Origin of the sequence: Moheibacter sediminis (assembly GCF_900176425.1) — a bacterium.
GTDB classification, from domain to species: domain Bacteria; phylum Bacteroidota; class Bacteroidia; order Flavobacteriales; family Weeksellaceae; genus Moheibacter; species Moheibacter sediminis.
This window is the reverse complement of record NZ_FWXS01000001.1, coordinates 403,700-461,370: the sequence shown is the minus strand read 5'-3', so window position 1 is coordinate 461,370 and position 57,671 is coordinate 403,700. Positions and strand designations below refer to the sequence as shown.

The following is a 57,671-nucleotide window of genomic DNA, read 5'->3' as shown; positions in this document are numbered from 1 at the left end:
AAGCAGTTCAAAGCGGTGATGTCTTTTTTCTGCGTTCTGAAAATAGTAAAAAAGACATTGTACAACCTTTGAAACTTAATGCCAAAAACGAAATGCTTATTCATTCAGTAGATTTGATCAATGGCGAATACGAAGTCTCTCTTCGCTGGAAGCAAAATAACCAAAATTATTTAGTCAAAGAAAGAGTGAATTGGAAAGCTCATTAGTCATAGCAGCACTCGGATTAGGACTCGCATCCAGCCTCCACTGCGTAGGCATGTGTGGTCCAATTGCATTTTCATTGGGATTAAATCCAGACAATAAACTAGACTTTACATTTCGAAACCTTATTTATCAATTCGGCAGAGTTACAACTTATAGCATTTTAGGCGCATTATTGGGAATTGTGGGTTATGGTTTTTCATTCGTTGGATTACAAAATCCTCTCAGCATCGCAGTGGGTGTAGTAATGATACTAATGGCGTTGTTACCAAAAAATTTAGGAGCTGATAACTTAGGGATTAAACCTTTTTCAAAATTGATGTATAAAATCAAAATGAACTTAGGTAAATTCCTCAGAAAAAAAAACTATTCCTCACTTTATATCACGGGATTACTCAACGGGTTACTTCCTTGCGGAGCAGTTTATGCAGCACTTACAGGTTCTATGGCGATGGGAAGTATTAGGGGTGGTGCGATATTTATGACGTTTTTCGGTCTAGGAACCATTCCGTTGATGTTTGCATCGGTAGTTGCAGGTAATTTGATAAGCATTCAAACACGGCAAAAAATCTTGAAATTTCTTCCGTATCTGATGATATTATTGGGGATTATATTTATTCTTCGTGGACTAGAACTAAATATATTTCTTGTTTCTCCTTCAAGTGGTGAGCTTCAAATCAATGGCGAAGACCATGGTCATTAAATATAAACGCTTTAAGAATTTAAAATCCTAAAAATCTCATTCCTCAAATCATTAATAATGTCCCTCCCACTCTTTGTAAAATCTACCTAAAAATTCTTCCAAATATTGATGGCGTTCTTCTGCAATTTTCCTGGCTGAATTTGTATTCATTAAATCTTTCAATTTCAAAAGTTTATCATAAAAATGTTGAACCGTAGTCATTTCCGGATTTTCGGGATTCCAAATTTCTCTTTCTTTGCTTCCGCCATAAGCGAAAACACGCGCCAGTCCTATTGCGCCAATAGCATCTAACCGGTCTGCGTCCTGTACGATTTGTGCTTCTAAACTTTCGGCTGTTTTTCCTTTGCTAAATGAAACTTGGGAAACGATTGAAATCGTTTTGTAAATGATTTCTTGTGAAACATTTAATTCTGATAAAAATTCGGTGATCAATTCTGACGATTTATCAACTCCTCCATGTAATTTATAATCCCCGACATCGTGCAGCCAAGCCGCCAATTCCACCAAAAACAAATCGGCATCTTCTTCTCTGGCAATGCGTTTGGCTACCTTCACGACACGTTCGATGTGGAAATAATCGTGTCCGGTTCCTTCGCCCGTAAATCCTTTAAAGATAAATTCTTGTGTTTTTTGTAAAATTTCTATTTCATTCATATAAAATGTTTTATATTTGCACCCTTAAAAAATGTAATTAATCTCGGGACGAGTTCCCAAAAATACATATAAAAATGGCAACAAAAATCAGATTGCAAAGACACGGTCGTAAAGGAAAACCAGTTTTTCACATCGTAGTCGCAGATTCAAGAGCACCACGTGATGGTCGTTTCATCGAAAAAATCGGAATCTATAACCCAATTACCAATCCTGCAACCATCGAATTGAATGTTGATGCTGCTGTTTCTTGGTTAATAAAAGGGGCACAACCTACCAACACTGCAAAAAACATCCTTTCTTACAAAGGAGCGATGATGAAAAAACACTTGTTGGGCGGTGTAGCAAAAGGTGCTTTCAGCGAAGAAGAAGCTGAAAAACGTTTCGCTGCTTGGTTAGAAGAAAGATCAAATGCAGTTCAGTCTAAAAAAGATGGTTTGGCAAAATCGAAAGAAGATGCAAAATCTGCTGCTTTGGAAGCTGAAAAGAAAAAATCTGAAGCGCGTGTAGCGGTTGAAGAACCTGCTGCTGAAGAAGTTGAAACTGAAACTGTAACAGAAGAAGTTGAAGCTGCTGCTGAAGAAACTCAACCAGAAACTGCTGCTGAGGAAGCTTCAGAAGAAAAAACAGAAGAATAATTTAAATTCGTCCAGATGCAAAAGGAAGATTGCTTTTACTTAGGTAAAATCACTAAAACCCATGGTTTCAAAGGAAATTTGATATTGCATCTCGAAACAGACGAACCTGAATTATACGAAAACCTGGAATCAGTATTCATCGAAAAAGATGGAATGCTGGTTCCTTTTTTTTTCGAGTTTGCCCAACCTTATTCGAAAGGAAAATTATTGGTAAAATTTGAGGATATTTCTCCTGAAGAAGCCGAAAGATTGATCAATCGTGCGATTTATTTGCCGATGGATACTTTGCCTGAATTGGACGGAACGGATTTTTATTACCACGAAATCACCGGATTCCAAGTAATTGACTCAACGCACGGCGACATCGGAATCATCAAAAGTGTGAATGACAGCGGCGCTCAGGCTTTATTTGAAATAAAATCAGACCGAAAAGAAATCCTCATTCCTGTTGTGGATGAATGGATCATCGAAGTCAACCGCGAAGAAAAATTCATCAAAATCGAAACACCGGAAGGATTGGTGGATTTGTATTTGGAATAATCTTTTTAAATCTCCTACTTACATTTTTCTAAGAGTTTGGTTAAATGTTTCTATTCTTTTTTACAAAAATTCGTTGATGACGACCAATACTTTGTACAATTCTACTTAAATAAAGTAAATTTGCAACTTATTTCAGAAATCAAAATGGAGGAAGAAAAAAAACCGCTCAATTTCCTTGAGCAAATTATAGAAGATGATTTAGCCAACGGATACGACAAAAGTAAATTGCGCTTTCGTTTTCCGCCGGAACCCAATGGTTATTTACACATCGGGCATGCAAAAGCCATTTGCATCAATTTCGGATTAGGGGAGCGCTACGGAGCACCTGTCAATCTGCGTTTCGATGATACCAATCCTGCTAAAGAAGAACAGGAATTTGTAGATTCTATCCGCGAAGATGTGAAATGGTTGGGATTCAATTGGGCAGAGGAAAGATTTGCATCCGATTATTTTGAAACTCTTTACAATTGGGCAATTCAAATGATTAAAGATGGAAAAGCGTATGTAGATGACCAATCTTCTGAAATAATTAATGAACAAAGAAAAACTCCTTTCGAGCCCGGAATCGATTCACCTTGCCGTTTGCGTTCGGTAGAGGAAAATTTGGAATTATTCGAAAAAATGAAAAACGGTGAATTTCCGGAAGGAAGTCACGTTTTACGCGCGAAAGTTGATATGACTTCGCCGAATATGAACATGCGTGACCCTGTTATGTACCGCGTTTTACACAAAGAACACCACCGAAGCGGCAACAAATGGAAAATCTACCCGATGTACGATTGGGCACATGGTGAATCAGATTATATTGAAGGAATTTCGCATTCGCTTTGTTCTCTTGAATTTGAGAACCACAGACCACTTTACGAATGGTATTTGAATCAGGTTGAAATTGATAATCAAAATATTAAGCCTAAACAAAGAGAATTTGCGCGTGGAAATGTAAGTTACATGATTACATCTAAACGTAAATTGAAATTGTTAGTTGACAAAGGAGTTGTGACCGGTTGGGACGACCCAAGAATGCCGACGATTTCCGGACATAGAAGACGTGGTTACACGCCTGAATCCATAAGAATGTTTTGGGAAAAAGCTGGTGTAGCAAAGCGTGACAACGTGATTGACATTTCTCTTTTGGAATTTGCGATCCGTGACCATTTGAATAAAATTGCGCCACGTGTTTTTGCGGTAATTGATCCTGTGAAATTGGTGATTGAAAATTATCCTGAAGGAAAAACAGAATTGCTTTCGGTTGAAAATAATCCGGAAGACGAAACTGCCGGAAACAGAGAAGTTCCATTTACAAGAGAATTGTACATCGAACGTGAAGATTTCATGGAAGATGCACCGAAAAAATTCTTTCGATTGTCGATTGGAAATGAAGTTCGATTGAAAGGTGGATACATTGTGAAAGCAACTCGTATTGAGAAAGATGCTGAAGGAAATATCACTACGATTTTTGCGGAATATGATGCAGATTCAAAATCAGGATCTGGTTCTGAAGCAAGCATGCGTAAAGTGAAAGGAACGCTTCATTGGGTTTCGGCAACGGAAAATTTACCCATTGAAGTTCGTTTGTACGACAGGCTTTTCACGGTTGAATCTCCGGATTCTGAAGGCGATGGTGATTTCCTGCAATTTGTGAATCCTGATTCTATGAAAATCGTTCATGGTTTTGCGGAACCATCATTGAAAAATGCAAAACCGGAAGATAAATTTCAGTTTCAGAGAATTGGTTATTTCACGTTGGACAAGGACTCTACTGTGGAGAAATTTGTTTTTAACCGAACGGTTGGATTGCGCGATACTTGGGCTAAGGAACAGCATAAATAGGAAAAGCCTGCGCCCGGGATATGGAGTGGCGGCGAGGTACGAGCCGGTCTTAGTGAAACGAAAGACCGAAGCAAAGCGGAGCCCGAAGAAGCCCGATAAGGCGCCCAATAAAATAGAAAAATCCAATCACTTACATGATTGGATTTTTTATTTAAATAGCTTTGACAAAGTAATTTTCACAATGAATAAAGCTTTGTCAAAATTTAAGTTTTAATCTAAAGAATTAAGAAGCGTTTCCAGCTGTGCAAAGGTCCCCGGTGCAACTGCAAGTGTAAATTCATCATTCCCGGCAACGGTCACATCTTGGGAAGCGAACTGTAATTCACCATCTATCAGTGAAATCGCAATCACTTTGCCGGTTGCTCCTGTTGCGATGCTGTTGTCATAGGTCTTCAATCCGCCTACAATTGGGGTCGTCAGAGCGGCTACTGTTGAGAATTCATCCAAGGCAAAGAATACTTTTGTATCGGTATAATCTGTAACATTTGAAACCTTCACGCTGAATTGGGTTGGGGTTTGTCCTGTAAATTGGTTGAAAGCATCGCAGTTGCTCCAACCGCCCATGATGCTCCAAATGGTAAATTCGCCATTGGCTCCGGCATCTGCATCAAAAGTAAGTTCAGATTGACCAGGTCCCCATGAAAGAACCGGTCCGCTTGGTGCTGTCTGGTTTTCTCCTGTAAAATATTGCATGGAGTTTTCGTATCCTGTTGCATCTGTCTGGTAAGGTAAAATTGCCTGAGCTCCCGGTAAATTTAATTCAGCTCCATTGGCGTCTTTCACGCGTACCCAAAACATTCCACCCGAAATCAAAGCGGCATCGTCTGCAAAAGTTTGAATATTTTGTGCAATCATATGTCCTCTTCGGAAAATTTCAATCAGTTCTACATCAAATGGTGCCGGTGCTGAACCTGTATAAGCAGGAAAAGAAAGGCGAATTCCCTGCGGTCCTTCTAAAATTGTGTCATTTGCAGGATTTATAATTTGAAATTTAATTGTATCTGCTGAAATGCTGTCATGCAATTGGTCAAAATTTGCAAAAGTATTGTTTCCAAAAATTGGCGTGAATAATCCTTCGTCATTCGTACATTGATAAAAAGTTGAAACAGAAATCAGTACTGTGACAACTAATACTATTGGTTTAAAATTTTTCATATCAGATATTTACATTATTGACGTATTAATTTCCAAATGGTTGCGTATGTTTAAACCTCATCATGTCTAAAGCAATCTATTGTGTGGTCGTTGACCAACCCTGTTGCCTGCAAATGCGCATAGACTACGGTGCTTCCAACGAATTTAAATCCGCGCTTTTTCAAATCTTTACTCAGCTTGTCCGAGACTTCCGTTGTTACAGGAACTTCTTTAAGATTCTTTCTTTTTTCGTTGACAGGTTCATTGTTTACAAAAACCCAGATGTAATCCGTAAATGAACCGAATTCTTCCTGAATTTTCATAAATGCCTGTGCATTGGTAACCGTTGCACGGATTTTTAATTGATTGCGGATGATTCCTTCGTTTTGTAATAACGACTGAATCTTATCTTCATTGTATTTCGAAATTTTTTTATAGTTAAAATTATCAAAAGCCTTTCGAAAATTTTCTCTTTTTCTCAGAATTGTAATCCAGCTCAAGCCTGCCTGAAAGGTTTCTAAAATTAAAAATTCAAATTGTTTGTCATCATCCTTCACGGGAACACCCCATTCCTCATCATGGTATTTGATATAAAAATCTTCCTTGCCTACCCAGCCGCATCTTGTTTTCATTTGTAATTTATTTTAGGATAAACCTACAAAATCCTCAATACATATTTATTAAAATTTAACCCTTACAGTGACAAGTTTCATATAGAATATTATTTTTATTCAGTCTAAATAAGTATAAATTTGCATCATAATTTTAAAATGATTTTATGAAAGTGATTTATTCTTTAGCCTTTTTCCTATTAGCTACTATTGGATTCGGGCAATCCAATGAATTTCCTGCGCCTTATTGCCAGGTTGATCTTGCGTATATTTATGCACATCCGATAACTTTAGTTCAATTTGCAGGAATTCAACAATCCTCTACAAATGATATCTGGACTTCCGAGCATGAAAACTTTACCGATGTAACGGGAGAAGTTGAACAAGGAAAAAATTATTCCATCAAAATAAAAGCAAATACTTCAGGTGATTTTTATACTGCTGTTCGTTTGTTTATTGATTGGAATCAAAACGACGAATTTGAAGAAAATGAATTCTACGATTTAGGATGGTTAAAAAATACAGATGGAACTGAGGATGATTTAATCAATGATGAAACAATCAATTATATTTTAACTGACATTGATGTTCCAGCTGATGCAATTTTGGGCGAAACCAGAATGAGAGTCATCAATATTTTCAGTTATGCAAGAACAATTCCAGATGAACCAATGTATTCCGGTCCTTGTGGCTGGGATGATATTGATAACTATGGTCAGGCTGAAGATTATACGATTTTGGTAAAGACTACAACAAATGTAGTTTGTGAGCCTTCAGAGCCTGGAGAAAATATCGGCGATACAGGTTGTGTGAATTTAACTTATCAAGGACAAACCGTAGGCTACCAAACCGTGCGTGCCGCAGACGGTAATATCTGGTTACAGCAAAATTTAGGAAGCGTACAGACTGCTGAGAGCATTGAAGATGAAGCTGCAAGAGGAGATTATTTCCAATGGGGACGTTGGGATGACGGCCATCAGTTGAAAGATTCTGAAATGAGCGAAGTATATCCAACCCCCAACAATCCTGCAGGTTTGGGAAGCGGAACTGAGATTTTTTACATCGGAGGTGGTTCTCCTTATTCAGAATATACAGGCTGGTTTGCCAATCCAAATCAAAATGACACTTGGACAGCTGCGACTTTGGAAGAAGTGACAGAACACAATGGAATGGATCCTTGTAAAGCAATTGGAAACGATTGGGAAATCCCGACTGAAGCAGATTGGGACAACGTTTTGACACTTGAAAATATATTCCCGGCTCCGACAGGCTCTAGCAATAACGGAATTACAAGAGGTTTTGAAAGTAATCTGAAAATTGCAGGAGCGGGCGCTCGTAAAGATGACAGTTTTGCTTTCGAGGGGCAGCGTGCTTACATCTGGACAAAATCTGCAAGTTCCAATCCTGATTTCTATGGATTTGTTTATTTGGGAACTTATGCAGGAAGTACAACCGGTTTTGGAGGTGACGCAAAAAGCCACGGTTATTCTGTACGATGTGTGAAAAAAGGAGAAGTGATGTCAGTTTCAGATTTGACTAAATCAAATGTTTTAGTTTATCCAAATCCAACCAATGGAATTGTTTATTTCAATGCAAAAGAAAAAGTAAAAAAACTGGAACTTTACAACTTAAATGGTCAGAAAATCAAAGAATCCAATGATGCAAACATTAATTTAAGCAGCTTCGTAAAAGGGGTTTATTTAATCAAAGTTACTTTAGAAAATAACACTCAACAAACATTAAAAATCGTTAAAAACTAATAAATATTGCCCGAGTATTACAACCTGCTTTTCAACTGCAATTGGCGCAAGTAGTTTTCCTCGGGCATTCTAAAATCTTTTACAAAAATGAATAAATTTTATTTCTTCTACAAGCAAGGAATGATAATGCTATTGACATTAATCCCTTTGCTGATGAATGCCCAATTTTCTAAAATCGGAAACAGGCTTCAAAACCCTTACCAAGACCAATACCAAAGATTTACAGCAGGATACAATCACCAATTGGAAATCCGAAACGGTAAATTATTTGCCAGCGGACTCAACACCAATGGACAATTAGGAAATGGAACCAATAATAATTCAAATGTTTCTACACAAGTCGGTACTGACGACAACTGGACTTTGCTCACTGCGGGAGAAGATTTTTCATTGGCAATCAAAGCAGACGGAACGCTTTGGTCATGGGGGAAAAATGAACGCGGTCAATTAGGAAATGGAAATACGGAAAACACAAATGTGCCTGTTCAAGTTGGAACTGATACTGACTGGATTTCAGTTGCCGCAGGGAGCAAACACGTAATCGCATTAAAAAATGATGGAACGCTTTGGGCTTGGGGATACAATTATTTCGGACAATTAGGAAACGGAACGACTTCAGGATGGAGTCAGGCATTTCCAGATCCGGCGCAAGTTGGAACGGATTCTGATTGGGTTACAATTTCAACCGGATACAATCATAATTTAGCTTTGAAAGCCAACGGAACACTCTGGGCTTGGGGTGAAAATACTTTGGGACAAATCGGAAACGGCGACAATTCAAACGTAACAACACCCACTCAGATTGCAACTGATGCAAAATGGAGAACCATTTCTGCTGGTGCGTTTTTCTCAACTGCCATCAAAACCGACGGAACTTTGTGGGCTTGGGGAGATAATTATTACGGACAATTAGCAAATGGAAATACAACCGGAAGTTCCACACCTGTAAAAATCGGAAATGATTTATGGAAAAATATCGATGCAGGAAGAAATCACATTGTTGCACTTAGACCAGACGGAACAGTTTGGGCATGGGGAGATGAATTAGGACAAAATATCAATCAGGCAACAATTCCTACTCATAAGCCTGAATTAAGTGGAATTAGTCAAATCACAGCGGGAGAAGGATATTCACTCGCTTTGAAATCGGATGGTCAAATCTATGCGTGGGGAAAAAACAATTTCGGACAATTTGCCAACGGAAATACATCTGCGACTCCAACACAAATTGCTGCTTACAATGGAAACAAAAGCAATGAAATCATCATGGTTGGTGCAGGACACGGATTTTCGAACATCGTGCTTTATTCCAATGGAACCTTGAAAGGTTGGGGATATAATTCTGATTACAATTTAGGATTGGGAACAGATACGGACGAACTTTCTCCAGTAGCTGTTCCGCTGGCCGAGAATAACAATATTTCTGTTTCAACAGGATTTGGAACTACTTTAGTTTTGAAAGACAACGGAACCGCTTGGGGATGGGGCGACAATAGTTCAGGAGCGATCGGAACCAATTCAGGAGAAGATTATGAAATTAATCCAATTCAAATCGGAGAAAATAATGACTGGATCAGTGTTGTTGCAGGTTCATTTACTTCTGCGGGAATTAAATCCAACGGAACACTTTGGATTTGGGGTTCAAATTTTTACGGAGAAATAGGAGACGGAACTAAAAATCATGCCTACGAACCCAAACAAGTCGGTATAAATGATGACAGATGGGTAAGTATTTCAATCGGCGGATTCCACACAATTGCAGTAAAAGAAGACGGAACGCTTTGGGGATGGGGAAGAAATTACGCAGGCGAAGCCGGTGGCGGAACTGACACAAGCGACATTTTAACACCAAAACAAATCGGAACTGAAAACGATTGGGTTTCTGTAAGTGCACACACCATGGCTTCATATGCTCTGAAAGCAGATGGAACTCTTTGGGGTTGGGGTGCAGGAAGCATGGGACAATTGGGACAACCGCTTCCGGTTCCTACAAAATTGACAGAACCTACACGCATCGGAGAAGATTTATTCACTCAATCGAAATTGGCTTCATGGTCAGGTGCTGCCATCAAATCAAATGGAGAATTAATGGTTTGGAGTAATTTTGCAACTATTTTTCATGAATTGGGAATCGGCGATGGACAAAATCACCCAACTCCTACCCTTCTACCTGAGCACAAAGACATCGTGCAGGTAAATTCAGGACAAAATCACAGAAGTATCTTGAAAGTGCAAAGAACCGATGTTTGCATGGTGGGTAGAAATGCAAACGGAGAAGTTGGTTTGGGAACAGATGAGATCAGCTACAATACTTTCCAGTGTGGAGTAGCGGCAGTTACTCCTGAAGAGGAAGGAGAAATTTTAGTTGTTGTAACTACAGAAAATAATGTTGCGGCAGAAATCACAGAAGAAGCCGGGACTTTACAACTGATTGCAACTGTAACACCTGAAGAATACAATTCAGAGGTTACTTGGTCAGTTCAATTAGGTGAAGAATTTGCTTCAGTAAATGAAAACGGATTAGTAACGGCTTTAGCGAATGGAACGGCTACAATTCGAGCAACTTCAGTTGAAGACACTTCTAAATTCGGAGAAATTACAATCAATATTTCAGGATATTTAGGAAATGTGGAATTGAATAATGCTCAGTTCAGCATTTATCCAAATCCGACAACAAATAAAGTATTTGTAAATGCTAAGGATAAAGTGGAATCAATTGTCGCTATCAGCTTAAACGGACAAAAAGTGGCAGTTGCCTATAAAAATGAAATTGATTTAAGTTCATTACCAAGAGGAACATACATATTGAAAATCAAACTTGAAAATAAACTCACGCAAACGGTTAAAGTTATCAAGAACTAACCGACTTGAGCCGAAACTCATTGTGTTTAATTTTTATGTTTAGAAAAGCCGGTTCTTTGTGGGAACCGGCTTTCTTTATTGAGATATTTCTATTTTTCTTAGTAAACTTCTCTTCCTGAGAAATGGAAGTTTGCTTCGATGATTGCATTTTCATCGCTGTCAGAACCGTGGATTGCATTTGCAGCGATAGATTCAGCATATTTCTGACGGATCGTTCCTTCAGCAGCTTCTTGAGGATTTGTAGCTCCAATCAAGTTTCTGAATTCTTCGATTGCATTGTTTTTTTCCAAAATTGCAGCTACTATTGGTCCAGAAATCATGAAGTCAACCAATTCTCCAAAGAATGGACGCTCTTTGTGAACTGAATAGAACAACTCAGCATCTCTTCTTGACAATTGTGTCAATTTCAAAGCTTTGATTCCGAATCCGGCTGTTGTGATATCTGCTAAAATATTTCCGATGTGACCATTTTTTACGGCATCGGGTTTAATCATTGTAAGGGTAATTTTTCCTGACATTTTTTGTTTTATTTTGAGCGGCAAAAATAGTCAGAATTTACTGAAAGCAAAAGCATAAAGTGAAAAGTATAAAGTAAAGTGTAGAAAATTAACGCTTAGCGCAAATCTCTTAACATTTACATCAATCTCTGCGAAGCAAAGGAGCAAAAGGTGATTCATTGAAATCTGATTCTTTTTCATATTTTGAAACAACCTCAGATTTTTTATCTTCCACTTTCAAAACTTCTACAAAAATCGGTTTCTCTTTTTTGGTATTGAATAAATTGTGAATGTAAATTTCATAAAAATCATTCCCTAAATAACCGTCTGTTACAAAGGTTTTGGTAGCATTTCTTTCGTTCGTGAGCAATGTTTTGTAAGGTTCCGACCTTTCAACTTCCATCAAATTCATGAATTTCCCCAAATAGGTAATCTCTCCATTTTTGATTTCGTAAGTTTTGATGTTTTTATTTTGAAAAAGCCTGATTTCATAACGCAAATCTCCTTCTACCAAAGTAAATAGAACGATTTCATCAACGGGAGAAGATGTTTCTAATTCCTGAGCAAAACTAAAGTTTAGCAAAGAAATAAAGAGCATTGAAGTTAGAAAGTTTTTCATAAGTCTAAATCTGAGTCAAATATAAACAAAAACATGATTTATCTCACATCAATATTCGTTCCATTCTGTTAAATCAAACATTATAGGAAGTTGATATCTGTAAACGGAACAATAATTATTTTCCAGTTTTGCAGGAATTATCCCAGTCGTTTTATCTGAAATTGCATTTAATTTCTCAACTAATTGATTTTCAAATTCAGAATAAACTCTTTCCTTCAGCTTCATTTCTAATTTTCCAGATTGCTTAATATCGATAATTACTTTAGTTCGGAAAATATTTAAACTTGCACTGTCTGTTTTAGAATCAAATAAAATTTCCATTTCGAGTTTTTCAGCAATTTTATTCGCGACTTTAACTCCAAAACATCTATCAAGCAAATCATTATTTTCTTTAAATATTTCACATCCTGGAAATATTGGGGAAATTTTAGGATATGGACCGGTTGAATATTTTGGTCTTTCATATTCAATATAAGGTTTTTCTTGTGCATTTGAAATGAAAGGTGTAAATAAGATTAATACAAAATTCAAGCAGAATTTTTTCATCCTAATTTCTTTTTAGTAACTCTGAATATTTTGGCAGAAAAAAGAAATCTTTGAAATTCAATGTTTCAGATAAATTTTCTTTACCATTTACAACTTGATATATAAAAACCTTTGAAACATCATCTTTCTGACTATAAAATCTGTAAAATGTATTATTTAAATCACCTTCTGTTATCAAATTTTTACCGTCTGCTTTTTCGTAAATTGACCTATAAGGTTCAACCATATAAATTTCATTCAGGAATTTGTATTTACCTAAAAATATTTGACTCTCTTGCGAAATTTCATATACTAACAACTCTTCATTTTTAGAAGCACGTATTTCATACATTATATTATTATCTTTTAATGTTGCCAAAACCAATTCGTTCCATTCAAATTGTGGCTGTTCCTCATCTTGTGTGACCACATATTTGACAGGTAATTGAAAAATCAAATTGACGGGCGTGCCATCCTCCAGAGTTGCAGGAGAAATTTTTCCAATTTCATTTGAAATTTCTATCAAAGCATTTTTAGAAGCTTCTTTAAGATCTGCATTTCCTCCTTCCATTGCTTTTACCTGAATGATTTTTCCATTTTTATCTATAACAAATTGTAGTTTCGCAACAGCTGAAGTGTATCCTTTTTTATCTAATTCTTCGGCGAAATTTTCAAGTTTAGCGCCCAATCGGCTATTAATTTCAGATGCAATACAACTTTGCAAAACTTTTTTATCGTTGACATCATGGTTTTCACATCCCGGAAAAACCGCCATGTGACTTACTTCTTTTGCTGTCAATTCTTTTTTAGATACATCTATAGGGATTTTATTTAATTCAGAATTCTGAGCATTCAAAACAAATAAATAAAGTAAAAATGTAAGTGATAAATAGTGTTTCATAATTTGAGGTTGGATATTTTTTTTGCTCCAAATTTAGGTTAATCCGTAAAAACAAATGTTACAGGAATTCGGTACATATAGTTTACAGCTTCTCCATTATTTGATTTTGCGGGAGTGATGGATGGAACATTAGCTGCGATTTGATTCATTTGTTGTTCGACGATTTTCCCAAATTGAGCATCATTGGTACTTTCAATTTTCACATTGCTCATCAATCCTTCTTTTGTTATCACTACAGTCACAATTGAAGTCAATCGATCAAGCCCAATATCACCAATTTCGCTTACTTTTGAGAGAAGTTGGTTTGTTATTTTAACATTCATAATACTGCGGAAACAGCTTTCCACTTCAACACTATTTGTATCCTGAATATGTTCACAACCCGGAAGAATCGGTTTACTGATAATTTCGTCTAAATTCTCAACTATTTGGGGTGCCACCCCAACTATTCCCGGCGCCTCCTGGGCGTTTAAAATGCCGATCCCGAAAAGGAATAATGTAAAAGTTAGGATTATTTTTTTCATTTGTTAATTCAATTTTGCTCTCGGTTGCGAAGATATTTTACAGGTAACTGAAATACTAAATTTACTTTCTCACCACCAATTTGTGCTGATTCGAATTCAATTGTTTCTTTCATCTCTTCAAAAACTTTTTTTACAAATTCTGAAAAATGAGAGTTTCCTCCGCTAACTGTTTTAATGTCATTTACTTTCTCGTTTTTATCTAGTACAAATTGCAGCTTCATCATGGCATCTTGTATTTGTAGACTATCGGCTTTTCCATCAAACTCCGAATAACTTTCTTCAATTCTACTTTTTAAGATTTCAGCCATACATCTCTGCAAGTCATTTTTATTATTTTCATCTGTCTTTTGACATTCTTTCAAAACAACCATTTTGTCAACTTCTCTGGCAGTGAAATTGTCAGATTTTATTATTTTCGCAGGTGCTGCGGGAGATGTAGGGATTGACCAAATCTGGCTTTCCTGAGAAAATCCACCCAAAGAAATAGCAAAACATAATGCTGTAAATAGTTTTTTCATGATTGATTTTTTGAATTTATTCCAAATCCTTATTAAAAAAAGCACCTCTATTTTCCTTCTGTTCGATGCTTTGTGTGATAATCAGCCAAGCGACGCTCACCAAATTCCTCAATTCGGAAAGTTGTGGCGAAAGTAAATTCATTTTATAAATTTCTTTTACCGATTGGTAAATTTCTTCTTCTTTCTTTTTTGCCAAATCCAAACGGGCATTGCTTCGCACGATTCCGACCAAATCACTCATGATGATTTGCAATTCTTTCTTTAAATAATTGAGCAAAACCATTTCATTGGGAACAGTCAGGCCTTCGTCATTCCATTCCGGAATTTTGTCAATTTTATCAAAATGAAAATCATTCTTTTGCAACAATTCAACTGATTTCAATGCAGCGCGGTGCCCAAAAACCATCGCTTCCAACAAGGAATTCGAAGCCAGGCGATTCGCGCCGTGCAAACCGGTATTGGTACATTCGCCCACGGCAAACATGTTTTGGATGGTCGATTGCCCTTCCAAATCCACATCAATTCCTCCGCATAAATAATGTGCTGCCGGCACCACAGGAATCAAATCTTTGAACATATCCAAACCTTCTTCCTGACATTTTTCGTAAATGTTTGGGAAATGTGCAAGGAATTTTTCTTTGTCCGAATCACGGCAATCCAAACAAACATAATCATCACCGCGCAATTTCATTTCGTTGTCGATGGCACGTGCAACGATGTCACGCGAAGCCAATTCCTCACGTTCATCATATTTATGCATGAACGGATGTCCGTCTTTTGTTTTTAATTTCGCGCCGAATCCGCGAACGGCTTCGGAAATTAGAAATAACTGCCCCGAATGCTTACTGTAAAATGCAGTCGGATGAAACTGAATGAACTGCATGTGCGAAATTTTTGCCTTCGCCCTGTGCGCCAAACCAATTCCGTCGCCGGTTGCAATTACAGGATTGGTCGTGTTCTTATATACATGACCGCAGCCGCCCGTGGCCATGAGCGTAATTTTTGAAGTAATTCTTTTTACTTTTTCAGATTTTAAATCCAACACATAAGCACCGTAACAATTCAGGTTAAATTTATTGAAATCCTCGCCCTGAATGTGATGTTCGGTAATCAAATCAATCACGTAATGGTGCGGCAGTAATTTGATGTTTGACGTGTTTTCCACCACTGCCAAAAGCGCTCTTTCGATCTCATAACCTGTAATGTCTTTGTGGTGAACGACGCGGTTTTCGGTATGTCCGCCCTCGCGTCCCAAATCATAACTTCCGACGTCACTCTTGTCAAATTGTGCGCCCCATTCCACGATTTCACGGAAACGCTGGGGACCTTCTTTAACAACGACCTCCACTGCTTCTCGCTTGCACAAACCGTCTCCGGCGCGCAATGTATCTTCGATGTGTTTTTCGAAACTGTCATTCTCGAAATCGGTCACAACGGCAACGCCGCCCTGCGCATATTTGGTATTGGACTCTTCTCCATCGGCTTTGGTTACGATTGTGATTTTGGCTTCGGGTAATTTTTGAGCAATTTTAATCGCATAAGACAGCCCCGAAATTCCGGAACCGATGACAAGTACGTCTGTTGTAATCATTTCATTCTAAATTGACTTGCAAGATAAGATTTAAGTAGAATTGTACAAAGTATAATGTCTAAAGTAAAATTGGGAATTTGAATACTTGTTTGCGTAACTGTTTTACCTGTGTGCAGACCTTGCAAAACCCTTACTGTGAATGGGTTTTGAAGTAAATTTGAGCATTTTAGTCACTAATTTTGATAATTTGGATTGAGGTTTATTGTGACAGCAAGATGAGTTGAATTTTTATTAAAATAAAAAGCTTTGACTAAGTTCAGAACCTTGTCAAAGCTTACGAGGATTTTTAATTTAGTTATGTTTAATTTTTGATAAATTTTTTCGAAATCAAATTTTGTTGTCCGTTGAATTTAATTCTGATTTTATAAACGCCTTTGGGAAGTACAGTTACATCAACTTCATTTGAAATTAATTTATTTTGAGATTTGATTAATTTCCCATCCATTGAAAAGATCTGAATCTGGTCAATCAATTTCCCATCTTTGTTGCTAATCATCAATTTTTCTTTTGCAGGATTTGGATAAATTTCAACTGAATTCGCAAATTGCATATTTTCAGTGTTCATCACTTCACATTCTTCCATCAGAAGCTGAACAGCATTGTTTACGTTTAATCTTCCACCAGTAACGGTAATTCCTTCTAAAGAAGGATTTGGGTCAACACCGTCAAAGATATAATTCCTGATTTTCTGAGCGGCCCCTGCCGGATCTGATTTTGCCAATGCAGTAAAACTTTCACATGGCGCAGAATACAGCAATGCTATAGTTCCTGCCACATGCGGAGTCGCACCTGAAGTTCCCCCAAATCCACCATAGCCTGAAAACGCCGTCGTAAATGCATTTTCACCATGCGCTCCTAAATCTATGGTTTCCAACCCATAACCTGCTCCATTTACTTTTACATCATTTTGATTCATATTGGTTACGGTAATCAAATAGTCGCTCGGGCAGGCAGTTGGCAAATCCCCTACTACATCTACATTTTGGTTTCCGTTGATGGTTGCACCCGCGCTCAAAATTCCGGCTTCTCCCATTTCATCATAGAAAGCACACCAAAGAGGTGCGTCTTCAGGCTGCCCAAAATCAACTCCCCAAGAAGAATTGGTTGCTACGACCAAAGCTCCTTCTTCACCATTTGTTTCATTGAATCTGATTCTGGCTTGCAATGCATAATCATAAGCTTCAATAACATTTGATTCCAGTGTACTGATCGGAGCTATTGTCATTATTTTCACATTCCAGTTAACCCCTGCTACTCCGATTCCATTATCACCCACTGCTCCTATGATTCCTGAAACAGGTGTCCCGTGCCAGCCGCCAATATTGACATTTCCGTTGTTGCTGATAATATTCCATCCATATACATCATCTATGTAGCCATTGTTATCATTGTCAATACCATCCCCTGGAATCTCACCTTGATTTATCCAAAGATTGTCTTCTATATCAGGATGATTAAGGTTTATTCCATCATCAATGACTGCCACCACAATTTCATCACCATCTGTATTGAGTCCGCCCGTTGTGATTTCCCAAGCCTCATCAGCATCAATGTCTTTGTCATTTGCCTGATAATATTGCCATTGCTGGTCGTACATCGGGTCATTGGGTTCGTTGTTACGAAATGAACCGATATGATTTAGCTGCGCACCCAAAACATTTGAATTTCTATGAAATTCACCGATAATCTGTTTTTCTGTAAAATTTGAGGTATTCACTTCAAGTTTCCAAATGTTCAATACTTTAGAAATTTGTTGAGCATTTTCAAATTGTAAACCTTGTGCACGAAGTGCTTCAGGCTGAACTTGGGGAGCAAAACGCACCAAAATTTCATTTGGATTGTATGCAGCTGATTGCGCCGATAGGTTTATTCCTGCAAATGCAATCAGAAGGAAAGTAAATTTTTTCATGTGTTAATTATTTTGATTGTTTTGTATAAATGTATAAAAAAAATTAATCCCATTAAACATTTAACTAATTCTTACTTAACACAATAAAAAATCGCATCAAATCATTTGAGTGATTTGATGCGATTGCTTTTATTCAAAATTTAAAACTATCCTGCAGCGATTGCTTCTTTGATGTTTGCTTCCAGTTCTTCTGACAATTCGGGGTTATCTTTCAACAAATCTTTTACAGCGTCGCGTCCCTGACCAAGTTTGCTGTCGTTGTAGCTATACCAAGAACCGCTTTTCTGAACGATTCCTTTTTCAACGCCTACATCCAAGATTTCTCCTACTTTAGAAATCCCTTCTCCAAACATGATGTCAAATTCTGCCTGACGGAAAGGTGGTGCTACCTTATTTTTCACCACTTTCACACGCACATGGTTTCCGCTTGGATCATCACCGGTTTTAATCTGAGAAACACGGCGAATGTCTAAACGAACGGATGCATAAAACTTCAAGGCGTTTCCTCCGGTTGTCGTTTCAGGATTTCCGAACATCACACCTATTTTTTCACGTAACTGATTGATAAATATACAAGTACATTTGGTTTTATTGATGGTTGCAGTCAATTTTCTCAAAGCCTGCGACATCAAACGTGCCTGCAATCCCATTTTGGAATCACCCATCTCACCTTCGATTTCCGCTTTTGGCGTCAAAGCCGCAACTGAGTCAATGACAATGATGTCAATCGCTCCCGAACGAATCAAATTATCGGCAATTTCCAACGCCTGCTCGCCATTGTCCGGTTGAGAAATGATGAGATTTTCTACATCAATCCCTAATTTCTCAGCATAATTACGGTCAAAAGCGTGCTCAGCATCGATGAATGCTGCCAATCCGCCTGCTTTTTGTGCTTCTGCAATGGCATGTAAAGTCAATGTCGTTTTACCCGAAGATTCCGGTCCGTAGATTTCAATCACACGTCCGCGGGGATAACCGCCAATCCCCAAAGCAATGTCCAATCCTAATGAACCTGTAGGAATTACCCCAATAGAATCATCAACGGCGCTGTCGCCCATACGCATCACGGTTCCTTTTCCGTAGGTTTTGTCCATTTTGTCCAAAACCAATTGTAATGCTTTCTTTTTATTATCTAAATCACTCATTTTCTAATGTTTTAAGTTTAAGGCTCAAAGTTTGAGGTTTCAACCCTTATAATTATGTTCTTTTATTTGTTTCAAAATTAATTGGAAAAAGTGACAAAACGTGTCGTTGTAAATAAAATTATCCACAAATTAAATTTCCAGAATTTGTTTTGCGTGTTCTTTTGTTTTTACCTTTTCAATGACTTCTTCGATGATTCCTTTTTCATCAATTAGAAAGGTAGTTCGATGGATTCCGTCAAATTCTCTTCCCATAAATTTCTTGGGTCCCCAAACGCCAAAAGCTTCTATAACTTCTCTGTTTTCATCTGCAATCAATGGATAGTTTAAGTCATATTTTGTCGCGAAATTTTTCTGTCTTTTGACCGAATCCGCACTTACGCCGATGATTTCATATCCTTTCGCTTTCAATGCTTCTTCATTGTCGCGCAAATCGCACGCTTCTGCTGTACAACCAGGCGTACTCGCCTTTGGGTAGAAAAACAAAACATATTTCTTACCTTTATAATCCGATGATTTTATTGTATTTCCATCTTGATCTGACCCCTGAAAATCAGGCACTTTCTGTCCTTTTTGTAACATTCGCTGCGATTTATCGTTTTGCACAAATTTACCTAAATTTACCCAACAAAACGGCACGCTGATTGTTTGTTATGAATTAAACCATTAAAAATGAGTTACTTTAAATTTTGTCCCAATTGCGCATCGCAAAACATCCAATTTGAAAACAACAGAAGATTTGAATGTTTTGATTGCGGGATGGTTTATTTTCAAAATGTTGCGACGGCCGTTGCGGTAATTATCATCAGAAGGGATGAGATGCTTTTTACCGTCAGAAACCGCGAGCCGAAATTGGGAATGCTGGATTTGCCGGGTGGATTTACCGATCCGGACGAAACGGCTGAAGAAACTTGCGCGCGTGAATTGAAGGAAGAATTAAATCTGAACATTGATTCGGAGCGTTTTAAATATTTCAAATCCTTTCCCAATAATTATTTATACAAAGGAATTCCTTACAAAACTGAAGATTTAATTTTCATCGTAGAATGCCCTGAAAATGCTGAATTAACATTGGAAGAATCTGAAATCCAGTCTGTAAAATGGATTAAAATGTCGGAAATAAATCTGGAAGAAATTGGATTTGAATCCCTTAGAAAGGCTGTTGAAGAACATTTGAAATTGTACATCTAAAAGCAATGAAAACCATCTTTACCTTACGGGCTTTAGCTGTCTTTTCGTTTGTAATTTTCTTTTTGCCTTTCATGAGGACTTGCTCGGATGAGGAAATTAGATTTTCAGTAAAAGAACAAATAGAAGTTACAAAATCTACACCTTATGAAAATAATGATTTTCTTAAGGATGAAAAAGCACGAAAGTTAACTGAAGATAAAAAGGAAAATTATACTTTTAACTTTTACTCATTGTCACTTGTAAGTTTAGATGACTTCAGACTAGATAACTTTTTTGATAGAACTTTTTGGTCATTTTGTGCTTTTACTGTGATACTCATTCTTTCAATTTTAATTTTAATTTTTTCTTTTAGAGAAAAACTCAAAATCATTTATGTGTTAAGTATTATAAATTTGATTATTCTATTTTCATCAACTTTGAATCTATATTTAATCAAGTCAATAGAAAATATAAATCAAATTAAAATCGGTTATTATTTATTTGTACTCAACTCAATTTTAATTGTTTACTTCTCAAACAAACTTATTAAACAACGAAGATTACAAAAGGAATAATTTTTGTTATTAATTGTTCATGAAAAAATTCATTTTACTTAGTTTTTCGATTTTGTTATTAGCGGCTTGCAGCACCCAAACGGTAACGGTTGATTATGACCGCAGTCAGGATTTCAGTCAGATTAAAAATTATTCGGTCGAATTAACTTCTGGTTCTTTAGGAGAATTGGACGAAGCAAGATTGAAACAAAGTTTAAATCAGGAATTGGCAGCGAAAGGCTTGAATGAGTCAGGCAATCCGGATGTGATTATCAATGTCGTTCCAGAAGAATTCATTTCTGAAAACCAAAGTTCAAGTGTTGGAGTCGGCATGGGCGGAGGAAGCGGAGGATTTGGAACTTCTGTCGGATTTGGGATTCCGATTAATTCAGAAAAATTAAATCAAAACTACAAAGTCACGATGACCACAACCGAAGGAAATCTGGTTTGGGAAGGCCGGCTTGATATACAAATGCCTGTAAATGCTTCGCCTGAAATGCGCGAAGCCAACATCCAAAAAGGTGTTTCGAAATTATTCAAAAAATATCCGCCGAAATAGTTTCTCGGTTTGTTTTCAAATAAGATTTAACTTTGCAGGAAACGATTTTGTCGATGCAAGGTTCTGAGATTTCTTTAAATATTTTGATAATTGTGGGCGTGGTAGTGCTTGCAGTAATCGGATATTTGATTTACCGCCTTGAAAAATCCAACAAACAAAAAAAAGAAATCGAAGTTCGTTTTTATGAATTTGAGCGAAAAATCAACACGCTTCAGCTCGAAAGTCTGGAATCGAAACTCAATCCGCATTTGTTTAAAAATATTTTGAATACGATTCAATCCCACGCTTATCAGACTTATTTTGCACTGGATAAATTGGCGAATGTTTTGGATTATATCCTTTATGAAAGCCGGAAAAAATTCGTTACTCCAAAGGAAGAAATCGAATTTGCAATGAATTTGATTGAGATCAATAAAATAAAAGTAAGTCCGCTTTTTGAGTTGAAAGTTAAATCTAAAATCAATGAAAATGAGCCACTTTACGAGCAAAGATTATTGGCTCCGATGATTTCAATTGATTTCATTGAAAATGCCTTCAAACATGCAGATCTACAAAGTCAAAATGCCTTTATTGCAGTAACTTTTGAATTTCGTGACAATACTTTTTCGTTGACTGTTGCCAATAAAATTTCACCTCGAAGTCCTTTGCAAAAAGAGAAAAGCGGAATCGGAACCGAAACGCTTGACCAACGTTTAAAAATCATTTACAAAGACAATTTCAAACTGGAGCGATTTGCCGAAGGCGACGTTTACATTGCCCATTTAAAAATAAATCTTCTTGAACACAAAGCTAAAATGCTTGCTGCTCGATGATGAGCTGCCTGGACTGACTTATCTGAAAATGATGTGCGAACAAATTCCTGAATTGGAAGTTGTAAAGGCATTCAACAGCCCTGAAGTTTTCTTGTCTGAAATGAATAATTATGATTTCGATTTGTGCATCCTTGATATTGAAATGCCGACGATGAATGGTCTGCAAGTCGCTAATTTACTCGATTCTAAATTGATTATTTTCACGACAGCTTACAAAGAATATGCAGTGGAAGCTTTTGATTTGGATGCGGTGGATTATGTCAGAAAACCCGTGAAAAAAGAAAGATTGCAACAGGCTGTTGCCAAAGCATTGGACAGATTTCGACAGAAAGTTCCGAAGAAAGAATTTGCGCAATTCAATACTGACAAAGGAAAAGCGATTGTATTTTTTGACCAGCCGGCTTATATCAAAACTTCTGAAATCGACAGCCGCGACAAAGTTGTTCAAATGATGGATGGTTCGGTTTTGACTTTGAAAAATATTTCGTTTGATAAATTACAGAAAATCCTTCCGGCGCATTCATTTTGTCAAATTAACAAAAAAGAAATGGTTGCTTTAAAGACCGTCCAGGTGTTTTCTTTTGATGAAATTACCACAAATATCCCAACGACTCCGGGTAGTTTTTTGCGCTTGACTTTGAGCGAAATTTACCGCGAAAATTTCTTAAGAAAAGTTCAGTTTTGATTTCATTACATAATTTTTCTGCCTCATTACATTCTGCCTTTAATTAATCCCAACCTTAACATTGTTCCATAAAAGTCAAATTACCTTTGAGCAAAATTCATATAGAGGTATTCTAATAATTTACACATGAAAAAATTCAAAAATCTCATTTTCTATATAAGTACAATTGCAGGATTTTCGGCTTTGATTTATTGGATAATCGTTTTAGGTTCTAAGTTCAATGAAGGAAGAAATATTGCACTCTTTGAAACGGAGCCGGATTCCTGGAACCAATTTATCGATTCATTAGCACATAATTTACAACATCCGCTGGCTTTGTTATTGGCTCAGATTGTGACTATTATTTTAGTGGCGCGCTTGTTTGGATGGGTTTGTAATAAAATCGGACAGCCCACTGTGATTGGAGAAATGATTGCGGGTATCATGCTGGGGCCTTCATTTTTGGGAATGCATTTTCCAGATGTTTCTGCGGTTTTATTCCCAATGGAATCTTTGGGTAATTTACAATTCCTCAGTCAGATAGGATTAATTTTATTCATGTTCATCGTAGGGATGGAACTCGATTTGAAAATCCTGAGAAACAAAGCGCATGATGCGGTTGTGATCAGTCATGCAAGTATCATTTTCCCATTTGCGTTGGGGATGGGGATGTCTTATTTTCTTTTTGAAAGATTTGCCCCGGACAATATTGAATTCTCATCTTTCGGATTGTTCATCGGAATTGCTATGAGCGTTACCGCATTTCCGGTACTCGCACGGATTGTACAAGAACGTGGCATTCAACGCTCCCGATTGGGAACGATTGTAATTACTTGTGCAGCAGCAGATGACATCACGGCCTGGTGTATTTTAGCAGCTGTGATTGCCATTGTCAAAGCAGGCTCATTCGTTAGTTCATTGTATGTCATTGTATTGGCTGTCATTTATGTGATTTTTATGATCAAAGCCGTTCGTCCATTTTTGAAACGAATCGGTGATTTGCATTCGACCAAAGGAAGTTTAAGCAAACCGATTGTTGCCATTTTCTTTATTGTATTAATTCTTTCCTCTTATGCAACTGAAGTAATCGGAATCCATGCATTGTTTGGAGCATTTATGGCAGGAGCAATTATGCCTGAAAGCGCAAAATTCAGAAATTTATTCATCGAAAAAGTGGAAGATGTCGGGATGGTTTTATTACTTCCGCTATTCTTTGTTTTCACGGGGTTACGGACACAAATCGGTTTGTTAAATGACATTGAACTTTGGAAAATCACAGGTTTAATCATTGTGGTTGCTGTAGTCGGAAAATTCGTAGGAAGCGCATTGGCAGCAAAATTTGTCGGACAAAACTGGAAAGACAGTTTGTCCATCGGTGCCTTGATGAATACGCGCGGATTGATGGAGCTCGTCGTGCTTAATATCGGTTACGATTTGGGTGTACTTTCGCCTGAAATATTTGCGATGATGGTCATCATGGCATTGGTAACGACTTTCATGACGGGACCGGCAATGGATTTTATCAATTGGGCATTTAAATCAAAATCAGAAAATGCTTTGCAGGAAGTTTCGGAAATTAGCAAATACAAAATTCTCATTTCATTTGGCAATCCTGAACGCGGAAGGTCTTTGTTGAAATTGGCTGACGGGATGATTCGTACTTTGAATGGAAACGCCTCCATAACTGCGATGCACCTCTCTCCCACCGATGATTTGCACCATTATAACATGGATGAATATGAGAAAGAAAGTTTTGAGCCAATTATTGAAGAATCCAATAATCTGGATCAGGAGATTACCACTTTGTTCAAAGGTTCAAATGACATTGGCGGAGATATAGTCGAAGTTGCCAACAAGGGAGAATATGATTTATTGCTAATCGGGGTTGGGCATTCTATTTTTGAAGGAAGTTTACTCGGAAGAGTTTTAGGATTTACTACAAAAATCATCAATCCAAAAAATATTCTCGGTCAGGTTACGGGAAGGCAAAACATATTTGAAAATTCGCCTTTTGACGAAGGAACTGAATTGATCCTAAGCAAATCTAAAGTTCCGGTTGGGGTTTTAATCGATAAAGAATTAGAAAAACTAGATAGAATTTTCATTCCTATTTTATCAAAAGAAGATGTATTTCTGATGAATTTCGCACAAAAATTCATCAATAATTCTTCGTCTCAGATTACAATATTAGATGTTGCGAATCAGATAAAAACCAATGCCGAAATCAAAGAATCGATCCGTGCCATCGAGCATACAGCACCGAATCATATCAGTTTGATTCATGATAAAACTATCGATAAAGAACTTTTGAAAAAAAATGATTTGATGTTGGTTAGTCTGGAAACCTGGAAAAAATTGGTAGAATCAAAAAGTCTTTGGCTTTCGGACATTCCTTCTTGTTTGATTTTAACTGGAAAAGATTAAAAAATAAATAAAGCCGGACTATAAAATCCGGCTTTATCTTGAAACAAAAAATTATTGAGAAACTGTACAAAGACATGATGTATTGCGTCTTTGCTATTTATTTTCTTTAGGCTTTTTTAGCTTTTCTTTCCGCTTCTGCAGCTTTTTTCTCAGCCTCTTTACCCATTTCTTCTGCCTTTCTTTCTATTTCTTTGATTTTGTTTTGAAACTCAGGAGAATCGTAGTATTTTTCTATTTCAGCAGCTTTGCGCTCGATATCTTCTATTTTTTTCTTGAATTCCGGCGAGTCATAGTATTTCTCTATTTCTGCGGCTCTGTCTTCGATATCCTTAATTTTTTTGTTAAATTCAGGAGAATCATAATATTTTTCAATTTCGGCTGCTTTCTTTTCAATTTCTTTTATTTTTTTCTGCATTTCAGGTGAATCCGCATATTTCTGAATTTCTTCCGAATCAATATTAATACCGGCAATTAAGTCCAAGAATTCCGGAGAAGAAAACATATCCCCTAAATCAACGCCCAAATTGCCCAATTCTACACCAAGGTCACCTAAGTCAACATTTATGTTACCCAAGTCAACACCCATATCACCGAGCTCTACACCCAAATTACCTAAATGAACACCTAAGTCTCCAAGATTCAAATTAAAGCTTTTGTTCTGTGGAAGCGGTTTTACTTTCAATTTCTGCTCGTCACTCATTTGGTTATAAATATTGGCAAGCAATTCTGTGTCAAGGTTTTCAGTTTGAATTTTTTCCGTTTTGGTTCCGTCTGCATTTTTAACTTTTACCGTTGCTTTACGAACTTGTTTTTTGTATTCGCGGAACATTTCTTTTGAGACACCTTTTCCGGGTTGAACCTGAGCGGAAACTTTCTCGCTGAATACGAGCATAGTTATGACCAATAGCGGAATGCTGAATAATTTTAACGCTATGGTTTTCATTCTAGAAGTCTTTTTTGTCATCATAATAAATCTTTTTTTGGTTACTAAATAATTAAACGGGCTTGCCAAGGCGGTTTGTGATTTTGCAGAAACCTTCTCTAACAAAAGCCGCTGATAATGAACGGTATCGAGATTTTGATTCAACACTTCAGCATCCGCAAGGAATTCGTGATTGGTTTGAATTGATTTTTTATACATATAAAGGAATGGATTGAACCAGAAAAATATTTTCAGGAATTCAATCAAGAGCACATCAAAACTGTGTTTTTGTTTCATGTGTGCCAATTCGTGACGGAAAATTTCAGGTTGGATCCTTTCAGAATGAATTTCATTTTTTGGAACAAATAAATAATTGAAAAAACTAAAAGTCGAAATATCAGTTTTAACTGAAACTATTGTAAATCCTTGTTTCTGAATCCTATCATTCATTCGTGTCATTACAAATAAATTCAACAAATTAGAAATAAATCGAAGCAACATCACCAAAGTCAGAACCAGATAAATCAACGGAACTAAAATCCACCAATTGAATGTTGATTGAGAACTACCTGCAGTTGAAATTGTTTGTTTTTCTACATTTTTCTGAGCAACCAGTTCAGCTATATTTATATCATTTTTGGCGATTTCGACCGGAATTACTTCCGCAACAACAGGAACATTTTCCATTTGGTTCATTCCAAATTCCATAAAAGGAATCGCAAACGAAAGCAGCAAAGTTGCAATCAAATAAAAGCGGTTGAAAGCAAACATTTTTTCACGTTGTAAAATCAACAAATAAAATGCGATAAACAATCCGGAACAGGCTAAGGTTTTAAAAATCAGTTCAATCATCTTGTCTTTTTTTAAGTTCTTTATCCACTATTTTTTTCAAATCTTCTAATTCCTTGTCCGACAGATTTGCCGAAGAAGTGAAAAAAGAAGCAAACTGCAATGCCGAATTGTTGAAGAAATTTTTGATGATTCCATTCATCTGCCCTGAGAAATAATCTTCTTTTCTGACCAGCGCAAAATACCTTCTTGAATTCCCGAAAAGTTCAAAATCCACAAAACCTTTGTCCTGCATCCTTTTGAGCAAAGTCGCTAAAGTCGTAGTCGCAGGCTTGGGTTCAGGATAATTTTCGATGATGTCTTTCATAAAAGGCTTTTCCTCCTTCCAGATAATCTCCATCAATTCTTCTTCCTTTTTTGACAAACTCATTTCTATATTCCTAGAATTAACTCTACAAATGTAGAATAAAAATTTAATTCTCCAAATGTTTCTATTTAAAAGACGACAAAAAAGATAGAATTGTTACACAATATTTTGTTTCAAGTTTCAAGTTTTTGGTTTAATGTTAATTTATTGTAAACTAAAATTAAGGATCTGAAACATTGAACTCTGAACCTCAAACCTTTATTTTCCAATGTTAAGAATTGCATTTCCAATGTTAAGTTTTCATTTCACTATTGTTTCAATGTAAACTTAATGTTAATTTTACATCACGATAAAGTAAATAATTAATCATTTCAAATTTTAATATTATGAAAAACAGCATTTTAACTATATTCATTGTGTGCATTTCAGGGATTTCATTTGCACAAAACAAAATCGAAAAGTGTAATACTGTAGCACAAGAAAAACAAAAATCTTGTAAAGACCATCTGATTGCAGATTTGATTTCTGATTATGCTGAATATCCTGAACATGCATTGAACAATTCTCATGAAGGGACTGTGTATGTGCGTTTTACAACGAATGCAAACAGCGACTTACAGAACGTAAGGATTTTGGGCAAATCTGATGCAGAATTGGCAGATGCAGCAAAATCAGCAATTGAAAAATTTTCACATTCGGACGCGAAATCGCTTCTCGCACAAAATGAAGTTTACCGCATTCCGGTAAGGTTTGAAGCGCAATAAGAAAGTTCAATTTTTTAAATAAAGCCTCAAAGAATTTAAAGACTTTGAGGTTTTTTTATTATTTAGAAATTAAAATTTTCTTAGACAATTGTCCCTTGCCTGTTTTTACAATTAAAATATAATTACCTGAAGGATATTTTGAAACATCTAAAATATTATTATTTGATTTAAATGCTTGAATTAATTTTCCCTCGGTCGAATACAATCCTAATTCTTGAATAATTAAATCTTTAGAATTAATAAATAATTTGTCTTTAGCAGGGTTAGGGTAAACGGTTAATTTCTCACTCAAATCTTCATCAGCAACACTCATATTGCAATTCATCAAAATTTCTTCCGCTGAATTACAGCCTGAGGCGTTGTTTTCAATTAAATATTCTCCTCCATTTATTAAATATTGGCAAATGTTAGGTTTACTGCAGTCTGATAAATTTAAATTATGATTTAACGTCAGAAAGCTAATATCAGATGGTTCTACATTTTCAAATCCATCTAAAGAGCTTATGTTATTATCCATTAATCTTAAACTACCATTTATTGAAGTCAAATTTGTCATTTCTGACGCTTCAACAAAAGATGAATTACTATTGATTAAAACCTCTCCTCTTATAGAATTTAAGTTATTTAGCCAATTCAAATTTTCAATAGTTGTTTGGATAATTCTAAGATTTCCATTAATCTCTGTCAAACGATCAAATGGAGATATAGAAATAGGTTCAAATGAAAATATATTATGAGAAAATTGAAAATCACCACCTAAATATGACAAATTTTGAAATCCTGAAATGTTTTTCAATCTATCATCTGAAATATTTATTCCTCCTCCTATACTTTCTAAATTTTCAAATCCATCTATACTAGACAAATTATAATTCTGGTGAAAACGCATATTATCTCCAACAAACAATAAATTATCAAAGTCATCAATAAATATTAAACTTTCATTGGAATGAAACCTAAATGAACCACCTACAGAATTTAAAACACTAAAAACATTATCTACTGATATAATGCCTGTTTGGCTAATCAAAAAATATCCGTTTACATTTTTTAAGTTATTTAAACCTTCTAGGCTCTGCAAATGATAGCACCACCAGATTGATAAAGAACCATTCACCTTTTCGATATTTTGTAGACCTTGTAAATTTATTATAGGCGATTCTCCACTAGGATTAGGAGTAGATTGTAAATTTAAGTCACCTAATATTTCTGTACACTCAGGGTAATCGATGATAAACTGATCTATATCCTCTTGGCATAATAAAAACACACTTCCTTCAGGACATTGCGCAAACCCAAAAGAAGAAAGAATAAATAAAAAGCATAAAAATAGTTTTTTCATAAGGTCAATTTTTCTCAAAAATAATGTTTATTGTTTATTGACAAAAAAATCTAACTTCTCCAAAGCTTTCTGAACCGTCTTCACTTCTTCAAATCGCAACATTAAAGTTGCATTTTCCTCTTTTGATTTGGCTTCTTTTTCTTTGAAAGTTGCCAATCTTGGATTTTGATGTAATGTTGAAATTAAATTTTGGAAAGTTGCCGATTGGAAATATTCCGATTGTGGTTTACTGATGAAATAGGCAAGCATAACCCCTTTTTTGAGAATGATTCTTTCAAATCCTAAATCTCGTGCCATCCATTTCAGACGAATGCTTTGCAACAAATTGGAAACTTCTTTCGGATATTCTCCAAAACGATCAATTAATTTTGATTCAAATACCGCTAATTCTACCTCATTTTCTATAGAAGACAATTCATTGTAAAGCGCCAAACGTTCTTCTACATTGTTCACATAATCATCGGGAATTAATATTTGCAAATCCGTATCGATCTGAATATCTGAAACATAAATTTTCTTATCTGCATTTTGCTCTTCAAACAAATCTTTGAAGTCTGTTTCTTTTAATTCTTCGATCGCTTCATTCAAAATTTTCTGATAGGTATCAAATCCGATTTCAGATATAAATCCGGACTGTTCACCGCCCAAAAGATTTCCTGCACCGCGAATCTCCAAATCTTTCATCGCAATGTTAAATCCTGAACCCAAATCTGAAAACTGCTCGATTGCCTGCAAACGTTTTCTTGCTTCATTTGTGAGTGCAGCTACTGGTGGCGCAATCAAATAACAGAAAGCTTTGCGGTTGCTTCGACCTACCCGCCCGCGCATTTGATGTAAATCTGCCAATCCGAAATTCTGCGCATCACCGATTAAAATTGTATTTGCATTGGGAACATCTAACCCATTTTCGACAATCGTTGTAGAAACCAAAACATCATATTTTCCTTCCATAAAATCCAAAATGACCTTCTCCAAATCATCTCCTTTCATCTGTCCGTGCCCTGTTGCGATTTTCGCATCAGGAACCAAACGTTGAATCATTCCTGCAATTTCCTTCAGGGTTTCAATTCGGTTATGAATGAAAAATATTTGCCCGCCTCGCTGTAATTCATAAAAAACCGCATCACGAATTTGCTCTTCATTAAATCCAATTAAACTCGTCTCTATCGGCTGTCTGTTTGGTGGTGGTGTTTTGATGATGGACAAATCTCTTGCAGCCATCAACGAAAACTGCAAAGTTCTCGGAATCGGTGTCGCAGTCAATGTCAAAGTATCAATATTGGAACGAAGCGTTTTCAATTTGTCCTTTACACCTACCCCAAATTTATGTTCTTCATCGACAATCAACAATCCCAAGTCTTTGTACTTCACTTCTTTGTTGACCAATTGATGTGTTCCTATGATGATGTCAATTTTTCCCTCGGCTAATTTTTCAAGAATTTCTTTTTTCTGTTTTGCTGATTTAAAACGATTTAAATATGCAATTGTAACCGGCATTTCCTTTAATCTTTCAGAAAAAGTCTTGAAATGCTGAAATGCCAAAATTGTGGTTGGAACCAAAATGGCCACTTGCTTCCCGTCCGTTGCAGCTTTGAATGCGGCTCTGATAGCGACTTCCGTTTTCCCAAATCCTACATCACCGCAAACCAGTCGATCCATCGAGCGGTCACTTTCCATGTCGGCTTTTACGTCATTTGTCGCTTTTAATTGGTCCGGCGTGTCTTCGTACATGAAAGAAGCCTCCAATTCGTTCTGCAAATAACTATCAGGTGTAAACGCAAATCCTTTCTGTGTACGGCGTTTTGCATATAATTTAATCAAATCAAAAGCAATTTCTTTGACTTTCGCTTTGGTTTTATTTTTTAAATTTCTCCAAGCCGGCGAACCCAATTTATTCACTTTTGGTTCCGCGCCGTCTTTGCCTGTAAATTTTGCAATTTTATGTAAAGAATGAATACTGACGTACAGAATATCATTGTTTTGATAAATCAATTTGATCGCTTCTTGTTTCTGACCTTGCACGTCAATTTTCATCAATCCCGCAAATTTCCCTACTCCATGGTCTATGTGCGTTACGTAATCGCCAACTTGAAGCGAAGTCAATTCTTTCAACGTAATTGCTTCTTTTTTGGCGAATGAATTTCTTAAATTAAATTTATGGTAACGTTCAAAAATCTGATGGTCGGTAAAACAAGTGATTTTCAAATCGTCATCGATAAAACCCTGATGAATAGAGCCAATCACCGGAACAAATTTTACATCTTTCCCGATATCTTCAAAAATATCATTAAATCTTTGAACTTGTTTTTCGCCTGAACAAAACAGATAATTCGTGTAACCTTCCGTTGTTTTTTGATTAAATTCATCCAACAACAAATCAAATTGTTTGTTGAATGAAGGCTGAGGATTTTGGTTAATTTGAATTGAATTTGCTTGGAAATAAGGATTTAATGAAAATTCAACAACCGAAAATTTTTCTAAATCTTTGATGAATTCATTTGAATCCAAAAAAAGTTCATTAGGCGTTGCACGTTTCAATTCTCCTTTTAAATCTTCAAAAATATCTTGCGCCAATTTAAAATTTCTGTGCAAAGAAGATTTGATTACAGCGATATTTTTCGCTACCACAATCGTTTTATCAGAAATATATTGGAGAAAACTTTCACGATTTTCGGTAGAAAATTTATTTTCCAGATTTGGAACAATCGTAAATTCCTTTACTTTTTCAACCGATAATTGGGTTTCAATATCAAATGCGCGGATGCTTTCCACCTCGTCACCAAAAAGCGAAATCCTGTACGGACGCTCGTCTGAATAAGAAAAAACGTCCACAATTCCACCACGAACAGAAAATTCTCCCGGTTCTGAAACGAAATCTACACGATGAAATTCATACGAAAAAAGCAATTCATTCAAGAAATCAATATCGAGTTTTTCATCGACAGAAACTTTGAGTGTATTTTTGCTTAAAACTTTTCTGGTAACTACTTTTTCAAACAAACCCTCGGCATAAGCAACTACAATTCTCGGCTTTTTGGCACCATTCAGTGTATTCAAAACTTCTGTTCGCAAAACGACGTTAGCATTATTGGTTTGCTCGACATCATACGGTCTGCGGTATGAATCAGGCAGGAAAAGAATATCTTCTTTAGAAAAAATAGATTCTAACTCATTTAATACATAGACCGCTTCTTCTTTGTCATCTAAAATCAACAAAACAGGATTGCCCGATTGTTTCATCAACTGTGACGTAAAAAAAGAAAGTGAAGAGCCAACCTGACCTTTTCCGTGGATTTTTTGCGAATGATTTTTTTGAATTTTTGCAATGGACTCCTGTACGAAATCAGATGACTCGTATCTTTTCAGGACGTCGTGAATTGTTTTTGCTTCCAAAAGTTTGGCAAAGGTAATTTATAGAAGTTAGAAGTTTAAAATATTTCGTAAATAATTTATCCGATTTTCACAGAAGTCATCGACAAAGAACCTGCCACACAATGGTTATTGAAAATCTCAACCTCTTCTTTGGAATTTTGTAAGCCCAATGAATACAATAGCGGAAAATAGTGGTCTGGAGTTGGAATCGCAAGTTTAGCCGCTTCGCCTAATTCAGAAATATTGAAAAGTTTTGAATGTTCTTTATTTTCAATGATTTGGACAAATTTTTTATTCAATTCTTCTGCCCAATCATAACCGATATTATTGTCAATATTCTGCCAGTCAATCATTTTCAGATTGTGAATCATGTTCCCGCTTCCGATGATCAAAACTCCCTTTTTTCTCAAATTTGCCAGTTGCTGCGCCAAATCATAATGGTACTGAGCCGGCTTGAAATAATCAATACTCAGCTGCAAAACAGGAATGTCCGCATCTGGAAACATGTGCCGCACAACCGTCCATGCACCATGGTCCAATCCCCATTCGTGGTCCAATCCAACTTCAGTTTTATAAATATCTTTTTGAATCAATTCCGCTAATTCAGAACTTCCCGACGCCGGATATTGTACATCAAACAATTCTTGTGGAAATCCACCGAAATCATGAATCGTTTTTGGGAAATCCATTGCCGTAACTTGCGTTCCATTGGTCAGCCAATGCGCTGAAATCACCAAAACTGCACTCGGCAAATCCATCGACTGTGCAGCATTGACCCAGCCTTGCGTAAATTCATTGTCGCGAATTCCGTTCATCGGAGAACCATGTCCGACGAACATTGCCGGCATCCTTGTTTCTCTTTCCTTGAAATTATTGATGTAATTCTGAAATTGCTGATTCATAATAAATTAATTCTATACAAATTTCAGAAGATTAGATTTCAAATCTATTGATGTATGGTATCAATTCCTACATATTGGAATCGTCTTTTTTCAGGATAAAATTTTTCTTTTGAATCTGATTGAATGATATTTACATTTTTTTGTTTCAGATTTTTAATCAATTTCGTTTGTTCCATTCCTGAATTGAGAGCTATAATTTTTAAATTTTAATATATCAGGTAATTATTTATTTTTATAAAAAATTCAACTCACATGAAAAATTTCGTTTGTTTGGTTTTAATTTTCTGTGTATTTCAAACTATAAATGCTCAGAGTAAAACTGTTTTGATTTTTACCAAAACAGCAGGATTTCGTCACAAAAGCATCGAAAAAGGAGTTGAAACTTTATCTCAAATTTTAAAATCAAACCGTATTCAATTTACCCATACTGAAAACAGCGAGTATTTCACGCCTGATTCTCTCCGAAAATTTGACGGCGTAATTTTCCTCAACACAACCGGCGATATTTTAAACAAAGAACAGGAACAAGCTTTTGAAGAATTTTACAATTCAGGAAAAGGATTTATGGGTATACATTCAGCAACTGATACAGAACACGATTGGGAATGGTACGGAGAATTGGTCGGTGGATATTTCAAAAGTCATCCTGACAATCAACAAGCGAAAATCGATGTGATAGATCGAACGCATATTTCTACCAAACATTTGAAAGATCAATGGCTGCACGAAGACGAATGGTACAATTTCAAAAATATCAATCCTGAAATCAGAATCCTAATGCTGCTTGATGAATCAAGCTACAAAGGTGGAGAAATGGGAAAAATCCATCCGATTGCCTGGTACCGTGAAGATGAAAACAGCAGAATGTTTTACACAGGATTGGGGCATACGCCGGAGTCTTATGATGAGCTTGATTTCCAGAAACATTTGTTAGGCGGAGTTTATTATATTTTGAAATTTGATTAATTTCTTTAACCAACCCTTTCCAAATTATCTGCATCTAATTAATTAGTCATCTAAAAAATAATTTTAAATTTATCTTGTTAATTAAAAACATTGACTATTTTAGTCAAAATGATTTTCAACCTAAAACTTAACCTATGACAACACTTCTAAAACTATTTCTTTTATAGAAATAACACCCCTTTTTTATTTCAATAAAGTAAATGCTATAATATATTATAGCGTCATGCTTTGTATGTATAAATTATTAATCATAAAAACCAATTTATCCAAATGGAAAACAAAATTAAAAGCACACTTTTCAGGTTTGTGAACCTGAGAGGTCCGGAATTATCATATCAATAGATGATGAAAAAGGCGAGGCGTTTGCTTATCATTATTATACAGGGCATATCCGTATAAAACTAAATGAACAAGGAAAATATGAGGTAGTAGGCAGATTGTATGATTATAAAGAAAAATAGTATAGAACTGAGTTTTATAAAAAAACCGTTTCGATGTATGAAACGGTTTTTTCTTTTACAATTCTTCGCTTTCCCGCTATGTTATAGCCCACAATGTCGGAGAAGATACCATCATTGCCATAGATATTGTATTATCTGTAATAACTATTGTAAAAGGAGTAGGGAAATTAAGTACAAAACTTCCAAAACTGAATAAATGGATAGACGATGTGTTGGAACGTAGAGTAAAAAGACAAAGTAATTCTAAACTTAGTGATGATATACTTAAAAATTTACCAAATAGAGAAGTTCTACAAAAAACCTCTAATATAGATCAGCTTTATTCTGACGCAGCTACAGCCAACAAAGAATTAAGAACTAAAACTTATGATTTTGCCAAGAAAAATGAAGGTACACCCGCCATGCGTCCTACGGAGAAATAATTATAAATCGAACTGCAAGAATCAATGATGTTGTTAAAAATATATACCTGATTAACAATAAATTATACGAAAATAAAAGCGGGACAAAGAATGAAAAAAATTATCTATCCCGCAAAGTGGAGCTGGCGGGATTCGAACCCGCGTCCAAACAAGCAACCTACGTGCTTTCTACATGCTTATTTTGTTTTTGGTTTTCGACTACAGACCGAGAACAAACACCCTATCTGCAGCTTAGTTTCTTAAATTTCGACAAGACTCCGAAACACCATCTTGTCTATCCCCACATTGCTGTGCCTCTTAATCAAACGCCGTAAGGAAAGGCATTTGAGAGACATTTAGCTTCCATACCTAGTACAGAAACGCCAAGATCTACTATAATTCGATCAATTAGGCAGCTAAAGCGTAATTGTTGTTGCCAGTTATAAAGTTGAAGCGTCTGATTAACGTGGGTACGCGACATTCCACGACATGCTTACTCCGTCTATTGACCTTGCTGTCAAAACCGGTCAGCCCCATAATTTCAAATAACGAATCTTTAAAATTCAGTCTGCAAAAGTACAAAATAAATGCCAATTAAATACAACTGTCAAAATATCAGTATGTCATGCTGAGCTTGTCGAAGCATCTAATCAGGCTGTGCCCCCGTTGCAATTCAATCAGATTATAAATTCACAATTCCCGTGCAACGGGGTCGGGCTACTCCGGGGTTCCGTATGCCGCCACAAAAATCAAAACGTAGTAGGCGGCACACCAAGCCCTGCATATCCCTCACAGAATTCCGTTATCTAATTTTTTTTGTCATAAAAGATAATTACCGAAACCTCACGGTTTCTTCTCTTAATATCAAATCTCACATAAGCCCGATAAAACATTTACATTCGGAATCCAATTCAAAAAATAAAAACTTAATCCTTACTTTTGTTAGATAAATAAACAAAATGGGCATCGTCATTTCATCATTATCCAAAAACTACGGCAACCAAAAGGCATTGGATTCGATTTCATTTTCTATAAAAAGTGGTGAAGTAGTCGGACTTTTAGGTCCAAACGGCGCCGGAAAATCAACATTGATGAAAAGTGTCACAGGAGCCATCATTCCTGACGGCGGGGAAATAAAAGTCAATGAATTTTCAGTTCTCAACCAACCCATTCAAACTAAAAAATTAATCGGATTTTTACCTGAAAACAATCCGCTTTATTACGAAATGTACATCCGCGAATATTTAAAATTTGTAGGAAACATTCGCAATGAAAAGAAAGAACGCATCGAAGAAGTCATCAAAAAGGTGGGGTTAACGCCCGAAAGCCACAAAAAAATCGGACAGCTTTCCAAAGGTTACAAACAGCGCGTTGGTCTTGCACAAGCCATTCTTTCAAACCCTGAAATTCTAATCTTAGATGAACCTACAAACGGGCTTGACCCAAATCAGATTTTGGAAATTCGCGAGGTTATCCGCGAAATCGGAAAAGAAAAAACCGTAATTCTTTCCACACACATCATGCAGGAAGTTGAGGCACTTTGTTCCAGAGTAATTTTACTCAACAAAGGAAAAATCGTCTCTGACAGCCCTATCGAAGAGTTCAAAGGACAATATAAAAATCTGGAAGAAGCCTTCCACACACTCACCAGCTAAAACTTCTACTTATGTTAACTAAACTTTCTATCAGACATGAAAAACATTGTAAAATTATTTTGTGTTATGACACTGTTGGTGTTTACACAATTTGCAAATGCTCAAGAAGATACAATTCTTGATGATCCAACTTTAGTTTATGATTCCATTCAAACTGAATCGCCTTCCCGACACATCATCAAATTAAATGTTCCTTCTCTGTTTGTAGGAACCCTATCATTTCAATATGAGTTTTTCCCTGTCAATTTTATGTCCATTTCTTTAGGATATAAATTCACTCCGAAACGCGGGATGGTTTTTGAAGACAAGGTCATTGACCTCATCGAAGACTCAAGCGGAATTGACAATCTGGAAAGTACAGGTGAAAGATTTTTCCGCGACTTTGAATTCAGTGGAAATGCCATCACTCCTGAAGTTAGATTTTACCTGGGGCAAGGTTATGGTAAGGGTTTTTACCTAGGTCCTTTTTTGAGATTTGATAATTATGATTTTAGCTCAAATTATAATTTCACAACATTTGAAGACCAATATTTAATTGATTTCGAAGGAAAATACAAAGGTTTTGGGTACGGTTTGAACATTGGAACGCAGTTCACAATTGGAAAACATTTCACGATTGACACTTCGCTAGGGCCTTATTTTTCAAACGTGAAAATTGATTTCAATTCTGTTTCCGATTATAATCTTTCAGATGCCGAAATGGAACAATTGAGAGAAGAATTGAGCGATTTTGAATTGCCAAATGGCGATACCGAAATTACTTTGACCAATAATTCAGCAAGGATGAAATTGACTTCAGATAATTTCTTCAATTTAAGATTTAATTTAGGTATTGGATTTAGATTTTAAATTAAAATATTAACTTTACTTCATGCATATTCTTATCGACATACAAAATGAACAGGAAAAAAAGTATTGCTTGCTTTTATGGAAAGTCTGAATTTTAAATTCAAAACGATTGATGAAATCGATGAAAATTCAATTAATTCTGAATTTTTGAAAGAACACAATTTGGAGATTAACGAAGCTGAAAAAGCAATCTATTCCGGTCAGTTTATTTCAAAAATGACATAGAAAGTTTGCTTTCAGAAAGAAGAAAATCTTTGTAATGGAAATCAAATTGAACTTATCATGTATTATTTGTCGATTCTTACAGAATTTCATTTCGTGTAAAAATGGATGAAATCCAAATTTTAAGAATCATACATACCAGCAGAAAACCCATTTACTACAAAAAATAAAATGCTAATCCGTCCCGCTCAAAAATCTGATTATATACAAGTTGCACCATTGATTGTACAAGCAATGGAAGATCTGGCGATGAAATTCACGCAAAGTTCGGATTTGGAAAAATCCATTCCTGTTTTTGAGTATTTCTTTCAGCAAAAAGGAAATCAGTACAGTTATGAAAATACTCTGGTTTTTGAAGAAAACGGAGAAATCATTGGTTCGATTACAGGTTATGACGGAAATAAATTGAATGAATTACGCACACCTTTTTTAGATCATTTGTTGGAAAAATTTAGATTTGAACAAATTCCGGAAGATGAAACTGAAGCAGGAGAATTTTATATCGATACCGTCAGCGTTTCGATGAATCATCAGGGAAAAGGAATCGGCAGGAAACTGATTGAAGCAATGATAATTCATGCTAAAGAAAAAGGATTTTATAAAGTCGGATTATTGGTAGATGTAGAAAATCCCTCTGCTAAAAAATTATACGAACGAATCGGCTTTAAAATCATCAAAACTAAAAATCTGATGGGCGGACAGTACGAGCACTTGGTTTTTACTGTTAAATAAAATTCCAGATCTGACAGGTTTTTAAAATCTATCAGGCTTTCTATGATTGAAGGGACATAGCAACTGCCGCTGCTACTTTTTCACCATCCATCGCAGCAGAAATGATGCCACCAGCATAGCCCGCGCCTTCTCCGCACGGAAATAAACCTTTGATTTGCGTATGTTGTAGATTGTCGTTATTTCTCGGAATTCTGACTGGAGAGGAAGTTCGACTTTCTGTCGCCAAAACGATTGCTTCTTCGGTGTAATAACCTTTCATTTTCTGTCCGAAAGATTGAAATCCTTTACGCATGGAAGCATAAACCTCAATGGGTAAAACTGAATTCAACTGCGCTGAATTGGTTCCGGGAAGATAAGAACAATCGGGCAAAGATTGTGAAACGACTCCCTTTACGAAATCAGTCATTCGCTGTGCTGGTGCTACTAGTTTCCCACCGCCGGCATTCCATGCTTTTTGTTCGATCATTTGCTGAAATTCCATTCCTGCCAAAGGTCCTGTGAATCCATAACTTGAAAAATCTTTTTCATCAACAGTCACAACCATTCCAGAGTTTGCATAAATACCGTCACGTTTTGATGGAGACCATCCGTTTACGACCAATTCTCCTTCGTCAGTGCTTGCCGGCGCGATGATTCCGCCCGGACACATACAAAATGAAAACACACCTCTCCCTGCTTCCTGACTGACCACTGAATAAGCGGCTGCCGGGAGTAATTCGTTGCGGTCTTCATCTGGGGAGCAATGGTATTGTATGCTGTCAATAAGCTTTTGCGGATGCTCAATGCGTACACCGATTGCAAAAGGTTTGCTTTCGATAAGAATGTTTTTATTATTTAATAAATGAAAAATGTCGCGTGCGGAATGTCCCGTTGCGAGAATCAACGCCTCGGAATTCAAATTGAATTCATCGTTGATTCTAACACCTTTCAATTGATTTCCTTCGATGATGAAATCGGTAACTTTTGAGTTGAAATGAACTTCACCGCCACATTTTTGGATGGCTTCACGCATTTTGGCGATAATTCCCGGTAATTTATTAGTTCCGATGTGCGGATGTGCTTCCTGCAAAATCCTTTCTGTCGCTCCAAAATGATGAAACCATTGCAAACTTTTGAGGACGTTTCCTCTTTTCGTGGAACGGGTGTACAATTTCCCATCGGAATAAGTTCCGGCGCCTCCTTCACCATAACAATAATTGGATTCGGAATTGACTGTGCCTTCTTTGTTCATGGCAGCGAGGTCACGACGGCGTTCGCGCACATCTTTTCCGCGCTCGATGATGACAGGTTTGAGTCCGGCTTCGATTAGGCGCAATGCAGCAAAAAGTCCGGCAGGTCCTGCTCCGGCAATCAAAACAGGCTTTGCATTGGAGACATCTTGCAAAGGCGCATCGAATGCAAAAGCATCTTCGAAAGGTTCGTCGACGAAAACATTGATTTGCAGTTGGAGAACGATATTTCGGCTTCTGGCGTCTAATGAATGACGGAGAATCTGGTATGCATTGATCTGTTTGGTTTTGAGGTTGAGGGAATTTGCCAAATGTTTTTTGAGTAAATTTTCATTGGCGAAATCTTGTGGCGAAATCCGAATGGTAACTTGTTTGGGCATGAGTGCAAAAGTAATTATTTCGGTGCAGGTGGCAAAGTGGTTGATGGTTATTGGTTTTTAAAATCCAGAAAACCGTTGTTGTAAAATTTTTGGTTGTTTTGGAGAAGGTTTTGGAGGTTTGCCCGCACCCGCGATATGGAGGGCTTGGTGTGCCGCCTGTGCGGTGTCATTGTTTAGGGCGGCATACGGAACCCCGGAGCAGCGCTAGATGGCGCCCAAAGTCTAATGTTTAGTTTTGAGAATTGCTGATGGTATCTGGAAATAAAAAACCTGTCAGGTTTTGGAAAACTGACAGGTGGTATGTGAATTTAAAGTTCCATTAATATCTGTAATATTCCGGTTTGAATGGCCCTTCTACAGGAACTCCGATATAATCGGCTTGTTCAGTTGAAAGAACTTCTAACTCTACGCTTAATTTTTTAAGATGCAAGGCGGCAACTTTTTCATCTAGATGTTTAGGCAACATATAAACTTCGTTTCCGTAAGCTTCAGAATTAGTCCAAAGTTCGATTTGAGCTAAAGTCTGGTTTGAGAAAGAGTTAGACATCACAAAAGATGGGTGGCCAGTTGCACAACCCAAGTTTACCAAACGACCTTCTGCCAAAATGATAACTTCTTTTCCTCCTTCCAAAGTATAGATATCTACTTGAGGTTTTACTTCAGATTTTGTGTGACCGTAGTTTTCGTTTAACCAAGCCATATCAATTTCGTTGTCGAAGTGACCAATGTTACAAACGATTGCTTTGTCTTTTAATTTTAAGAAATGTTCTTTTCTAACGATGTTGAAGTTACCTGTAGTTGTGATTACAATGTCTGCATTATCAACCACAGTATCTAATCTTTTTACTTCGTAACCGTCCATTGCAGCCTGAAGGGCACAAATCGGGTCGATTTCAGTAACCGTCACGATAGAACCAGCTCCTCTGAAAGATGCAGCAGTACCTTTACCTACGTCTCCGTATCCGCAAACTACAACTCTTTTTCCGGCCAACATTATGTCAGTTGCTCTTCTAACGGCATCTACTGCAGATTCTTTACATCCGTATTTGTTATCGAATTTAGATTTGGTAACCGAATCGTTTACGTTGATTGCAGGCATTACCAAAGTTCCGTTTTTCATTCTTTCGTATAATCTGTGAACTCCGGTTGTGGTTTCTTCAGAAAGACCTTTGATGTCTTTTGTAAACTCAGGGAATTTATCAAAAACCATGTTCGTCAAATCTCCACCGTCGTCCAAAATCATGTTCAATGGTTTTCTGTCTTCACCGAAGAATAATGTTTGTTCGATGCACCAGTCGAAAGACTCTTCATCAAGACCTTTCCATGCATAAACCTGGATACCGGCAGCAGCAATCGCAGCAGCAGCATGGTCTTGCGTTGAAAAAATATTGCAAGAGGACCACGTAACTTCAGCTCCTAAAGCAACTAAAGTTTCAATCAAAACGGCCGTTTGGATGGTCATGTGAAGACACCCTGCAATTCTTGCGCCTTTCAATGGCTGAGATGGTCCAAATTCTTCACGAATTGCCATCAAACCCGGCATTTCAGCTTCTGCTAATGTAATTTCTTTTCTTCCCCATTCTGCTAAAGAAATATCTTTAACTTTGTAAGGAATATATTCAACTTGTGTACTCATAAATAATTTTTATTAAATAAGTTTAGGAATTAATTTCTAATTCGAAGGTGCAAAGTTACAAACTATTTTTTCAAAATAAGGATGCCATTAATTGATTCATTACATAAAGATAATTTTACCCGAATCATCTGTTGGAAAACGGAAGAATCGGATGAAGAATTATTGGATTTTCTTCAATTGAGTCCTTATAGAATCATGAAATATTTGACGTTGACACCGAAACAAGCAAAAGAATATTTAGGACTTCGTGCTTGTCTGAAAGTTTTGAACCTGGATTTGGAAATTTATTACGATTCGAAAGGAAAACCTTATCTGCCGGCAACCAATCAGATCTCGATCACGCATTCGTACAATATGGTTTGTGTGGGTTTGAGTGAATTTAACATCGGAATTGACATTGAGAAAAATCGTCCTTCTAAGATTTTTAACATCAAGGAAAAATTCATCCGTGAACAGGATGAAGCAATTTGGATCCCGAAAGAAAATGAATCGGAATATCTCCATGTCATCTGGGGAATCAAAGAAGGGTTGTATAAATTAAACGGTGGTAACATCTGGAATTTCCTTCATCATTACCGTGTAGAACCATTTGAATTGGTAGAGAAAGCAACCATCAAATGCTGGATTTCTGACGAAACACAAAGCCGTAAATATTTTGCGCATTACACTAAAGTGGAAGATTACTTTCTGGTGTGGGTGCTGGATTATGAATAATTTTTATCTTTAACAAAAAATCAAAAAATGGAATACAATCCAAATTTGGTAGCTAATGCTACAGAAATAGAAAAAGCGGCATTTTACAGGAAAACTTACACGCACGTTGCACTTGCAGTATTGGTTTTCATCATTTTGGAAACATTTTTATTGAGAATTGAACCTTTGGTAAATGCTTTATTGGCGCTGCAGGGCTACTCATGGTTGATTTTATTGGGAGGATTTATGGGCGTAACATGGCTTGCACAAAACATGGCGTATAAAAACACCAGCAAAGCCATGCAGTATGGTGGTTACTTCTTATACATTTTGGCGCAGGCAGTGATATTCGTTCCAATGCTTCACATTGCGATGTATTACAGCGGCGGACCTCAAATGATCATGCAGGCAGCAGTAATTACCGGCGGAATGTTTTTAGGTTTGACTGCTGCGGTAATGCTAACCAGAACCGATTTTTCTTTTTTGCGAACAGGGTTAACGGTTGGATTTTTCATCGCTTTAGGGTTGATGATTGCCGGGATTATGTTTGGATTTAACTTAGGATTGTGGTTTTCTGTAGGCATGGTAATTTTGGCCTCTGGAAGCATTTTATATTCTACACATCAAATCAAAAATGAATTCGGAACTGATCAATATGTGCCTGCAGCACTATCTTTGTTTGCTTCATTGATGTTGCTTTTTTGGTACATCTTACGAATTTTCATGTCAAGAGATTAATTAAAAATGAAATGCATAACAGCTCGGTTCATCACCGGGCTTTTTATTTTATAGCATGAACGAATTCATCAATTATTTAATTGAACCTTATAAAACCTATGAACCCTGGCAAATTGCCTTGGAAAGTTTTGCTGTCATTCTGGGAATTGCGAGCGTTTATTTTTCGATGAAACGAAATATTTGGGTGTATCCGACCGGAATTATTTCTACTGCCATTTTCATTTATTTATTGTTTAATTGGGGATTGTATGGCGATATGCTCATCAACGTTTACTACACCATCATGAGCGTTTACGGCTGGATTCTCTGGCAGAAAGCCGTAGAAGCAGACCATGTTCACGTTCCTGTTTTACGAATGAATAAAAAAGAATACGGAATCGGTTCAATACTATTTGTGTTCAGCATTTTGGTTGTGATGACAATTTATTATTACCGTCCCGTCATTCAAAATGGATTTGATTTATCACATTTGAAGGATGTTGGATTTCATTATACCAATATTGATTACATCGATGCGTTGTTGACTGCAATTTTCCTTGTCGGAATGTGGCTCATGGCACGCCGAAAAATCGAAAACTGGATTTTTTGGATTGTAGGTGATTTCATAGCGATTGGATTGTTTTTGGAGAAAGGATACGGAATCACGGCATTTCAATATTTGATTTTTACCATTTTGGCAATTAACGCTTATTTCCTGTGGAAGAAACAAATTCAAAAAGAAGTTTCGGTATAATGATTTCACCCTTTCAGGCTTGAATTGGTTTTATGAAATTCCATTACAATCCTTCGGATTTTTTAAAGAATTAATTGTATAGTTGTTTTCATTTTTAATTAACTTTAAACCTAATCATTATGAACTATCAACCGAATCCCATCAAAAACTGGGCAGAAGACGACCGGCCTCGTGAAAAATTATTGCTCAAAGGACAACGCGCACTTTCCGATTCTGAATTGCTCGCGATTATCATGGGAAGTGGCTCTCGCGACGAATCTGCCGTTGATTTGGCCAAGAGAATTCTAGCTTCTGTAGAAAATAATTGGAACAATTTGTCGAGATTATCTGTCAAAGATTTACGGAAATTCAAAGGTGTTGGCGAAGTAAAAGCTATCAGCATCATGACCGCTCTTGAAATCGGAAGAAGACGCGCCGCACAAGGATTACTCGAAAAACCTAAAATCGATTCCAGCCAAGATGCATTTGTGCTTTTACAAAGTTTGATTGGCGATGCGAATGTAGAAGAATTCTGGGTTTTGTACCTAAATCAAGGAAATTTTGTGGTGAGAAAAGAACAAATCAGCAAAGGCGGTATCAACCAAACTTCAGTCGATTTGCGCATCATCATGAAAATCGCTTTGGAAGAAATGGCAACCAGCATGATTCTCGCACATAATCACCCTTCCGGAAATTTAAATCCGAGCCAAGCCGACATCAATCTAACCCGAAAAATCAAAGAAGCCGCCTTAAGTTTGGATATCGAAGTTTTTGACCACTTGATTGTGACGCAAAAGTCTTATTTTAGCTTTGCCAATGAAGGAATGCTTTAAAATTGTATAAAGTATTATGTAAAAAGAAGTAAGTACTTAATTGAAATAATGCAGAAAATCCTGATTTATACACCCAAAATTACTTCTCGAATTCAATACATTTTTGATTTTGTATGGAATGAATTTTCAGGAGTTGATTTTGAATTGACCACAAATCTTCAGTTTTTTGAAGCATCCGATTTTCCAAAAATTAATTATTCGAAAGAGAAAATTTCGGATGAAATTCATTTGATTTCAGATGGATTTATGTTTGAAAATGGAATTTCAGGTAATGTTAAATTTAAAGAATTAAACGAAATCGGGAAATTATTTTTTTCGTTGAGTCGATACGAAGAATATTTACCGCAGGAAAAAGACATTCACGGACGCATTTCAGGGAAAGGAAAAGTTTACAAAACGCCTTTTGTAGATGAATGGATTTTGAAATTTCAAGAAAAATTTAAATTTAAATATTCTGAATTGGAATTCAAAAAAAGAGAATTCGAAATGGTTCTCACGTGTGATGTTGACCAGGTTTGGAAATACAAAAACAAAGGATTCAAAAGAACTTACGGTACGTTTCTGAAGGACTTAATCAAATTGGATTGGCGGGAATTCAAGAAAAGAAAAAATGTAATTTCGGGTAAAGAAGTTGATGATTATGATACGTTTGAAGTCTTTAAGATTCTTCGACAAACTCATAATGACAAGAAATTACAATCTAAATTCAGGATGATTTTCTTTTGGCTGATGGCGAATTATGGAAAATTTGACAAAAACAATCCGTTCGATAATTCATTTTTTCAAAATAAAATTAAAGAAATTTCCAAATGGGCTGAAATTGGCATTCATCCGTCTTATGCTTCGAATTCTAATTTGGAAAAATTGAAAACTGAAATCCGGCGTTTAGAGAAAATTTCAGGACAAAAAATAACCAAATCACGTCAGCATTTCATCAAATTAGATTTACCAGAAACTTACCAAAACCTCATCCAAAAAGGAATTGAAGAAGATTATACTATGGCTTATGCAGATGAAACGGGATTTCGTGCCGGCACTTGTACTCCGTTTTATTGGTATGATTTAAGAGATGAAATAAAAACTAACCTCAAAGTTCACTCTTTTTGTGCGATGGATGTCACGCTCAGAAATTATATGAAACTCAATCCTGAACAAGCTTTAGCAGAATTATTTCGATTGAAAAGTGAAATTCAGAAAGTGAATGGGCAGATGATTACACTTTTTCACAATTCCAATTTCAATGGAGAATGGAATGGTTGGAAGGAAGTTTTGGAAAATTTCATAAAATAAAAATCCGTCAATCATTCTTTCAAACGACTAACGGACATTTTAATTCAGTAATATGAATTCTTTATTTCTTGATTACTTTTTGAGTAATGATTTTGTTTGCCGTAATGATTTTCACAACGTAAACACCTTTAACCAAATCCCCAACATTTACTTTAAATGTTTCGTTTCCTGAAAATGATTTCACTTTCTGACCTGAAATGTCATAAACTTCGATTGCCGTTTTCCCTTGCGCATTGAAAATTGCTTCATTGTACCAAACAGTATTTGCTACGATTGGTTGTGTCGAAATTTCTTCTGTTGCTAACAATGTACCGGTAAAAACTCTTACGTTGTCCAAACGGATAGTTCCACCTTCTCCATAATTTCCGGTTGCACCGTACTGATTAGTTCCTGGCGCAAAAGAAGAGACTACTTTGATGTAAAGTTGAGGAGCATTTGTACCATTCGGAACCAAATAAGGACCTCCATAAGCTGCAAAATCGGTAGTCATATTACTTTCTGTCGCAATTAAGTCCCAATTTGTACCATCGAGTGAAGAGAATACTGAGAAATAAGTAGATGCAGTACCCGATCTGCGCAAGTTGAAAATGAAGCTTACCTCATCAACCGCTCCTTCAGTAGATGTATGGAAAAGAAATCCAGCCGTATCAGGATTTGTTCCCTGAGCCGGATAGGCAGTAGAATTATATGCCCAATTTCCTGTTCCCGTACCATCTTCTAACAGCAAAGTAACGGGATTACAACCTGATGAATAACCTGCAGGAATATCATCTCCAGGATTGTCCCAAGGCATAATACCTCCTATGAGTGTAAGTGTTCCCTCTCCTACAGATGGATTGGTTGTCTGGTCATTAAAGTTCCATTCTGTGATGATGGTTGCCTGTGCATTCACAGCTACAGAAGCTGAAACTGCTAATAAAAGAGTATAAATTTTTTTCATTTAGATAATTTTTTAAATTGTTGTTTTAATGAAATTTACCATTCCACCTTTTAATTTTTTGACAAAATTACCCATCATAAAACTTTAGAGAAAATCATTTGGAACAATGTAATGTTTTAATAAAATTGAATTAACACTGAGGTAAATCTATTTATGATTTAACGTAATAAAAAAGACCTCCGAAAATTCGAAGGTCTTATGATAATTCTATTTTTTGAATTTTATTCTTCTCCAGATGCTTCAGCAGCAGGAGCTTCTTCTGAAGCCGCTTCATCTTCGTCATCATCGTCAGCATCTGCAACAGCCGTTCTAGAAGTACGGATGGCTACGATAACTGCATTGTCCGGGTGCAAGATTGTATAATCGTTGTTACGGATGGTTTCTACGTATTTTTTGTGACCGATACGCATTGAAGTAATGTCGATAACGATTTCGTCAGGTAAGTTAGCAGGAATTGCTCTTACTTTCAATTTACGCATGTTGAATCTCATCACACCACCACTTACAACACCACGCGCACGTCCTGTCAAACGAACTGGAACTTCAATCGCAACCGGTTTGTCATCATGTAACTGATAGAAATCAGCATGGATGATTTTGTCTGTTACGGGATGAAACTGGATGTCTTGCAAAATTGCATGAATTTTTGTTCCGTCTGCCAATTCCAAATTTACTGTGTTTGCGTCTGGTGTGTAAACCAAGTCTTTGAAACTTTTCTCATCAGCTGAGAAATGCAAAGGCTCGTTTCCGCCATAAACAACACAAGGTACTTGGTCAGCATTACGTAAGGTACGCGTTGCAGCTTTACCCACGTTTTCTCTTTTTACACCTTGAATTGTAATAGATTTCATAAAAAATGTTTATAATAAATTAAATAATAAATTTCGAACTGATTGATTTTCTGTCATGTACCATGTGCATAACATCAGCGAAAAGTGGCGCGCAAGATAGTACTTTTATTTTAGAATATGAATTATTTTTTAATGGAATACTATCAGTCACAGCAATTTCCACCAATGGAGAGTTTTCAAGTCGCTCATAAGCTTCGCCTGATAAGACTGGATGAGTTGCGATTGCTCTTACGCTTGCGGCTCCTTTTTCCATTATTAACTCTGCAGCTTTTGCTAAAGTTCCTGCCGTATCAATCATATCATCAAGAAGAATTACGTTTTTACCCTCCACATCACCAATCAACATCATGTTTTCTACTTGGTTCGCTTTTTTGCGTTCTTTATGACAAATAACAATATCGGCATTTAGGTATTTTGAATAATTATTTGCTCTTTTCGCACCACCCATATCTGGAGATGCAATTGTCAAATTATCAAGATTTAATCCTTTTATGTAATCCACAAAAATGGTCGATGCATATAAATGATCCACAGGAATATCAAAAAAACCTTGAATCTGGTCTGCATGCAAATCCATTGTCATCACGCGAGTAGCCCCTGCAGCTGCCAACATTTCCGCAACTAATTTTGCTCCGATAGGCACGCGAGGTGCATCTTTACGATCTTGCCTTGCGTAACCATAATAAGGAATAACCGCAGTGATTTTATCTGCTGAAGCTCTTTTTGCTGCATCAATCATCAATAAAAGTTCCATCAAATTATCAGTTGGCTGAAAAGTAGAGCCGATGAGGAATACTCTCGATCCTCTTACTGATTGTTCAAATGCAGGCTGGAATTCACCATCACTGAAATTAATAATTTTTAATTTACCTAATTCCTCTCCGTAATGCTCGGCTATTTTGAGTGCTAATTCCTGACTTCCACGGGTTGAGAACAATAAAGCGACTTGATGCATGAGTTATTTTTTTTGCAAAAATAATAATATTATCACTGATAATAACTTCTTTCATGAATGATTTGGCATCAATTTTGGAAACACAGCGCTGCAAGTATGTTTTAAATTAATTTTAACAATTGAATAAAAAACGTCAGAAATATTGTTAAATCAGCATTTGTTTATACATTTGCACCAGAAAATAAAGGTTTTAGGGTATTAATCTAAATAATTAAATTATGAAAAAATTCTTTTTGCCGGTGGCTTTTTTTGCTTTAGCAATATCAGCTCAAGCACAGGAAGCACAAGAAGAAATTGTAGAGGTAGTTCCCTCTAGCAAGTACAAAGCAGCCAATTATAACAAATGGTCTGTAGAAGTAAATGGAGGTGGAAACAATGCTATTTACAATTGGAACAACAAATCTTCGGATGCAAAATTTTTAGGATTATGGCATGCTGATTTAGGAGTGCGTTACATGTTCAACACAAAATTTGGTTTGAAAGCGGATGCGGGCTATGATCGTATTACAAACCGTGATGACAGTCCTGAATTTGAAACTACACAATGGAGATTTGGACTTCAGGGTGTTATAAATCTTGGAAGAGTGTTGAGTTTTGAAGATTGGACAAAATCTTTTAGTCTTTTATTCCATGGAGGACCTGCTTACAGTATATTTCAGAATGATAATATTCCTGAAGATGATGAGATGTTTAGCGTTATGGCCGGTCTTACTGCGCAATTTAAATTAAGCGAAAAATTTGCTTTAACTTTAGATGCTACTGGAATCAATAACTTTGGAATGAAATACACGTGGAATGGTCTTTCCAGAAATGCTGAGTACCTAACAGTAACTACAGTTATTCCTTCGCAAGTCGTTAATGGGGAAACAATCCCAGGACAAACAGTCACGTCTCAAGTAGCAAACCCTGCTACTAATTATACAAGACATTTAAATCCTTTATTAAATGTTTCATTGGGTCTTACATACTATTTTGGAAACAAACAACAACATGCTGACTGGTATCTAGAAGAAGACTTATCACAACGTATTGACAATATCGAAGAGATGTTAAAAGACGATGATAACGATGGAGTGCCTAACTATTTAGACCAAGAGCCTAATTCTGCTCCTGATGCTGTAGTTGATACAAAAGGTAGAACTATCGATGCTAATGGCAACGGTGTTCCGGATGTTATCGAACAATATATAAAAGATAACTATCCTGCTGCTGGAAATGCAGGTGTATTAAGTGATTCAAATATCTTGAAACAATTAATCGACAGTGGAATTATCAACGTATATTTTGATTATGACAAATCAGTTCCTTTTGATGCATCTATCGGTGGAGTTGACTTCGTAGTTGAGTACTTGAAAATGAACCCTAATGCAAGTGTTGAAATCTTAGGATACGCTGACCCTGCAGGAGGAGCTTCTTACAACCAGGCTCTATCTCAAAGAAGAGCTGATGCTGTAAAACAAATCATCGTAGGAAAAGGAATCAACGCTTCAAGATTGAATGCGAAAGGTCAAGGAATCGATGGTCAGTTTAAAGGAAGCGCAGTTTCTGCTCACCAATTAGCTCGTAGAGTTATCTTTAAAATCAAATAATTAAAGAATTTTAAATTCGATATATGAAAGCGATACAAAATTGTATCGCTTTTTTTATTTTCAAAACATTCGTTTATAAGGATTTAATTCAATAGTAATGTATTTGAAACGTTTTTGTAACGCTTATCTTCATAACTAATAGAAAAAATAGTCATTATTTTGTCTTCCTTTCCAACAACTAATTCTTATCTAATTGTAGTTTACATAACAACTAAAAATGAAGAATTTTTTGAATTTAAAATTGCCCAAAAGAATTAAAAAACTCCCAGAACATCAAATAATGGAATGGTTCGACTTAAATAAAAGTAAAATATTTTGTTCTGGAGATGTTGACATTTTCGAAGATTATATTGAATGGGTTTACGAAAAGGGAAATACTGTAATTAAAATTCACTGGAATGAAATCAAAAATGTATATGTATCTTCAGAAACCGGGTCAAATAATATTTATATAGAATCAAAGGATGGAACTACAATTAATTTTTATATCAACAACCGCGAAAATTGCAGAGATAAATTCTTTAAATATATTCGTGACTTTGCAACCATGAAAGGAGCGCATCTCAATTCTTAATTTTGTATTTTTACGCCATTCATGAACGAGTTATTTACAGATGATTATTTCATGCGCAAAGCTTTAGATGAGGCACATTACGCATTGGAAAAAGATGAAGTTCCAATCGGGGCCATCATCGTTTCAAATAATAAAATTATAGCCAAAGGACATAACCTGACCGAAACACTGACAGATGTAACTGCTCATGCAGAAATGCAGGCAATCACTTCAGCAGCCAATTATTTAGGAGGAAAATACCTAAAAAATTGTACTTTGTATGTAACGCTCGAGCCTTGCACAATGTGCGCCGGAGCACTTTATTGGAGCCAAATAAGTAAAGTTGTAATAGCCGCAAAAGACGAAAAGCGAGGGTTTCTGAGCAATGGAATCAAATTGCATCCAAAAACAGAAATCCAATTTGGAGTTTTAGAAAATGAATGTTCTGAAATTTTGATAGAATTCTTTAAATCAAAACGTTAAAAGAAAATCGCTTTCAATTCATGTGCATCCTTAGGATCCATTCTCCCTGCTAAAATCAAACTCAATTGTTTTCTTCGCAAAGCAGCATCAAAACGTTCAATTTCTTCTTCTGTTTCCGGTTTGATTTGCGGCACAGCAACGGGTTTGTTGTTTTCATCAACTGCCACAAACGTATAAATTCCATTATTGGTTTTGATCAGCTCCTGTTTCATCGGATCATCAATCCAAACATCAACATAAATTTCCATCGAACTGGAAAAAGCACGTGTTACTTTCGCCTCCAGCTTTACGATGCTTCCCAAAGGAACAGGCGTATGAAACGAAACATGATTAACACTAGCAGTTACCACCTGAAAACTTTCTGCATGACGTCTTGCTGCGATGGAAGATATTCTATCCATTCTCGCCAGCAATTCTCCACCGAATAAATTATTCAGCATATTTGTTTCACTTGGTAAAACTAAATTTGTCAATACAGATGCAGAGTCAGAAGGCGTTTTCGTTTTTGTGTTCATGTTTGAATTTTTGCTTTGCAAAGGTCTTTAAAAATATTTTAATTCAATTATAATCACAGATTTTATTTAATGATATCAATCTCCCGGCTAAAATCAATACCTTCCTGCGTCGTCGTAAATTGAATGACCGGAATATTTTGCTGTGCAATTTTCTTTAAAATCAGTGTCGTATCTGCCCCTTTACTTTTGCGACTGTTTCGAATCATCACTGCTTTGATTTGATCAGGATATTTAAAAACAATTTCTTGATAAATTTCCGGATCTTTCTGGGTATTGTCTCCGATTAATAAAAATTTTACTTCAGGAAAAGTATTCATCAAACGACCAATTCTGACCAATTTACCTTCATGTCCCGTTTTTCCGGTTTTCCAAAATGATTTCAAAGTCCGAAGTGAATTCAATAGGAAAATTCCTTCCGGCAATTTATTCTGTTTGAAAACCACATTCAAATATTCATACAAATTCCATTCACTGCTGCTTACATAAAAAAAAGCACGGCTTTCATTGCCCGGATTTTCTTCTTCTGCAAGTTCTTGATACCATTCAATTGTGTTTTCAAAAACTTTTCTACGGTATGGATTTTTTGAAATCAATTCATACAAACGTCTAAAAATTGTAGCACTGTATGATTTCATAATCGTGTCGTCGATGTCTGAAATGACCGCAAATTTTGTGATTTCGGGAACAAATAATTTTCCTTCAGATGAAAAGATTTCGCCTGTCAAAATATTTTTTCCTTTAATTTGAATTGTATGCCAGCCAAATGATAAATCATAATTTGTATCAAATTCAAACCTGAAAAATCCATCTTCGAGCGATTTTGTTTTATGTTTTATTCCAAAGAAATCCAACTCCAATTCAACTTCAGCAATCGTTTTAACTTTGAACAAATAAATCAATGCAATCAAATTGGCAAGGAAAAAATTGGTTTCAGAAAAGATTTCAGGAGGTTTCATGTCAAATACATGACCCGTAACTTGAATCTGTTTATTGCTACCGAATGAATGGTAAATTTTTATAACCATAACCTTTCGTAAATTTACATAACTTTGATTAAACTATTCTAAAATGCCTACACGTAAAATTCTATTTGTACTTAACCCTTCTTCCGGAACCCGTGATGATGATTTTGAAAAAGAAATCCGAATTCACTTTTCTGACAAGTCTGGTTTTGACCTTGATTTTTTTGTTCCGAATTGGGACGGAGATGCGTGTAAGGATCTCAAAGAAAAACTGCAACGAAACGATTACGAAACAGTGGTGGCATCTGGAGGCGATGGTACGGTAACATATGTTTGCGAACAAATTTATGGGTTGAACATCAAACTTGGAATTCTGCCAACGGGTTCAGCAAACGGCCTGGCGAAAAACTTAAATATTCCTGCAGATTTAAATGAGGCACTTAGTCTTATTGAAACAGGAAACTCTCACCCAATGTCTTCACTGACTATAAATGGTAAATTTAGCGTTCATCTGGCTGATGTAGGTGTTAATGCTGCAATCATCAAACAATTTGAATCTCAAAACAAAAGAGGTTTTTGGGGTTATTTTTCAGCATTCAATAATGTGATTTTTAAACAAAAGAAGGTTAAAGCTAATATTATAACAGACATAGAAAACTTTCAGAAAGAAATTTACATGTTGGTCTTTAGCAATGGAACTGCTTATGGAACGGGACTTATCATTAATCCTGAAGGAAGATTAGACGATGATGTATTTGAAATTGTGATGTTAAAAAGCTTGTCTTTTATCAACGGATTGAAGTTATATTTGGGAAAATCAAAACCTGCCGAAAAATATATGGAAATCCATTCCTGCAAAAATGTCACAGCAGAATTTTCTCGTAAAGTTCATTTACAGATTGACGGAGAATATCTAGGCTTAACTCAAAAAGTTGAAGCTGTATTCAATGATAAATTTATAGAAGTAATTAATTAGTTTAAAGAAAGTATCCAGGCTTCCGGATAGTCCATTGGCAAACTTCTTTTGAAAGCTAAAGCTTCATCAGTTGTCTCAAAAGTATCAAATGCTACATAGAAATAGCTTCCTTTTTTCTGAGTAAATTTCGCATTAGCAAAACCTTCTTCTTTCAATTTTGCCTCGAAAATTTCAGCTTCTGACTTTAACCTGAATGAACCTGCAATTACCTGGTGCGCATGAACAATTTTCTCAGAAACTACGTTTTCCACAATTGCAGCAGGCATTTCTTCAATTACTTTCACTTCTTCAGTGATTAACGGAGTTTCTGTGGAGACCACATGTGTATTTACAATTGGAGCCACAAAACCACTCCATTGCTCATTCACAAAATCAGCAACAGGCTGAGGTTGTGCAAAATAAAGATAACCACCAATTAGAATGGGAACCATCGCTGCTACTTTCCACCACACGCCATTTGATCCATTATTTTTAGGGACAGGTTGCATGATGAATTTCGTTCTGATGCTTTCCAATCCAAAAGATTCCAAAGAATAATTTAGCTCATTCGGCTTGAATTCTACATTTCCCGCTGGATATTTAGTAAAAGTTCCCAATTCTCCTAAAATCAAAGAATCGTTTTTATTGAGATGAATTTTCCAAAAACTGATTTGGTTTTCAATTTCACGTTGTGCATCTTCAAAACTCAATTTGCGGGATTGAGCATAAGTTTGAATCAGTAGACCATCACTTTTTTGCAAAGCACCATTAAATCCAACTTTTTTTGAAGGAGGATCAATGGAAGTTTCATTTAAAGAAGAAGAATTTTTATGAGTTAAAAATGCCCCAAATCCCGGAGCAATGACACAATCATAGCTATACAATAAAGTGCTGATATGTTTTTCCAAATTCATACTCCAAAATTATTAAAATTTTCCCTGAGTTTTCAGAAAAGTAAATAAATTGTTAATAAAAAATTCTAATTTTATGCAAATGAAACCTAACCTTCTACACCTACTTGCACTTACGTACATTCCGGGAATGGGCGTTGCCAACGCAAAAAAGATTTTAAAAGTCATCGACGATCCGGAAATTATCTGGCAGATGAATGAAAAAGAATTGAACAGAATTTTTCGGAACAAGAAAGATTTCATACCCCATATTCTCAACCAATCTCCGCTCAGGCTTGCGGAGAAAGAAATAATTTTCGCAGAGAAACACAACATCGAGATGATTTTAAATTCATCTGCAGATTATCCTCAGAAGCTGAGACAATGCTCAGATGCGCCGCTAGTGTTATTTAAAAAAGGAAAGCATGATTTCAATAAAAATCTTCACATTGGCATTGTCGGAACAAGAAAAATGACGCATTACGGAAAAACTTTTATCGATAATTTAATTTCAGATTTATCGACTCAAAACATCACAATCGTTAGTGGATTGGCGTACGGATGTGACATTATTGCACATCAATCTGCAATCAAGCACGATTTACCTACCATTGCAGTTCTCGCACATGGACTCAATAAAATTGCTCCCGCTGCGCATAAAAAAGATGCAGAATCGTTGCAGAAAAATGGTGCTTTGGTGTCCGAATACTCCACTTTTCACAAACCTGAACCTTTGAATTTCATTCTCAGAAACCGAATCATCGCCGGACTTTGTGATGCTGTTATTGTTGTAGAATCCGATGTAAAAGGAGGTTCGCTTGCCACGGCAATGTATGCTAATTCTTACAATCGGGAAGTTTTTGCAGTACCGGGAAGAATTGATGACAAATACAGTTTGGGCTGCAATCATTTGATTCAAAATAATCAGGCTTATTTGATCAGAAATGCAGAAGATTTGTTGAATTATTTCAATTTAAAATTAAACCCAAAACCTGTACAAAAAGAACTTTTCATAGAACTGAATACTGATGAAGAAATCATCTACAATTTCTTAATGAAAAAAGGGAAACAGCAAATCGACCAACTTGCTACAGAACTAGAAATTCCAACATTTAAACTCAATGGCATATTATTAAATTTAGAATTAAAAGGAATCGTGAAGCCACTTTCAGGTAAATTTTTTGAAATAAAATGACTTATCTGTTTGAAAAACTGTACAATATTTCAGTTTTATACTATAAATTTGCCCAAATTCAAACAAAAGTAAACGATGGAAAAAATCATTCATGATTTTATGGCAGATGTGGAAAGAAGAAACCCACACGAGCCGGAATTTTTACAAGCCGTTAAGGAAGTGGCGGAAACCATCATTCCTTATATAGTTGGTAAAGATATTTACTACGGTCAAAATTTGTTATTGAGAATGACCGAACCCGAAAGAACAATCACTTTCAGAGTACCGTGGGTGGATGACAAAGGAGAAATTCAGGTAAATCGCGGTTACAGAATCCAGATGAATTCTGCAATCGGACCGTATAAAGGTGGATTACGTTTTCACCCAAGTGTAAACTTGAGCATCCTTAAATTTTTGGCATTTGAACAAACGTTCAAAAATGCTTTGACAACATTGCCGATGGGTGGTGCAAAAGGAGGTTCAGATTTCGACCCGAGAGGAAAATCAGACGGAGAAATCATGCGTTTTTGTCATGCTTTTATGGCTGAATTATACAGACACGTAGGTCCAAATACAGATGTACCTGCGGGAGACATCGGGGTAGGAGCCCGAGAAATCGGCTACATGTTTGGTATGTACAAAAAATTGAAAAACGAATTTACAGGTGTTATTACCGGAAAAGGTATGTCTTGGGGAGGTTCATTGTTACGTCCACAAGCAACCGGTTATGGTGCCGTATATTTTCTAAAAGCGATGTTGGCTACAAAAGGTGAAGACATTGCAGGCAAAAGAATTGCAGTTTCAGGTTTCGGAAACGTGGCTTGGGGTGCAGTTACAAAAGCAGCTGAATTAGGCGCAAAAGTAGTTACACTTTCAGGTCCTGACGGGCACATCTATGATGAAGCGGGAATTTCAGGAGAGAAAATCGATTATATGCTCGAATTGAGAGCAACCAACAATGATATTGTGAAACCTTATGCAGAAAAATTCGGTGTTCCTTATTTTGAAGGACAAAGCCCTTGGATGCAAAAAGTAGATATCGCAATGCCATGTGCTACCCAAAATGAATTGAAACTTGATGATGCCAAAATGTTGGTAGAAAACGGGGTTCAGTGTGTAGTAGAAGGTGCAAATATGCCTACAACACCGGATGCAATGGAATGGTTCCAGAAAAACAAAATTTTGTTTTCACCTGGAAAAGCTTCTAATG

General features: G+C 36.3%; 57 protein-coding genes and 1 other RNA gene (2 of these 58 running past the window's edge). 31 read left to right on the top strand and 27 right to left on the bottom strand.

The annotated features are described in order from the left end of the window. Window positions 1–206, top strand: partial view of a FixH family protein gene (locus B8977_RS02075; RefSeq protein WP_084015773.1) — the 3' end only. Its footprint begins 229 nt before the window's first position; 206 of the gene's 435 nt are visible here — the last part of the coding sequence; its start codon lies beyond the left edge, outside the window; the stop codon is at window positions 204–206. Further along, window positions 191–904, top strand: coding sequence for a sulfite exporter TauE/SafE family protein (locus B8977_RS02070; protein ID WP_084015771.1), 714 nt, complete (start codon window positions 191–193; stop codon window positions 902–904). Before B8977_RS02075 ends, B8977_RS02070 begins: the two co-directional genes overlap by 16 nt. 51 nt (window positions 905–955) lie before the next feature. On the opposite strand, the gene B8977_RS02065 is transcribed toward B8977_RS02070, so the two are convergent. Beyond that, on the bottom strand, window positions 956–1,558 hold the full coding sequence (locus tag B8977_RS02065; protein WP_084015769.1) for an HD domain-containing protein: 603 nt from the start codon (window positions 1,556–1,558) through the stop codon (window positions 956–958). A 74-nt stretch (window positions 1,559–1,632) separates the two neighbouring features. Here B8977_RS02065 and B8977_RS02060 point away from each other — a divergent pair, with 74 nt between their 5' ends. The 3 genes from B8977_RS02060 to B8977_RS02050 all read left to right on the top strand — a co-directional run bounded on the left by B8977_RS02060 (window position 1,633) and on the right by B8977_RS02050 (window position 4,563). Next, window positions 1,633–2,193 (top strand): 30S ribosomal protein S16, encoded by a 561-nt coding sequence (locus B8977_RS02060; RefSeq protein WP_084015767.1) that lies wholly within the window; start codon window positions 1,633–1,635, stop codon window positions 2,191–2,193. Window positions 2,194–2,208: 15 nt separating this feature from the next. Then, window positions 2,209–2,733 (top strand): ribosome maturation factor RimM, encoded by a 525-nt coding sequence (gene rimM / locus B8977_RS02055; protein ID WP_084015765.1) that lies wholly within the window; start codon window positions 2,209–2,211, stop codon window positions 2,731–2,733. 144 nt (window positions 2,734–2,877) lie between these two features. Next, window positions 2,878–4,563: a glutamine--tRNA ligase/YqeY domain fusion protein gene (locus B8977_RS02050; RefSeq protein ID WP_084015971.1), complete on the top strand. Its 1,686-nt coding sequence runs from the start codon at window positions 2,878–2,880 to the stop codon at window positions 4,561–4,563. 210 nt (window positions 4,564–4,773) lie between these two features. Here the strand turns inward: B8977_RS02050 and B8977_RS02045 are convergent, their stop codons facing one another. Next, complete coding sequence (locus tag B8977_RS02045; RefSeq protein WP_084015763.1) at window positions 4,774–5,718, bottom strand: hypothetical protein; 945 nt, start codon at window positions 5,716–5,718, stop codon at window positions 4,774–4,776. Window positions 5,719–5,768: 50 nt separating this feature from the next. Beyond that, entirely contained in the window at window positions 5,769–6,329 is a 561-nt protein-coding gene (locus B8977_RS02040) for a DNA-3-methyladenine glycosylase I (protein WP_084015761.1), read from the bottom strand. Window positions 6,330–6,475: 146 nt separating this feature from the next. Here B8977_RS02040 and B8977_RS02035 point away from each other — a divergent pair, with 146 nt between their 5' ends. After that, window positions 6,476–8,068 (top strand): T9SS type A sorting domain-containing protein, encoded by a 1,593-nt coding sequence (locus tag B8977_RS02035; protein WP_084015759.1) that lies wholly within the window; start codon window positions 6,476–6,478, stop codon window positions 8,066–8,068. 87 nt (window positions 8,069–8,155) lie between these two features. Beyond that, window positions 8,156–10,930 (top strand): RCC1 domain-containing protein, encoded by a 2,775-nt coding sequence (locus B8977_RS02030; RefSeq protein WP_084015757.1) that lies wholly within the window; start codon window positions 8,156–8,158, stop codon window positions 10,928–10,930. Between the two features lie 98 nt (window positions 10,931–11,028). Here the strand turns inward: B8977_RS02030 and B8977_RS02025 are convergent, their stop codons facing one another. The 10 genes from B8977_RS02025 to bcp form a co-directional block, all read right to left on the bottom strand. Further along, window positions 11,029–11,448 carry a nucleoside-diphosphate kinase gene (locus B8977_RS02025; protein WP_084015755.1) on the bottom strand — a complete coding sequence of 140 codons (420 nt, stop codon included), beginning with the start codon at window positions 11,446–11,448 and terminating at the stop codon, window positions 11,029–11,031. Window positions 11,449–11,569: 121 nt separating this feature from the next. Beyond that, complete coding sequence (locus B8977_RS02020; RefSeq protein ID WP_084015753.1) at window positions 11,570–12,046, bottom strand: hypothetical protein; 477 nt, start codon at window positions 12,044–12,046, stop codon at window positions 11,570–11,572. A 48-nt stretch (window positions 12,047–12,094) separates the two neighbouring features. Beyond that, complete coding sequence (locus B8977_RS02015; protein WP_084015751.1) at window positions 12,095–12,592, bottom strand: hypothetical protein; 498 nt, start codon at window positions 12,590–12,592, stop codon at window positions 12,095–12,097. A 1-nt stretch (window position 12,593) separates the two neighbouring features. Continuing rightward, window positions 12,594–13,472 carry an energy transducer TonB gene (locus B8977_RS02010; RefSeq protein ID WP_084015749.1) on the bottom strand — a complete coding sequence of 293 codons (879 nt, stop codon included), beginning with the start codon at window positions 13,470–13,472 and terminating at the stop codon, window positions 12,594–12,596. Between the two features lie 38 nt (window positions 13,473–13,510). Next, a complete protein-coding gene (locus tag B8977_RS02005) occupies window positions 13,511–13,996 on the bottom strand; it encodes a hypothetical protein (protein ID WP_084015747.1) in 486 nt (161 codons plus the stop codon). A gap of 8 nt (window positions 13,997–14,004) precedes the next feature. Beyond that, entirely contained in the window at window positions 14,005–14,514 is a 510-nt protein-coding gene (locus B8977_RS02000) for a hypothetical protein (RefSeq protein WP_084015745.1), read from the bottom strand. A gap of 16 nt (window positions 14,515–14,530) precedes the next feature. After that, window positions 14,531–16,105 (bottom strand): L-aspartate oxidase, encoded by a 1,575-nt coding sequence (gene nadB, locus B8977_RS01995; protein WP_084015743.1) that lies wholly within the window; start codon window positions 16,103–16,105, stop codon window positions 14,531–14,533. 301 nt (window positions 16,106–16,406) lie between these two features. Further along, window positions 16,407–18,014 (bottom strand): S8 family peptidase, encoded by a 1,608-nt coding sequence (locus tag B8977_RS01990; RefSeq protein WP_084015741.1) that lies wholly within the window; start codon window positions 18,012–18,014, stop codon window positions 16,407–16,409. 146 nt (window positions 18,015–18,160) lie between these two features. Beyond that, window positions 18,161–19,159 (bottom strand): recombinase RecA, encoded by a 999-nt coding sequence (gene recA, locus B8977_RS01985; RefSeq protein WP_084015739.1) that lies wholly within the window; start codon window positions 19,157–19,159, stop codon window positions 18,161–18,163. Between the two features lie 129 nt (window positions 19,160–19,288). Next, complete coding sequence (gene bcp, locus B8977_RS01980) at window positions 19,289–19,738, bottom strand: thioredoxin-dependent thiol peroxidase (protein ID WP_084015737.1); 450 nt, start codon at window positions 19,736–19,738, stop codon at window positions 19,289–19,291. 90 nt (window positions 19,739–19,828) lie between these two features. Between bcp and B8977_RS01975 the strand changes: the two genes are divergently transcribed. The 6 genes from B8977_RS01975 to B8977_RS01950 all read left to right on the top strand — a co-directional run bounded on the left by B8977_RS01975 (window position 19,829) and on the right by B8977_RS01950 (window position 25,339). Continuing rightward, on the top strand, window positions 19,829–20,347 hold the full coding sequence (locus B8977_RS01975; RefSeq protein WP_084015735.1) for an NUDIX hydrolase: 519 nt from the start codon (window positions 19,829–19,831) through the stop codon (window positions 20,345–20,347). A gap of 5 nt (window positions 20,348–20,352) precedes the next feature. Further along, the gene (locus B8977_RS01970) at window positions 20,353–20,901 is read left to right on the top strand and encodes a hypothetical protein (protein ID WP_084015733.1); all 549 of its coding nucleotides are present in this window, start codon (window positions 20,353–20,355) and stop codon (window positions 20,899–20,901) included. Between the two features lie 19 nt (window positions 20,902–20,920). Beyond that, window positions 20,921–21,439, top strand: a complete 519-nt coding sequence (locus B8977_RS01965) for a DUF4136 domain-containing protein (protein ID WP_084015731.1) — start codon at window positions 20,921–20,923, stop codon at window positions 21,437–21,439. A 53-nt stretch (window positions 21,440–21,492) separates the two neighbouring features. Beyond that, window positions 21,493–22,251, top strand: coding sequence for a sensor histidine kinase (locus tag B8977_RS01960; protein WP_084015729.1), 759 nt, complete (start codon window positions 21,493–21,495; stop codon window positions 22,249–22,251). Further along, on the top strand, window positions 22,217–22,936 hold the full coding sequence (locus B8977_RS01955) for a LytR/AlgR family response regulator transcription factor (protein WP_084015727.1): 720 nt from the start codon (window positions 22,217–22,219) through the stop codon (window positions 22,934–22,936). Before B8977_RS01960 ends, B8977_RS01955 begins: the two co-directional genes overlap by 35 nt. Before the next feature lie 126 nt (window positions 22,937–23,062). Then, window positions 23,063–25,339 (top strand): cation:proton antiporter domain-containing protein, encoded by a 2,277-nt coding sequence (locus B8977_RS01950; protein WP_084015725.1) that lies wholly within the window; start codon window positions 23,063–23,065, stop codon window positions 25,337–25,339. A 106-nt stretch (window positions 25,340–25,445) separates the two neighbouring features. On the opposite strand, the gene B8977_RS01945 is transcribed toward B8977_RS01950, so the two are convergent. Both B8977_RS01945 and B8977_RS01940 read right to left on the bottom strand, forming a co-directional pair. Then, window positions 25,446–27,113: a M56 family metallopeptidase gene (locus B8977_RS01945; RefSeq protein ID WP_084015723.1), complete on the bottom strand. Its 1,668-nt coding sequence runs from the start codon at window positions 27,111–27,113 to the stop codon at window positions 25,446–25,448. Continuing rightward, window positions 27,106–27,480 (bottom strand): BlaI/MecI/CopY family transcriptional regulator, encoded by a 375-nt coding sequence (locus B8977_RS01940; RefSeq protein WP_084015722.1) that lies wholly within the window; start codon window positions 27,478–27,480, stop codon window positions 27,106–27,108. Before B8977_RS01940 ends, B8977_RS01945 begins: the two co-directional genes overlap by 8 nt. A 323-nt stretch (window positions 27,481–27,803) precedes the next feature. Here B8977_RS01940 and B8977_RS01935 point away from each other — a divergent pair, with 323 nt between their 5' ends. After that, complete coding sequence (locus B8977_RS01935) at window positions 27,804–28,181, top strand: energy transducer TonB (RefSeq protein ID WP_084015720.1); 378 nt, start codon at window positions 27,804–27,806, stop codon at window positions 28,179–28,181. Window positions 28,182–28,239: 58 nt separating this feature from the next. Here the strand turns inward: B8977_RS01935 and B8977_RS01930 are convergent, their stop codons facing one another. Genes B8977_RS01930 through ygiD form a run of 3 tightly spaced genes read right to left on the bottom strand, consistent with a single transcriptional unit; the run spans window position 28,240 to window position 33,797 of the window. Further along, the gene (locus B8977_RS01930; protein WP_084015718.1) at window positions 28,240–29,523 is read right to left on the bottom strand and encodes a T9SS type A sorting domain-containing protein; all 1,284 of its coding nucleotides are present in this window, start codon (window positions 29,521–29,523) and stop codon (window positions 28,240–28,242) included. Window positions 29,524–29,550: 27 nt separating this feature from the next. Beyond that, complete coding sequence (gene mfd / locus B8977_RS01925; protein ID WP_084015716.1) at window positions 29,551–32,916, bottom strand: transcription-repair coupling factor; 3,366 nt, start codon at window positions 32,914–32,916, stop codon at window positions 29,551–29,553. Between the two features lie 56 nt (window positions 32,917–32,972). Next, window positions 32,973–33,797 (bottom strand): 4,5-DOPA-extradiol-dioxygenase, encoded by an 825-nt coding sequence (gene ygiD, locus B8977_RS01920; RefSeq protein WP_084015714.1) that lies wholly within the window; start codon window positions 33,795–33,797, stop codon window positions 32,973–32,975. 252 nt (window positions 33,798–34,049) lie between these two features. On the opposite strand from ygiD, the gene B8977_RS01915 reads away from it, so the two are divergent. Continuing rightward, a complete protein-coding gene (locus tag B8977_RS01915) occupies window positions 34,050–34,763 on the top strand; it encodes a ThuA domain-containing protein (protein WP_084015712.1) in 714 nt (237 codons plus the stop codon). A gap of 673 nt (window positions 34,764–35,436) precedes the next feature. Beyond that, window positions 35,437–35,646 (top strand): hypothetical protein, encoded by a 210-nt coding sequence (locus B8977_RS01910; RefSeq protein WP_084015710.1) that lies wholly within the window; start codon window positions 35,437–35,439, stop codon window positions 35,644–35,646. A 114-nt stretch (window positions 35,647–35,760) separates the two neighbouring features. Here the strand turns inward: B8977_RS01910 and ssrA are convergent. Next, window positions 35,761–36,160: a transfer-messenger RNA gene (gene ssrA / locus B8977_RS01905) on the bottom strand. Window positions 36,161–36,584: 424 nt separating this feature from the next. Here ssrA and B8977_RS01900 point away from each other — a divergent pair. From B8977_RS01900 to B8977_RS01890, 4 genes are all read left to right on the top strand, one after another. Next, window positions 36,585–37,280 carry an ATP-binding cassette domain-containing protein gene (locus tag B8977_RS01900; protein WP_084015708.1) on the top strand — a complete coding sequence of 232 codons (696 nt, stop codon included), beginning with the start codon at window positions 36,585–36,587 and terminating at the stop codon, window positions 37,278–37,280. Window positions 37,281–37,316: 36 nt separating this feature from the next. Beyond that, a complete protein-coding gene (locus tag B8977_RS01895) occupies window positions 37,317–38,129 on the top strand; it encodes a DUF3575 domain-containing protein (protein ID WP_084015707.1) in 813 nt (270 codons plus the stop codon). A 78-nt stretch (window positions 38,130–38,207) separates the two neighbouring features. Beyond that, the gene (locus tag B8977_RS15060) at window positions 38,208–38,354 is read left to right on the top strand and encodes a hypothetical protein (protein WP_159447442.1); all 147 of its coding nucleotides are present in this window, start codon (window positions 38,208–38,210) and stop codon (window positions 38,352–38,354) included. A gap of 168 nt (window positions 38,355–38,522) precedes the next feature. Beyond that, window positions 38,523–39,083, top strand: coding sequence for a GNAT family N-acetyltransferase (locus B8977_RS01890; RefSeq protein ID WP_084015705.1), 561 nt, complete (start codon window positions 38,523–38,525; stop codon window positions 39,081–39,083). A 40-nt stretch (window positions 39,084–39,123) separates the two neighbouring features. On the opposite strand, the gene B8977_RS01885 is transcribed toward B8977_RS01890, so the two are convergent. Both B8977_RS01885 and ahcY read right to left on the bottom strand, forming a co-directional pair. Beyond that, window positions 39,124–40,692: an NAD(P)/FAD-dependent oxidoreductase gene (locus tag B8977_RS01885; RefSeq protein WP_084015703.1), complete on the bottom strand. Its 1,569-nt coding sequence runs from the start codon at window positions 40,690–40,692 to the stop codon at window positions 39,124–39,126. 319 nt (window positions 40,693–41,011) lie between these two features. Beyond that, a complete protein-coding gene (gene ahcY, locus B8977_RS01880) occupies window positions 41,012–42,328 on the bottom strand; it encodes an adenosylhomocysteinase (protein ID WP_084015701.1) in 1,317 nt (438 codons plus the stop codon). A gap of 81 nt (window positions 42,329–42,409) precedes the next feature. Between ahcY and B8977_RS01875 the strand changes: the two genes are divergently transcribed. From B8977_RS01875 to B8977_RS01855, 5 genes are all read left to right on the top strand, one after another. Beyond that, entirely contained in the window at window positions 42,410–43,042 is a 633-nt protein-coding gene (locus tag B8977_RS01875; protein WP_084015699.1) for a 4'-phosphopantetheinyl transferase family protein, read from the top strand. Window positions 43,043–43,069: 27 nt separating this feature from the next. Then, window positions 43,070–43,759: a Bax inhibitor-1/YccA family protein gene (locus B8977_RS01870; RefSeq protein ID WP_084015697.1), complete on the top strand. Its 690-nt coding sequence runs from the start codon at window positions 43,070–43,072 to the stop codon at window positions 43,757–43,759. 55 nt (window positions 43,760–43,814) lie between these two features. Continuing rightward, a complete protein-coding gene (pnuC, locus tag B8977_RS01865; protein ID WP_084015695.1) occupies window positions 43,815–44,492 on the top strand; it encodes a nicotinamide riboside transporter PnuC in 678 nt (225 codons plus the stop codon). A 119-nt stretch (window positions 44,493–44,611) separates the two neighbouring features. Further along, window positions 44,612–45,304, top strand: coding sequence for a RadC family protein (gene radC / locus B8977_RS01860; RefSeq protein ID WP_084015693.1), 693 nt, complete (start codon window positions 44,612–44,614; stop codon window positions 45,302–45,304). Between the two features lie 48 nt (window positions 45,305–45,352). Further along, a complete protein-coding gene (locus B8977_RS01855; RefSeq protein WP_084015691.1) occupies window positions 45,353–46,594 on the top strand; it encodes a polysaccharide deacetylase family protein in 1,242 nt (413 codons plus the stop codon). Window positions 46,595–46,655: 61 nt separating this feature from the next. On the opposite strand, the gene B8977_RS01850 is transcribed toward B8977_RS01855, so the two are convergent. The 3 genes from B8977_RS01850 to B8977_RS01840 all read right to left on the bottom strand — a co-directional run bounded on the left by B8977_RS01850 (window position 46,656) and on the right by B8977_RS01840 (window position 49,340). Beyond that, window positions 46,656–47,534 carry a T9SS type A sorting domain-containing protein gene (locus B8977_RS01850; protein ID WP_084015689.1) on the bottom strand — a complete coding sequence of 293 codons (879 nt, stop codon included), beginning with the start codon at window positions 47,532–47,534 and terminating at the stop codon, window positions 46,656–46,658. 221 nt (window positions 47,535–47,755) lie between these two features. Continuing rightward, window positions 47,756–48,385: a 50S ribosomal protein L25/general stress protein Ctc gene (locus tag B8977_RS01845; RefSeq protein WP_084015687.1), complete on the bottom strand. Its 630-nt coding sequence runs from the start codon at window positions 48,383–48,385 to the stop codon at window positions 47,756–47,758. Between the two features lie 19 nt (window positions 48,386–48,404). Beyond that, the gene (locus B8977_RS01840; RefSeq protein ID WP_084015685.1) at window positions 48,405–49,340 is read right to left on the bottom strand and encodes a ribose-phosphate pyrophosphokinase; all 936 of its coding nucleotides are present in this window, start codon (window positions 49,338–49,340) and stop codon (window positions 48,405–48,407) included. Window positions 49,341–49,558: 218 nt separating this feature from the next. On the opposite strand from B8977_RS01840, the gene B8977_RS01835 reads away from it, so the two are divergent. The 3 genes from B8977_RS01835 to B8977_RS01825 all read left to right on the top strand — a co-directional run bounded on the left by B8977_RS01835 (window position 49,559) and on the right by B8977_RS01825 (window position 51,965). Continuing rightward, on the top strand, window positions 49,559–50,929 hold the full coding sequence (locus B8977_RS01835; protein WP_084015683.1) for an OmpA family protein: 1,371 nt from the start codon (window positions 49,559–49,561) through the stop codon (window positions 50,927–50,929). 280 nt (window positions 50,930–51,209) lie between these two features. Beyond that, window positions 51,210–51,503: a PH domain-containing protein gene (locus tag B8977_RS01830; RefSeq protein ID WP_143736274.1), complete on the top strand. Its 294-nt coding sequence runs from the start codon at window positions 51,210–51,212 to the stop codon at window positions 51,501–51,503. 21 nt (window positions 51,504–51,524) lie between these two features. Continuing rightward, a complete protein-coding gene (locus B8977_RS01825) occupies window positions 51,525–51,965 on the top strand; it encodes a nucleoside deaminase (protein WP_084015679.1) in 441 nt (146 codons plus the stop codon). Here the strand turns inward: B8977_RS01825 and B8977_RS01820 are convergent. After that, window positions 51,962–52,480: an acyl-CoA thioesterase gene (locus B8977_RS01820; protein ID WP_084015677.1), complete on the bottom strand. Its 519-nt coding sequence runs from the start codon at window positions 52,478–52,480 to the stop codon at window positions 51,962–51,964. The two genes, B8977_RS01825 and B8977_RS01820, sit on opposite strands and share 4 nt — an antisense overlap. Window positions 52,481–52,542: 62 nt before the next feature. Then, a complete protein-coding gene (locus tag B8977_RS01815) occupies window positions 52,543–53,505 on the bottom strand; it encodes an App1 family protein (RefSeq protein WP_084015675.1) in 963 nt (320 codons plus the stop codon). A 43-nt stretch (window positions 53,506–53,548) separates the two neighbouring features. Between B8977_RS01815 and B8977_RS01810 the strand changes: the two genes are divergently transcribed. Continuing rightward, window positions 53,549–54,418, top strand: a complete 870-nt coding sequence (locus B8977_RS01810) for a diacylglycerol/lipid kinase family protein (protein ID WP_084015673.1) — start codon at window positions 53,549–53,551, stop codon at window positions 54,416–54,418. Here the strand turns inward: B8977_RS01810 and B8977_RS01805 are convergent. Then, entirely contained in the window at window positions 54,415–55,311 is an 897-nt protein-coding gene (locus B8977_RS01805) for an HU domain-containing protein (RefSeq protein ID WP_084015672.1), read from the bottom strand. The genes B8977_RS01810 and B8977_RS01805 overlap by 4 nt on opposite strands. Before the next feature lie 79 nt (window positions 55,312–55,390). Between B8977_RS01805 and dprA the strand changes: the two genes are divergently transcribed. Both dprA and gdhA read left to right on the top strand, forming a co-directional pair. After that, window positions 55,391–56,482, top strand: a complete 1,092-nt coding sequence (gene dprA / locus B8977_RS01800) for a DNA-processing protein DprA (RefSeq protein WP_159447441.1) — start codon at window positions 55,391–55,393, stop codon at window positions 56,480–56,482. 75 nt (window positions 56,483–56,557) lie between these two features. Next, window positions 56,558–57,671, top strand: partial view of an NADP-specific glutamate dehydrogenase gene (gene gdhA, locus B8977_RS01795; protein ID WP_084015668.1) — the 5' portion only. It continues 227 nt past the right edge of the window; 1,114 of the gene's 1,341 nt are visible here — the first part of the coding sequence; it begins with the start codon at window positions 56,558–56,560; the stop codon falls past the right edge of the window.

What these genes read in the sequence shown, in the direction of transcription:
- B8977_RS02065 (WP_084015769.1), bottom strand. Translation starts at nt 1,558, where the DNA reads ATGAATGAAATAGAAATTTTACAAAAAACACAAGAATTTATCTTTAAA.
- B8977_RS02060 (WP_084015767.1), top strand. Translation starts at nt 1,633, where the DNA reads ATGGCAACAAAAATCAGATTGCAAAGACACGGTCGTAAAGGAAAACCA.
- rimM (WP_084015765.1), top strand. Translation starts at nt 2,209, where the DNA reads ATGCAAAAGGAAGATTGCTTTTACTTAGGTAAAATCACTAAAACCCAT.
- B8977_RS02050 (WP_084015971.1), top strand. Translation starts at nt 2,878, where the DNA reads ATGGAGGAAGAAAAAAAACCGCTCAATTTCCTTGAGCAAATTATAGAA.
- B8977_RS02045 (WP_084015763.1), bottom strand. Translation starts at nt 5,718, where the DNA reads ATGAAAAATTTTAAACCAATAGTATTAGTTGTCACAGTACTGATTTCT.
- B8977_RS02040 (WP_084015761.1), bottom strand. Translation starts at nt 6,329, where the DNA reads ATGAAAACAAGATGCGGCTGGGTAGGCAAGGAAGATTTTTATATCAAA.
- B8977_RS02035 (WP_084015759.1), top strand. Translation starts at nt 6,476, where the DNA reads ATGAAAGTGATTTATTCTTTAGCCTTTTTCCTATTAGCTACTATTGGA.
- B8977_RS02030 (WP_084015757.1), top strand. Translation starts at nt 8,156, where the DNA reads ATGAATAAATTTTATTTCTTCTACAAGCAAGGAATGATAATGCTATTG.
- B8977_RS02025 (WP_084015755.1), bottom strand. Translation starts at nt 11,448, where the DNA reads ATGTCAGGAAAAATTACCCTTACAATGATTAAACCCGATGCCGTAAAA.
- B8977_RS02020 (WP_084015753.1), bottom strand. Translation starts at nt 12,046, where the DNA reads ATGAAAAACTTTCTAACTTCAATGCTCTTTATTTCTTTGCTAAACTTT.
- B8977_RS02015 (WP_084015751.1), bottom strand. Translation starts at nt 12,592, where the DNA reads ATGAAAAAATTCTGCTTGAATTTTGTATTAATCTTATTTACACCTTTC.
- B8977_RS02010 (WP_084015749.1), bottom strand. Translation starts at nt 13,472, where the DNA reads ATGAAACACTATTTATCACTTACATTTTTACTTTATTTATTTGTTTTG.
- B8977_RS02005 (WP_084015747.1), bottom strand. Translation starts at nt 13,996, where the DNA reads ATGAAAAAAATAATCCTAACTTTTACATTATTCCTTTTCGGGATCGGC.
- B8977_RS02000 (WP_084015745.1), bottom strand. Translation starts at nt 14,514, where the DNA reads ATGAAAAAACTATTTACAGCATTATGTTTTGCTATTTCTTTGGGTGGA.
- nadB (WP_084015743.1), bottom strand. Translation starts at nt 16,105, where the DNA reads ATGATTACAACAGACGTACTTGTCATCGGTTCCGGAATTTCGGGGCTG.
- B8977_RS01990 (WP_084015741.1), bottom strand. Translation starts at nt 18,014, where the DNA reads ATGAAAAAATTTACTTTCCTTCTGATTGCATTTGCAGGAATAAACCTA.
- recA (WP_084015739.1), bottom strand. Translation starts at nt 19,159, where the DNA reads ATGAGTGATTTAGATAATAAAAAGAAAGCATTACAATTGGTTTTGGAC.
- bcp (WP_084015737.1), bottom strand. Translation starts at nt 19,738, where the DNA reads ATGTTACAAAAAGGACAGAAAGTGCCTGATTTTCAGGGGTCAGATCAA.
- B8977_RS01975 (WP_084015735.1), top strand. Translation starts at nt 19,829, where the DNA reads ATGAGTTACTTTAAATTTTGTCCCAATTGCGCATCGCAAAACATCCAA.
- B8977_RS01970 (WP_084015733.1), top strand. Translation starts at nt 20,353, where the DNA reads ATGAAAACCATCTTTACCTTACGGGCTTTAGCTGTCTTTTCGTTTGTA.
- B8977_RS01965 (WP_084015731.1), top strand. Translation starts at nt 20,921, where the DNA reads ATGAAAAAATTCATTTTACTTAGTTTTTCGATTTTGTTATTAGCGGCT.
- B8977_RS01960 (WP_084015729.1), top strand. Translation starts at nt 21,493, where the DNA reads ATGCAAGGTTCTGAGATTTCTTTAAATATTTTGATAATTGTGGGCGTG.
- B8977_RS01950 (WP_084015725.1), top strand. Translation starts at nt 23,063, where the DNA reads ATGAAAAAATTCAAAAATCTCATTTTCTATATAAGTACAATTGCAGGA.
- B8977_RS01945 (WP_084015723.1), bottom strand. Translation starts at nt 27,113, where the DNA reads ATGATTGAACTGATTTTTAAAACCTTAGCCTGTTCCGGATTGTTTATC.
- B8977_RS01940 (WP_084015722.1), bottom strand. Translation starts at nt 27,480, where the DNA reads ATGAGTTTGTCAAAAAAGGAAGAAGAATTGATGGAGATTATCTGGAAG.
- B8977_RS01935 (WP_084015720.1), top strand. Translation starts at nt 27,804, where the DNA reads ATGAAAAACAGCATTTTAACTATATTCATTGTGTGCATTTCAGGGATT.
- B8977_RS01930 (WP_084015718.1), bottom strand. Translation starts at nt 29,523, where the DNA reads ATGAAAAAACTATTTTTATGCTTTTTATTTATTCTTTCTTCTTTTGGG.
- ygiD (WP_084015714.1), bottom strand. Translation starts at nt 33,797, where the DNA reads ATGAATCAGCAATTTCAGAATTACATCAATAATTTCAAGGAAAGAGAA.
- B8977_RS01915 (WP_084015712.1), top strand. Translation starts at nt 34,050, where the DNA reads ATGAAAAATTTCGTTTGTTTGGTTTTAATTTTCTGTGTATTTCAAACT.
- B8977_RS01900 (WP_084015708.1), top strand. Translation starts at nt 36,585, where the DNA reads ATGGGCATCGTCATTTCATCATTATCCAAAAACTACGGCAACCAAAAG.
- B8977_RS01895 (WP_084015707.1), top strand. Translation starts at nt 37,317, where the DNA reads ATGAAAAACATTGTAAAATTATTTTGTGTTATGACACTGTTGGTGTTT.
- B8977_RS15060 (WP_159447442.1), top strand. Translation starts at nt 38,208, where the DNA reads ATGGAAAGTCTGAATTTTAAATTCAAAACGATTGATGAAATCGATGAA.
- B8977_RS01890 (WP_084015705.1), top strand. Translation starts at nt 38,523, where the DNA reads ATGCTAATCCGTCCCGCTCAAAAATCTGATTATATACAAGTTGCACCA.
- B8977_RS01885 (WP_084015703.1), bottom strand. Translation starts at nt 40,692, where the DNA reads ATGCCCAAACAAGTTACCATTCGGATTTCGCCACAAGATTTCGCCAAT.
- ahcY (WP_084015701.1), bottom strand. Translation starts at nt 42,328, where the DNA reads ATGAGTACACAAGTTGAATATATTCCTTACAAAGTTAAAGATATTTCT.
- B8977_RS01875 (WP_084015699.1), top strand. Translation starts at nt 42,410, where the DNA reads ATGCCATTAATTGATTCATTACATAAAGATAATTTTACCCGAATCATC.
- B8977_RS01870 (WP_084015697.1), top strand. Translation starts at nt 43,070, where the DNA reads ATGGAATACAATCCAAATTTGGTAGCTAATGCTACAGAAATAGAAAAA.
- pnuC (WP_084015695.1), top strand. Translation starts at nt 43,815, where the DNA reads ATGAACGAATTCATCAATTATTTAATTGAACCTTATAAAACCTATGAA.
- radC (WP_084015693.1), top strand. Translation starts at nt 44,612, where the DNA reads ATGAACTATCAACCGAATCCCATCAAAAACTGGGCAGAAGACGACCGG.
- B8977_RS01855 (WP_084015691.1), top strand. Translation starts at nt 45,353, where the DNA reads ATGCAGAAAATCCTGATTTATACACCCAAAATTACTTCTCGAATTCAA.
- B8977_RS01850 (WP_084015689.1), bottom strand. Translation starts at nt 47,534, where the DNA reads ATGAAAAAAATTTATACTCTTTTATTAGCAGTTTCAGCTTCTGTAGCT.
- B8977_RS01845 (WP_084015687.1), bottom strand. Translation starts at nt 48,385, where the DNA reads ATGAAATCTATTACAATTCAAGGTGTAAAAAGAGAAAACGTGGGTAAA.
- B8977_RS01840 (WP_084015685.1), bottom strand. Translation starts at nt 49,340, where the DNA reads ATGCATCAAGTCGCTTTATTGTTCTCAACCCGTGGAAGTCAGGAATTA.
- B8977_RS01835 (WP_084015683.1), top strand. Translation starts at nt 49,559, where the DNA reads ATGAAAAAATTCTTTTTGCCGGTGGCTTTTTTTGCTTTAGCAATATCA.
- B8977_RS01830 (WP_143736274.1), top strand. Translation starts at nt 51,210, where the DNA reads ATGGAATGGTTCGACTTAAATAAAAGTAAAATATTTTGTTCTGGAGAT.
- B8977_RS01825 (WP_084015679.1), top strand. Translation starts at nt 51,525, where the DNA reads ATGAACGAGTTATTTACAGATGATTATTTCATGCGCAAAGCTTTAGAT.
- B8977_RS01820 (WP_084015677.1), bottom strand. Translation starts at nt 52,480, where the DNA reads ATGAACACAAAAACGAAAACGCCTTCTGACTCTGCATCTGTATTGACA.
- B8977_RS01815 (WP_084015675.1), bottom strand. Translation starts at nt 53,505, where the DNA reads ATGGTTATAAAAATTTACCATTCATTCGGTAGCAATAAACAGATTCAA.
- B8977_RS01810 (WP_084015673.1), top strand. Translation starts at nt 53,549, where the DNA reads ATGCCTACACGTAAAATTCTATTTGTACTTAACCCTTCTTCCGGAACC.
- B8977_RS01805 (WP_084015672.1), bottom strand. Translation starts at nt 55,311, where the DNA reads ATGAATTTGGAAAAACATATCAGCACTTTATTGTATAGCTATGATTGT.
- dprA (WP_159447441.1), top strand. Translation starts at nt 55,391, where the DNA reads ATGAAACCTAACCTTCTACACCTACTTGCACTTACGTACATTCCGGGA.